Annotated in this window: 49 protein-coding genes, 1 pseudogene and 1 riboswitch (2 of these 51 cut by a window edge); of the genes and pseudogenes, 35 read left to right on the top strand and 15 right to left on the bottom strand. The window is 62.0% G+C overall.

Features of this window, described 5'->3' with window-relative positions; translation table 11 throughout:
• The 4 genes in view from RA21_RS15710 to ubiT are tightly spaced (at most 4 nt apart) and all read right to left on the bottom strand, a layout consistent with a single transcriptional unit that may run on beyond the window.
• Positions 1-63 carry the beginning of an NnrS family protein gene (locus RA21_RS15710; RefSeq protein ID WP_193748079.1) on the bottom strand. 1,173 nt of this gene lie to the left of the window's left edge, so only the first 63 of its 1,236 coding nucleotides appear in the window; it begins with the start codon at positions 61-63; its stop codon lies off the left edge, out of view.
• The gene (gene ubiV / locus RA21_RS15705; RefSeq protein WP_019297894.1) at positions 60-965 is read right to left on the bottom strand and encodes a ubiquinone anaerobic biosynthesis protein UbiV; all 906 of its coding nucleotides are present in this window, start codon (positions 963-965) and stop codon (positions 60-62) included. The genes RA21_RS15710 and ubiV overlap by 4 nt, the downstream gene beginning before the upstream one ends.
• A gap of 4 nt (positions 966-969) precedes the next feature.
• Complete coding sequence (ubiU, locus tag RA21_RS15700) at positions 970-1,947, bottom strand: ubiquinone anaerobic biosynthesis protein UbiU (RefSeq protein ID WP_039150717.1); 978 nt, start codon at positions 1,945-1,947, stop codon at positions 970-972.
• Positions 1,947-2,435, bottom strand: a complete 489-nt coding sequence (ubiT, locus tag RA21_RS15695; RefSeq protein ID WP_443136567.1) for a ubiquinone anaerobic biosynthesis accessory factor UbiT — start codon at positions 2,433-2,435, stop codon at positions 1,947-1,949. Before ubiT ends, ubiU begins: the two co-directional genes overlap by 1 nt.
• A 189-nt stretch (positions 2,436-2,624) precedes the next feature.
• Between ubiT and RA21_RS15690 the strand changes: the two genes are divergently transcribed.
• From RA21_RS15690 to RA21_RS15675, 5 genes are all read left to right on the top strand, one after another.
• The gene (locus RA21_RS15690; RefSeq protein ID WP_039150714.1) at positions 2,625-4,133 is read left to right on the top strand and encodes a UbiD family decarboxylase; all 1,509 of its coding nucleotides are present in this window, start codon (positions 2,625-2,627) and stop codon (positions 4,131-4,133) included.
• Positions 4,130-4,696: a UbiX family flavin prenyltransferase gene (locus tag RA21_RS15685; RefSeq protein ID WP_039150560.1), complete on the top strand. Its 567-nt coding sequence runs from the start codon at positions 4,130-4,132 to the stop codon at positions 4,694-4,696. The genes RA21_RS15690 and RA21_RS15685 overlap by 4 nt, the downstream gene beginning before the upstream one ends.
• Positions 4,697-5,158: 462 nt before the next feature.
• The gene (locus tag RA21_RS15680; protein WP_206540062.1) at positions 5,159-5,752 is read left to right on the top strand and encodes a helix-turn-helix transcriptional regulator; all 594 of its coding nucleotides are present in this window, start codon (positions 5,159-5,161) and stop codon (positions 5,750-5,752) included.
• Positions 5,753-6,039: 287 nt separating this feature from the next.
• Positions 6,040-6,294, top strand: coding sequence for a hypothetical protein (locus RA21_RS22690; RefSeq protein ID WP_152610569.1), 255 nt, complete (start codon positions 6,040-6,042; stop codon positions 6,292-6,294).
• A 70-nt stretch (positions 6,295-6,364) separates the two neighbouring features.
• Positions 6,365-6,616, top strand: a complete 252-nt coding sequence (locus RA21_RS15675) for a hypothetical protein (RefSeq protein ID WP_019297888.1) — start codon at positions 6,365-6,367, stop codon at positions 6,614-6,616.
• Positions 6,617-6,692: 76 nt separating this feature from the next.
• On the opposite strand, the gene RA21_RS15670 is transcribed toward RA21_RS15675, so the two are convergent.
• The 3 genes from RA21_RS15670 to RA21_RS15660 are packed head-to-tail and all read right to left on the bottom strand — an operon-like array spanning position 6,693 to position 10,034.
• Complete coding sequence (locus RA21_RS15670; protein ID WP_039150554.1) at positions 6,693-7,928, bottom strand: ABC transporter permease; 1,236 nt, start codon at positions 7,926-7,928, stop codon at positions 6,693-6,695.
• Positions 7,925-8,698 (bottom strand): ABC transporter ATP-binding protein, encoded by a 774-nt coding sequence (locus RA21_RS15665; protein ID WP_193748078.1) that lies wholly within the window; start codon positions 8,696-8,698, stop codon positions 7,925-7,927. The genes RA21_RS15670 and RA21_RS15665 overlap by 4 nt, the downstream gene beginning before the upstream one ends.
• Before the next feature lie 4 nt (positions 8,699-8,702).
• Positions 8,703-10,034 (bottom strand): HlyD family secretion protein, encoded by a 1,332-nt coding sequence (locus RA21_RS15660; protein WP_052257678.1) that lies wholly within the window; start codon positions 10,032-10,034, stop codon positions 8,703-8,705.
• A 326-nt stretch (positions 10,035-10,360) separates the two neighbouring features.
• On the opposite strand from RA21_RS15660, the gene RA21_RS15655 reads away from it, so the two are divergent.
• From RA21_RS15655 to RA21_RS15605, 11 genes are all read left to right on the top strand, one after another.
• On the top strand, positions 10,361-11,932 hold the full coding sequence (locus RA21_RS15655) for an SGNH/GDSL hydrolase family protein (protein ID WP_039150708.1): 1,572 nt from the start codon (positions 10,361-10,363) through the stop codon (positions 11,930-11,932).
• A 739-nt stretch (positions 11,933-12,671) separates the two neighbouring features.
• Complete coding sequence (locus RA21_RS15650; RefSeq protein ID WP_039150545.1) at positions 12,672-13,691, top strand: putative 2-aminoethylphosphonate ABC transporter substrate-binding protein; 1,020 nt, start codon at positions 12,672-12,674, stop codon at positions 13,689-13,691.
• A gap of 137 nt (positions 13,692-13,828) precedes the next feature.
• Entirely contained in the window at positions 13,829-14,935 is a 1,107-nt protein-coding gene (locus tag RA21_RS15645; RefSeq protein WP_019297882.1) for a putative 2-aminoethylphosphonate ABC transporter ATP-binding protein, read from the top strand.
• 4 nt (positions 14,936-14,939) lie between these two features.
• On the top strand, positions 14,940-16,955 hold the full coding sequence (locus tag RA21_RS15640; protein WP_039150542.1) for a putative 2-aminoethylphosphonate ABC transporter permease subunit: 2,016 nt from the start codon (positions 14,940-14,942) through the stop codon (positions 16,953-16,955).
• Between the two features lie 195 nt (positions 16,956-17,150).
• Positions 17,151-19,049, top strand: a complete 1,899-nt coding sequence (locus tag RA21_RS15635) for a methyl-accepting chemotaxis protein (RefSeq protein WP_039150540.1) — start codon at positions 17,151-17,153, stop codon at positions 19,047-19,049.
• 27 nt (positions 19,050-19,076) lie between these two features.
• On the top strand, positions 19,077-19,931 hold the full coding sequence (locus RA21_RS15630; RefSeq protein WP_052257677.1) for a CheR family methyltransferase: 855 nt from the start codon (positions 19,077-19,079) through the stop codon (positions 19,929-19,931).
• A complete protein-coding gene (locus RA21_RS15625; protein ID WP_039150538.1) occupies positions 19,922-20,413 on the top strand; it encodes a chemotaxis protein CheD in 492 nt (163 codons plus the stop codon). Before RA21_RS15630 ends, RA21_RS15625 begins: the two co-directional genes overlap by 10 nt.
• A complete protein-coding gene (locus RA21_RS15620; protein ID WP_039150535.1) occupies positions 20,410-22,023 on the top strand; it encodes a chemotaxis protein CheW in 1,614 nt (537 codons plus the stop codon). The genes RA21_RS15625 and RA21_RS15620 overlap by 4 nt, the downstream gene beginning before the upstream one ends.
• Before the next feature lie 138 nt (positions 22,024-22,161).
• A riboswitch (cobalamin riboswitch) is annotated at positions 22,162-22,354 on the top strand.
• 139 nt (positions 22,355-22,493) lie between these two features.
• Positions 22,494-23,504 (top strand): ABC transporter substrate-binding protein, encoded by a 1,011-nt coding sequence (locus RA21_RS15615; RefSeq protein ID WP_019297876.1) that lies wholly within the window; start codon positions 22,494-22,496, stop codon positions 23,502-23,504.
• Entirely contained in the window at positions 23,501-24,550 is a 1,050-nt protein-coding gene (locus RA21_RS15610) for a FecCD family ABC transporter permease (protein ID WP_019297875.1), read from the top strand. The genes RA21_RS15615 and RA21_RS15610 overlap by 4 nt, the downstream gene beginning before the upstream one ends.
• Entirely contained in the window at positions 24,547-25,308 is a 762-nt protein-coding gene (locus RA21_RS15605; protein ID WP_039150532.1) for an ABC transporter ATP-binding protein, read from the top strand. Before RA21_RS15610 ends, RA21_RS15605 begins: the two co-directional genes overlap by 4 nt.
• Positions 25,309-25,346: 38 nt before the next feature.
• Here the strand turns inward: RA21_RS15605 and RA21_RS15600 are convergent, their stop codons facing one another.
• Complete coding sequence (locus RA21_RS15600; RefSeq protein ID WP_019297873.1) at positions 25,347-26,231, bottom strand: LysR family transcriptional regulator; 885 nt, start codon at positions 26,229-26,231, stop codon at positions 25,347-25,349.
• Between the two features lie 104 nt (positions 26,232-26,335).
• Here RA21_RS15600 and RA21_RS15595 point away from each other — a divergent pair, with 104 nt between their 5' ends.
• From RA21_RS15595 to RA21_RS15570, 6 genes are all read left to right on the top strand, one after another.
• On the top strand, positions 26,336-27,781 hold the full coding sequence (locus RA21_RS15595; protein WP_029204986.1) for an aldehyde dehydrogenase family protein: 1,446 nt from the start codon (positions 26,336-26,338) through the stop codon (positions 27,779-27,781).
• A 136-nt stretch (positions 27,782-27,917) separates the two neighbouring features.
• Positions 27,918-28,901 carry a membrane dipeptidase gene (locus RA21_RS15590; protein ID WP_019297871.1) on the top strand — a complete coding sequence of 328 codons (984 nt, stop codon included), beginning with the start codon at positions 27,918-27,920 and terminating at the stop codon, positions 28,899-28,901.
• Positions 28,902-28,904: 3 nt separating this feature from the next.
• Complete coding sequence (locus tag RA21_RS15585) at positions 28,905-30,593, top strand: hypothetical protein (RefSeq protein ID WP_039150529.1); 1,689 nt, start codon at positions 28,905-28,907, stop codon at positions 30,591-30,593.
• Positions 30,590-31,219 carry a DUF3726 domain-containing protein gene (locus tag RA21_RS15580; RefSeq protein WP_039150526.1) on the top strand — a complete coding sequence of 210 codons (630 nt, stop codon included), beginning with the start codon at positions 30,590-30,592 and terminating at the stop codon, positions 31,217-31,219. The genes RA21_RS15585 and RA21_RS15580 overlap by 4 nt, the downstream gene beginning before the upstream one ends.
• Positions 31,220-31,231: 12 nt before the next feature.
• The gene (locus RA21_RS15575; RefSeq protein ID WP_039150523.1) at positions 31,232-32,242 is read left to right on the top strand and encodes an Ldh family oxidoreductase; all 1,011 of its coding nucleotides are present in this window, start codon (positions 31,232-31,234) and stop codon (positions 32,240-32,242) included.
• Between the two features lie 77 nt (positions 32,243-32,319).
• Complete coding sequence (locus RA21_RS15570) at positions 32,320-34,143, top strand: BCCT family transporter (RefSeq protein ID WP_039150520.1); 1,824 nt, start codon at positions 32,320-32,322, stop codon at positions 34,141-34,143.
• Positions 34,144-34,328: 185 nt separating this feature from the next.
• Here RA21_RS15570 and katG read toward each other — a convergent pair.
• Positions 34,329-36,531, bottom strand: a pseudogene (gene katG / locus RA21_RS15565) (catalase/peroxidase HPI).
• 208 nt (positions 36,532-36,739) lie between these two features.
• Between katG and RA21_RS15560 the strand changes: the two are divergent.
• From RA21_RS15560 to RA21_RS15545, 4 genes are all read left to right on the top strand, one after another.
• Complete coding sequence (locus tag RA21_RS15560; RefSeq protein ID WP_039150517.1) at positions 36,740-37,657, top strand: LysR substrate-binding domain-containing protein; 918 nt, start codon at positions 36,740-36,742, stop codon at positions 37,655-37,657.
• 201 nt (positions 37,658-37,858) lie between these two features.
• Positions 37,859-38,920, top strand: a complete 1,062-nt coding sequence (locus RA21_RS15555; RefSeq protein WP_039150514.1) for a Hint domain-containing protein — start codon at positions 37,859-37,861, stop codon at positions 38,918-38,920.
• Positions 38,921-39,132: 212 nt separating this feature from the next.
• The gene (rpsD, locus tag RA21_RS15550; protein WP_019297863.1) at positions 39,133-39,753 is read left to right on the top strand and encodes a 30S ribosomal protein S4; all 621 of its coding nucleotides are present in this window, start codon (positions 39,133-39,135) and stop codon (positions 39,751-39,753) included.
• A 164-nt stretch (positions 39,754-39,917) separates the two neighbouring features.
• Positions 39,918-40,490, top strand: a complete 573-nt coding sequence (locus RA21_RS15545; RefSeq protein ID WP_019297862.1) for a PA14 domain-containing protein — start codon at positions 39,918-39,920, stop codon at positions 40,488-40,490.
• 45 nt (positions 40,491-40,535) lie between these two features.
• Here the strand turns inward: RA21_RS15545 and RA21_RS15540 are convergent, their stop codons facing one another.
• Entirely contained in the window at positions 40,536-40,997 is a 462-nt protein-coding gene (locus RA21_RS15540; protein WP_019297861.1) for an Lrp/AsnC family transcriptional regulator, read from the bottom strand.
• 104 nt (positions 40,998-41,101) lie between these two features.
• Between RA21_RS15540 and RA21_RS15535 the strand changes: the two genes are divergently transcribed.
• The 5 genes from RA21_RS15535 to RA21_RS15515 all read left to right on the top strand — a co-directional run bounded on the left by RA21_RS15535 (position 41,102) and on the right by RA21_RS15515 (position 47,296).
• Complete coding sequence (locus tag RA21_RS15535; protein WP_039150511.1) at positions 41,102-42,526, top strand: aminotransferase class V-fold PLP-dependent enzyme; 1,425 nt, start codon at positions 41,102-41,104, stop codon at positions 42,524-42,526.
• Between the two features lie 185 nt (positions 42,527-42,711).
• Positions 42,712-44,358, top strand: a complete 1,647-nt coding sequence (locus tag RA21_RS15530) for a hypothetical protein (RefSeq protein WP_019297859.1) — start codon at positions 42,712-42,714, stop codon at positions 44,356-44,358.
• Positions 44,359-44,478: 120 nt separating this feature from the next.
• A complete protein-coding gene (hisC, locus tag RA21_RS15525) occupies positions 44,479-45,564 on the top strand; it encodes a histidinol-phosphate transaminase (RefSeq protein WP_039150509.1) in 1,086 nt (361 codons plus the stop codon).
• Positions 45,561-46,481 (top strand): prephenate/arogenate dehydrogenase family protein, encoded by a 921-nt coding sequence (locus RA21_RS15520; protein ID WP_039150506.1) that lies wholly within the window; start codon positions 45,561-45,563, stop codon positions 46,479-46,481. Before hisC ends, RA21_RS15520 begins: the two co-directional genes overlap by 4 nt.
• Positions 46,478-47,296, top strand: coding sequence for an extensin-like domain-containing protein (locus tag RA21_RS15515; RefSeq protein WP_039150503.1), 819 nt, complete (start codon positions 46,478-46,480; stop codon positions 47,294-47,296). Before RA21_RS15520 ends, RA21_RS15515 begins: the two co-directional genes overlap by 4 nt.
• 109 nt (positions 47,297-47,405) lie before the next feature.
• Here RA21_RS15515 and RA21_RS15510 read toward each other — a convergent pair whose 3' ends face one another.
• Positions 47,406-48,404, bottom strand: a complete 999-nt coding sequence (locus RA21_RS15510) for a DUF2125 domain-containing protein (protein WP_039150500.1) — start codon at positions 48,402-48,404, stop codon at positions 47,406-47,408.
• A 67-nt stretch (positions 48,405-48,471) separates the two neighbouring features.
• Between RA21_RS15510 and RA21_RS15505 the strand changes: the two genes are divergently transcribed.
• From RA21_RS15505 to RA21_RS15495, 3 genes are all read left to right on the top strand, one after another.
• A complete protein-coding gene (locus RA21_RS15505; protein WP_039150497.1) occupies positions 48,472-49,002 on the top strand; it encodes a gamma-glutamylcyclotransferase in 531 nt (176 codons plus the stop codon).
• A 77-nt stretch (positions 49,003-49,079) separates the two neighbouring features.
• Entirely contained in the window at positions 49,080-50,270 is a 1,191-nt protein-coding gene (locus RA21_RS15500) for a biopolymer transporter ExbB (protein WP_039150494.1), read from the top strand.
• A 3-nt stretch (positions 50,271-50,273) separates the two neighbouring features.
• Positions 50,274-52,115, top strand: coding sequence for a peptidoglycan -binding protein (locus RA21_RS15495; protein ID WP_039150491.1), 1,842 nt, complete (start codon positions 50,274-50,276; stop codon positions 52,113-52,115).
• 318 nt (positions 52,116-52,433) lie between these two features.
• Here RA21_RS15495 and RA21_RS15490 read toward each other — a convergent pair whose 3' ends face one another.
• From RA21_RS15490 to gloB, 3 genes are all read right to left on the bottom strand, one after another.
• Positions 52,434-53,405, bottom strand: a complete 972-nt coding sequence (locus RA21_RS15490; protein ID WP_039150489.1) for a M23 family metallopeptidase — start codon at positions 53,403-53,405, stop codon at positions 52,434-52,436.
• Positions 53,405-55,729: an ATP-dependent Clp protease ATP-binding subunit ClpA gene (gene clpA, locus RA21_RS15485; RefSeq protein ID WP_019298622.1), complete on the bottom strand. Its 2,325-nt coding sequence runs from the start codon at positions 55,727-55,729 to the stop codon at positions 53,405-53,407. The genes RA21_RS15490 and clpA overlap by 1 nt, the downstream gene beginning before the upstream one ends.
• Positions 55,730-55,905: 176 nt before the next feature.
• Complete coding sequence (gene gloB, locus RA21_RS15480; protein WP_039150486.1) at positions 55,906-56,679, bottom strand: hydroxyacylglutathione hydrolase; 774 nt, start codon at positions 56,677-56,679, stop codon at positions 55,906-55,908.
• Between the two features lie 55 nt (positions 56,680-56,734).
• Between gloB and RA21_RS15475 the strand changes: the two genes are divergently transcribed.
• Positions 56,735-57,481: a class I SAM-dependent methyltransferase gene (locus RA21_RS15475; protein ID WP_019298624.1), complete on the top strand. Its 747-nt coding sequence runs from the start codon at positions 56,735-56,737 to the stop codon at positions 57,479-57,481.
• Positions 57,482-57,520: 39 nt separating this feature from the next.
• Here the strand turns inward: RA21_RS15475 and RA21_RS15470 are convergent, their stop codons facing one another.
• Positions 57,521-57,671: the final stretch of a hypothetical protein gene (locus RA21_RS15470; RefSeq protein WP_039150483.1), read on the bottom strand. Its footprint extends 1,655 nt past the window's final position; only the last 151 of its 1,806 coding nucleotides appear in the window; the start codon falls outside the window, past its right edge; it ends in the stop codon at positions 57,521-57,523.

Raw genomic sequence — 57,671 nt, 5'->3', positions numbered from 1 at the left:
TGAAAGGAACAACGGCCGGTACGGGGCATCCCAGAAAGCGTTCAAGGCTTTGCGCTTGATCACGACGGTATTGGACCCGCGGACCAGGCCACACCGCTTGGGCCTGTCAGGAAGCCGTCGCTGAGACGGGTCTGCGGGGAAGCCTTCTGCACATCCGCGGCAATGGCACCTGGCGCTAGAACACCAGTCACACGGCCGCGATAATTCTGACAAATACGGGTAAATCCCTGAGATTGAGGTGACAGGCGCAAGGCGGAAACTCCGGCGTCTGCGAGTGCCTCGATCTGATAGTCGGTGCAGGCGTAACTGTGCGACAAAGTCTGCACTCCATTCATCGCCATAAAGGGCTGACCTTCCAGCGTCTTCACATCCAGCCCGTCCAGGTCATTCTCGCAGGCAAACTGGCAATTGTCCTTGGTCCTCTTGTGCAGCCGCGCGTGGTAGCAGCGCCCTGAAATCGCCAGCGGCAGCCGACCGTGGCCCCAAACTTCAATGGCGATGCCCAGCTCTCTGCCTGCACGAGCAAGCGTTCTAACCGACGACAGCGGCAGCTCTGGCGGAAGGCAGATACGCGTGGCTCCCAGCGAGGCCAGCCAAGCCAATGTGCCCTCGTTGTAGACATTGACCAGCGGGCCGACGTGAAAACCCATTCCCTTGGGCAGGTACGCCAGTGTTGTCAGGTCGTTGACCTCAACCGTTACCCCCATCGCGGCCAGATCCGCAGTATGCTTTCGCTCGCGCTTTAGTGTTACAAGGGACAGGCTTGTCAGTACAGCCTCCTTGCCCGCCTCGGTTAGCAGGGCCAGCGCTTCGGGGATGCGCTCCTGGTAGAAAGGCAGGCGCTTGGAGCAGACCAACTCGCCCATAACAACGCGGTCAACAGGGGCTTCGGCCAAGGAGCCGTAAAACGCGCTCCAGTCTTCGGCCGGCCAGAAGAATTGGTTCGGCCCAACAGTCAGTTCCATGCGGCTATCTCCAGGTTTTCTTGTAGGCGCCGGTGGTCACGGCCTGGCCTTCTGACAGCCGCGCCAGCATGCCCTGCGGCAGCGGCTGGCCAGCCTCCAGCGCGTCAACGGCGGCGCGGAAGTTGCGCACGACCTGCGCCACATAGGATTTCGAGCGCTGACGCCCTTCGATCTTCAGCGCGGTAACCCCAGCTTCTTTCAGCTGCGGGATCAGCTGCTCTGCATTGAGGCTAACCGGGTCTTCGAACAGGTGCCCGGTTTGGCTGCCAGCAGAGAAACAGCCTTTGCATAGGGTCGGGTAGGGCGCGGGTTCGTTCTTGGCTGCGCGGTGGATGGTAAACCCGCCCAGCTTGGCATCCAGCGCACCGTTTTCGTCGCGGTACTCCACATGGCTAGCGGGGGAGCAGACCCCGTTCATATTGGGCGACAGTCCGGTTGCGTAAGAGGAGAGCGAACAGCGTCCCTCGGCCATCACGCACAGCCCGCCAAAAACAAAGACCTCGGTTTCCACTTCCGCTTCTGCGTTGATGGCGGCGATTTCCGGCACCGACAAAACTCGCGGCAGCACCACCCGTTTCACGCCGAAGGTGCAGGCGTAGAAGTTGATGATGTCGGCATTGGCGGCCGCTGCCTGAACAGACAGATGCAGCCGCAGGCCAGGGTGGTTGCGCGCGGCATACTTCAGCAAGCCAGGGTCCGCCAGAATAACCGCATCCGCGCCGGATTGCGCTGCGTCGTCAATGGCGTGGTGCCATAAGGCCTGATCGCCTGCGCGGGGGAATGTGTTGATTGCAACCAGCGCCTTGGAGCCGTGATCGTGGGCAAAACCCACGCCTTCGCGCATTTCTGCACGATCGAAATTGAGGCCAGGGAAGTTACGGGCGTTGGTCTCGTCGTTAAAGCCGCAATAGACTGTATGCGCCCCAGCCTTGACGGCAGCGCGCAGGGCCGCGGGCGTGCCTGCCGGGCAGACGATTTCCATCACCATGCTGCTTCCTCCTCCGGCCGGGCCAGCGAGACACCTGTGCGCCGCTGAGCATAGGCAACGGCCCGCAACAGGAACCGGGAAAATGGCGCGGACATTGCGGCGATCTCCTGCGACAGGTCAAGTTCGGCGTCATCCACTGCGTTGCGCAGCGCCAGTGCCGCCGCAGTGTCGCCTTCAATCACCAGATCCCGCGCAAAGAATAGCGCATCCCCGTCATAGGTCCCGTGCACCAGCCCCAGAAGCGCGGCCAGCGGGCCGGAAATCCGGGCGTCACCTTCACTTCTGCCGCGCAGGGCGCGGACCTTAGGTTGGCCACCATTGGGTTCAAGACAAAGAACAACGGGTAAATCCGCGGGATCCAGGATGAACCGCTTGCGGCTGTGCTCACCCAAGCGGCGGAACAGGCCGGGGTGGCGATTGGCAATACGCCTTGAGCAGGCCGTGAGCGATAGTGATACCGGAACAAGGGGCGTTAGGCGCAGCAGCTTCGCCAGGGCCGCCGGGCAAATTGGGATTTGTGGCTGGGTGTGTGGCAAAAGAAGTCCTTTCCCGCCGGTAGCTTCAATTGCAGCGGGTCTATGGCCTCACGCGCGGCCAGAGTTTGTCGGCGGACAAATTCGCAGCGGGAAACTTTGCTAGGGATCGGCGGAAATCAGAATTGGAGCGGTCACATTCGTACTCATCCGCCATTCCCCAGCCTCCGCCAGTTTTTGAATTGGTGCCTCTCCACAGGGCAGTTTCAGAGGGTGTCCGACCCGGTCTCCGTGCGCCACCAAATGACAGCGGTGCACCGCACGGTGCTGGAGGCCGGTGGTCCGGTGCTTCAATTCGATCACCCGGTGCTGGCGGGCGGCCAGGTTTCGGATATCCCGGTTGTTTTGAACCTTTTCGGGACATCGGAGCGCGTGGCCGCCGGGCTTGGGGTGCCGCAGGACGGATTGGATAATCTGGGAAGCTTTCTGGCGGCTCTCCGGTCGCCGCCGCCGCCGGACGGGCTGCGCGATGCTCTGTCCCGCTGGCCGATGCTCATGGCGGCTCTGGCCACCCGCCCGAAGATGGTGAAAACCGCCCCGGTTCAGGCCATCGCCTGCGAGGGGGCGGATGCAAACCTGGATATCCTTCCAGTACAAACCCACTGGCCTGGGGACGCCGGGCCGCTGATCACCTGGCCTGTTGTGATCACCCGGCCGCACGGCAGCGTCCCTGAAAACATCAACAGCTACAATGCTGGTGTCTATCGGACCCAAGTTCTGGACCGGTCGCGGTTGATCATGCGCTGGCTGCCTCATCGGGGCGGGGCGGCGCACCACCGCGGCTGGGCAGGGCGGGGCGAGCCTATGCCCGCCGCTGTGGTTCTGGGGGCAGACCCTGCCACGCTGCTGTCCGCGGCGTTGCCCTTGCCGGAAACCGTGTCGGAGCTGACTTTTGCTGGCGCGCTCAGCGGAGCCCGTCCTCGCCTGGTGCCTTGCAAGACTATCCCGCTGTTGGTGCCCGCCGATGCTGAGATTGTGCTGGAGGGCTGGGTGTCTGCTTCGGAAACTGCCCCCGAAGGCCCCTTTGGTGACCACACGGGCTATTACAATCCGGCGGAACCTTTTCCCGTCATGCAGGTGAGTGCAGTGACGCATCGCGAAAATCCTCTGTATCTCTCCACCTATACCGGCAGGCCGCCGGATGAGCCTGCGGTCATCGGTGAGGTGTTTAACCGGCTGGCCCTGCCAACGGTTCGGGCGCAGATCCCGGAGATTCGCGATCTTTGGCTGCCGCCGGCTGCTTGTTCTTACAGGATTGCCATTGTCAGCATCGACAAACGCTACCCTGGGCAGGCGCGCCGGGTGATGATGGCGCTGTGGGGGATGCTGCCGCAGTTCAATTACACCAAGATGATGATCGCTGTAGATGCGGAGATCGATCCGAGGAACTGGGATGACATCGCCTGGGTTCTGGCTACCCGAATGGACCCGTCCCGCGATGTCATGGTGCTGGAGAACACACCAATGGACTATCTCGACTTTGCGTCGCCGAAACCTGGATTGGCCGGAAAGATCGGTATTGATGCCACAACGAAGACCGGCAGCGAGACAGTGCGTGAATGGGGCGGGGTCATGCGAGCGGATGCCAAGGATCAGGCTTTTGCCGCGGAACTTGTGTCCCGGCTGATGCCGGAACTGATGTCATGAGTGCGCATAGGGTGGTGCTGGGCGTTTCGGGTGCCTCCGGTGCTGTTCTCAGCCTGGCGGTTGCGCGGCATCTTCTGAATTTGGGAGCGGAAATTGATCTGGTCGCCAGCGCGGCCGCTGAGCGGACCCTGGCTCAGGAATGCGGGGCTGGAGCTTCTGAGGAGTTGAGAGCGATGGCTGCGCGCTGCCACCCCGTGCATGACATCGGTGCTGCAATTGCTTCAGGCTCGGTTCCGGTATCGGGAATGATTGTTGCACCGTGCTCTATGCGCTCACTGGCCGCCATCGCACATGGTTTCGATGACAATCTGCTGACGCGCGCTGCCAGTGTGCAGCTGAAGGAGCGCAGGCGGCTGATCCTTTTGGCGCGTGAAGCGCCGCTGACTTTGGCGCATCTGCGGAACATGTCGGCAGTGACTGAAATGGGTGCTGTCGTGATGCCGCCGGTTCCGGCATTTTACTTGGGGCATGGAACCTTGGAGGAAGCCGCCAGTCAAGTCGCTGCCCGGGCTGTCGACATGATGAATTTATCCGCAGCATGTGCTCAAGCCTGGTCGCCGTAGCAAAAACCACTTAGCACGCTGTTCTTACCATTTGGGCAATCATGCACAGGATAGGCCTATGTTTGCCCCCCTGTCTGGAGGCAGCGTTCAGACGCAGCCGTGCTCTATTATCCTCCTGTGCGGTGGAAGGAGACCTTCCATTCGTCATCAAATAACTGGGGACTGCTTAGGTCCTTGATACCGGCAGAGAGTGAGATGAATTCCGCCGAAAATGCTGCCAGCAGGCAGTACGCCTGATTTACTTTTCGGTGCATTTGAAGTATTGAATGTGTAAGAAGTGCATATGGATTGCAGGACGCTGCTGCCAGCGCGAAAGCCTGCCCGCTGATTGCGCTTAGGGGCAAAGATATCACATCTCATTGCAGAGAGTTTTCAGCCGCAGCGGGACCCTATAGCACTTCACCCACGAGGCCAATTCGGGCCAGTCGCGACGACTGGAAACGTGATGAGGGGTGCAGCACGTTGGCTTCAGTATGGCTGGAACAATGGACCGACCTGCTCGGCGGCAAGTGCCATGGGCTAATGGCCTTGGACAGGACGGGGAACCTGGCTTTTGTCGACCTGGTCCTGAACGGCAGCCCGGCATGCCAGTTGGTTGTACACTGGCAAAGCATCCGGATCAGAGACCCGCTCCAGAATGCAAAATTGTCCCGCCTGATCCGGGCTGGAATGGACTATGATGAAAATTCGGAACAGCCGCTGCCGCCGCCGGTTAAGCTAAAGGTTTCACAGAATAAAACCATATTTATTGATGTCATTCCGCTGCCTGCGGCGTTCCGCGAGAAACTGGACGGAGCCCGGTCGTTGCTGAGTATCCGGCAGGTTGAAGACCAGGCGGACACCAATGCAGACCTGCTGCAGCAGGAATTCCATCTGACACCAGCCGAGGCGGCGGTTGCCCTCCAGCTGTCCAGAGGGCTTAGCCCTAAGCAGGCAGCCAAGGCGCTAGGGGTCTCGATCTGGACCGCCCGCAGCCATTTGCGGTCGATCTTCCAGAAAACCAACACCCACCGGCAAGGGGAGCTGGTATCGCTTCTTGCCCATATTGAGCATTAGGTTCCCCGGATATTGGTCGTCTTTTCTGTTGCAATTGCGGCCACAGCAGAGGCGCCGGAGCGCCCGCCAATTGCAGTGCAGCATCCCCGTCAGATTTGCTGACTGATTCCTGTAATTTGGGGTCCGGCTACGCCGCTCCGGGTGGTGAAACCCCGCCATTCCCGGCTGGCGGGAATTCATCGCTCAAATGAGGGAGGCCGCGCGGAATTTTTGTCCTGCAAGTGAGCGATGCGGCACGGCCGCCATTTTGGTTGAGTGGAAGAGTTCGTTAACTTGTGGAGGCTGTTATGAAGAAACTTCTCATTGCTGCGGCGCTTGTGTTCGGGTTTAGCGCTCCCGCAGCAATTGCCGACAATGGTTTGAAGGTTGGGCAGAATCCATATCTGCTGGCAATTGCAAAATGCACTAACAGCGGTGACGGGAACGGAGCCGAGGCCGTTAGACGGACCCGTGATGGCTTCAGGTGCCTCAAAGGCCCCAATGCTTCTGAAGATCATCCGCGCGATCAGGATCCGGGTAACTCTGGCAACGTGCCGGATTGATGTCTGAAGGCCTGCGCATTCCAATGGAGCGTGAGGCTGCCGAATTTTTAGTTAACTAGTGGAGGCTGTTATGATGAAATTTCTTGTTGTTACCGCGCTTGCAATCAGCTTCAGCGCACCTGCAGTTTTGGCTGGCGGAGGCAAGCCAAGTGATCGTGAACTGGCTGAGCGCCGCTGCGGCAACAATGGCGAAGGCAACGATGCTGAAATCCTGAAATACAGTTACAAAAAGAGAACTTGGGTTTGCATCAAAAATGTGGACATTGCCGGGCCATACTTTGAGCCGGACGAAGATCATCCAAGGGATGTTGATCCCAACTGACTCAACTCCTTCCGGCTAGTGGGCCAGATAGAGTTGCAAAGCGTGGCGCCCCTCCTCGTTGGGGCGCCATTTTTGTTCACTCCATTCGCAAAGCCGTCACCGGATCCAGACGCGAGGCGCGCCGGGCCGGGAAGAAGCCGAAGATGACCCCCACAACAGACGCCAGGCCCACCGCTCCGATCAGCGACAGCGGGCTAAGGTACACTGGCCAGCCGGCAATGCTGCTGGCGGCATAGGCCAGTCCGGCACCGGCTGACAGCCCGATAAGGCCGCCCAGTAAACACAGCAGCACCGCCTCCATCAGGAACTGAAACTGGACGTCCCTGGCGCGGGCGCCGACTGCCACCCGCAGGCCGATCTCGCGAGTGCGCTCGGTCACTGAGACCAGCATGATGTTCATAATGCTGATCCCGCCCACCACCAGCGACACACCTGCGATCCCGGCCAGCAGCCAGCGGATTGTGCGCGAGGCCGCGTGCTGAGCCGCCATCAGCGCAGCCGGATCCACGACCCGGAAGTCATTGTCCCGGCCGTCACGGATCCGGTGCCGCTGCCGCAGCAGCCGGGTGATCTCTTGTTCTGCCCCTGCAACTGCCTGTGTTGACGCAGCCTTGGCCAGAATATAGTCAACCGACCCCCGGTGAACCTGATTGGCGCTTCCAAACAGCCGTTTCTGCGCGGTGGAAATCGGGATGAAGACGATGTCATCCTGCTCGCGTCCGCTGCCGGAGGTGCCCTTTTCCGCAAGGATGCCGATCACCTCGAACGGCACCGACAGGATACGGATGGTCTGCCCGACCGGGTCGCTGTCTCCGAACAGCTTGTCCGCGGTTGCCTGACCGAGCAGGGCAACCTTGCCGCTGTTGAGTTGCTCCTGTCCGGAAAACACTCTTCCCTGGCGTAGCGGCCATTCGCGGATGGTGAAGTAACCTGCGGTGGTGCCGTTGACTGTGACCCAGGTGTTCTTGTCCCTGTTGATCACCTGCAGGTCTGCCCGCACGGAAGGCGCGGCTGCTGCCACTTGGCCGATATGCGTGCCGATGGCAGCGGCATCGGACTCCCGCAGTATTGCCGCCTGGTACAGGTCCGCATTGTCATCGCCGCCGCGGTTTAGTTCCGGAACAATCATTAAGACGTTTGCACCAAGTGTCTTGATCTGGCGGCCGATCTCGCGCTGGGCGCCTTCCGCGAACGCGACCATGGCCACAACTGAAGTAACCCCCACGATGATCCCCAGCATGGTCAGGAAACTGCGCATCAGGTTTGCCCGCAGCGCCCGCAGCGCAATCCGGAGGCTTTCCAGCAGCGTCATTGCGGCCGCCTTGGCGGAAGATCTGCGCTGCCATGCCCGGGATGGCGAACAAAACGGGCCACCTTTTGCGCGTCAGCCCTGGATTGCGGTGAGAGCACCAGCTCGTCCGATTTGATCCGCCCATCCTTCATCCGCAGAATACGGCCTGTGTGGCAGGCGACATCCTCATCATGCGTGATTACTGCAATGGTGCTGCCTGCCTGGTTTAATTCATGAAACAGGCCAAGGATCTGCAAGCCCTTTTCACTGTCCAGCGCCCCGGTCGGTTCATCCGCAAGAATGAGCCGCGGGCTGTTTGCCAATGCCCGGGCAATGGCAATTCTCTGCTGTTCACCGCCTGACAACTGATTGGGAAAATGCGCCCGCCTGTTCTCCAGTCCGACTTTCTGAAGCAAGTCACGCGCCCGCTCCCGGCGTTTGGCCGCCCGTACACCGGCATAGGTCATCGGCAGTTCGACGTTCTCCTGCGCAGTCAGCCGGGGCAAAAGGTTGTAGGACTGGAAGACAAAACCGAAGGTTCGATTCCGGAGCCCGGCCCTGGTATCGGCAGCCATGCCTTCCGTGTTCTGCCCGGACACCCGAAAGGCCCCGCTGGTGGGTCTTTCCAAAAGGCCGAGAATGGACATCAGCGTCGATTTGCCAGAGCCGCTGGGACCGGTTATCGCCAAAAACTCCCCTTCACGGATGGTGAAGGAGCAGTTTTTGACAGCTTCTATCCGGGTGTCTCCGTTCTGGTAGCTTCTGCAGATATTCTCAGCCTCTATCAGCATGGTGTCAGCGCCAGTTACGGAGAAACTGCGCAAACCGGTTTCCGGACGCGGTGCTGATTTCACTGCCAATGACCAGATCCCCTTCATTCAAGTGACTGGAAACCACAGCGGTATGGCTGGCATCCTGATCTCCTGTTCCGGCCTCAACAGCCTCGGGCTCACCGGAAGGGCTCAAGCGCCAAAGAACCTGCTGCCCGGCAGCACTGTCCGCCAACCCCTCTTGCGACGGGTGGTATGACAGGACACTGGTTGGCACCTTCAGCACCGGCGCGGTTTCGCGAATGGCAATGTCGACCAGAGCGGTCATTCCCGGAAACAGCAGTTCGTCTTTGTTTTCGGTGTTCAGCACGACCGTGTAGGTGACGATGTTTTGAAATACTTTTGCTGATTTCCGGATTTCGCTCACGGTTCCCGAAAACCGCTTGGCGGGATAGGCATCAACCGAAAAATCCGCAGATTGGCCGGTGCGGATGCGCCCGATGTCGGTTTCGTCCACACTGACGTGTACCACCATCCGGCTCAGCTCTTCGGCAATCGTGAACAGCTTTGGTGCTTCAAGTGCCGCAGCAACCGTCTGCCCTTCATCAATGCTGCGGTCGATGACCACGCCGTCAATCGGTGACCGGATGGCCGTGCGCTCCAATTCCACAAGTGCCAGCTGCAGGGCAGCCCGGCGCTGCGGCACGTTGGCCCTTGCACCGGCAAGCTCAGCCTTGGCTCTGGCATGTTCTGCCCTGGCGGCCTCCACTCGCTGGCCGCCAGCCGCTAGCTGCGCCTCCGCTTCGCGAAGCAGTGCTTCCGCGCGCAAGACAGCGCCCTGCTCATCCTCTACGTCAGCGGCAGAAACAGTGCCGTTTGCACGCAAGGACTCCTTACGGGTCAGACGAGAGCGCGCAACAGACAGATCGGCAGAAGCCTGGTCGATCCGGGCCCGGAAAACCTCCTGCTCCAGCTTGGCGGCTTCGATTTCCACTGCCGCTCGTTCCGAAGTTGCACGTTGCACATCTACAGCTGCCAGTGCAATTTCAACGGCGGCTCTGGCTTCTTCCACACGCGCCTGAAACCCTTCGCGATCGATAATCGCCAGCGGATCCCCTTTGGCGACACGGCTGTTGAACCCGGCTCTGACTTCGGCAATCCGGCCTGAAACCTGCGAACTGATATCAACCTTAACCAACGCATCCAGCGTTCCGGTCGCTGTCACAATTTCAGTCAGAGGGCCGAATTCCACGGGATGTGTCTGATAGCGGATTTCCGTGCGCGCCTCCGGCTGCAGCGAAAAGAAGGCGGTCACGGCCAGCAAGGCCAAAGTTATTGTGAACAACTTCAGCATCATAGTTAACCATGCCCTGTTGAAGCTGAATTTTCAATGTAATCCTGTTTTGTCCTGAATACCGCTTGTTTAGGGTGCTGACTGAAGGGCCATCCGCCTGCTCGCTGGCGCAAAGTTACCGGCAAACGGTCTTGCAAACCTCTTCTGCTGCTGTGTGATGGGCGGTTGCAGCACGCCGGGAATCCTTGCCATGGCGCCGGGCGGCTCCATATTCAGCAATGGCGCGCACGCTTACATGCTGCAGGGCACTGGGTTGAATGTGCCGCGCCGCGTCTTCTTTCGATCCAGCGGCTCGGGTGCTGCACTGATGGTGCCCGAAGGGGGCAATGATGACACCGTTCTCACGCGTGTATTACTTTGGCGACAGCCTGTCTGACGAAGGCAATGCTGTGGACCTTCTTGCGTCGGTCATAGAACCGTTCATCCTGCTGGACTTGATTGCCAGCTTTGGGGGTTTCCCCTCGTCAAGCGACCTGGAGCGTTTGCGAGCCGAGGCCAAAGCCGCCGCCCGGCAGACCATCATAGACAGTTTTTCCGAAGTTGGCCCTGAGGGAGCCGTCACCAACGCGCTGACCCATGCCAGTTACGCCGCCGCCCTCGGCGGGTTTGAGGTTAGGAACTATGCTGTAGCGACGGCAACCGCACTCGGTGACGGTCTACTCGAAGGCTTGATAGATCTCGATGCCCAAGTCGCAGATTTTACTGAGGACGCCTCAGCAGGTGTTCCGGCGGAGTCGGCAGCTTTCTTTCTGATTGGAGGGAATGACTTCATCGGCCTTCTAGGAACCGTGCGGGAACAGCAGATAGCGACCCAAGCAGACTTCCTTGCTCTCGCAACGCCGGTCATTGAAGGGCTGATTGCGCAGATCGTCTCAGCCGCCCGCACCGCCAGCGGAGCCGGGGTCGGAACGGTGTTTCTCGCCACCCAGCCTGCGGACGGGTTCTATCCGGAGTTCGATACGCTCTCGCCGGTTCATGCAAGTTTCGCTGACCTCCTGATTGATATTTTCAATAGCAGAATTACGGAGAGCATTGCGGGTCTTGGCACCGAAGGAATCGACGCCAGGGCCGTTGACCTGTTTGCGGTTTCAAAGGCAATTGAGGAGGATCCATCCGGGGTTGGCATTCTCGCAGAACGGACCGACTATTTGATCGACGGGAGCACGTTCGGCAGTGACCAAGTGCTTGCGTGGGACTCCATTCACCCGGCAGAGACTTCGCATCAGATCTGGGGCGCCTACGCCGAATTTGTCATGGGGGGCGGCAAGACAACCCTCTTGGATGATGGCAGCACAGTCTTGCGCAAGGGGGGGGCGGCAAACGCCATTTTTGCGCTGGGCGGAGATGACACCATCAATGGCGGCGGCGGCGCCGACGTTGTGATCGGTGGCAGCGGCAATGACAGGATTTATGGCGCAAAGGGCCAGGATATTCTTCTTGGCGGCAGCGGCAACGATACTGTGAATGGTGGCAGCCAGAACGATATCATCAACGGTGGAGACGGCTCGGATGTTCTCCGCGGCGCAGCTGGGCGGGATGTGATTGTAGACGGGCGCGGCAATGACTTGGTATTCGGCGGGTCTGGCGACGACACATTTGTCTTCACAGAAGACGCGCTCATCGGCGGCGGCGGGCCGTCAAGCGACGTCTTCCGGGGCGGGACGGGAACCGACACGTTGTATCTTGTTCTGGATGAAACCAGCTACACCAGCTTTGAAGCTGGCAACGTGGATGATGTGCTGAGCGAACTCGGAGTTGCCGTGTTCGGGGTCGAGTTCATTCACGCCATTGCCGGCCGCGGCAGCATTGCAACGGCATTTGACAGCTTCGACTGGTTCCGTCCGGCCGATTACTGGGGGGCTGTATCCGCACCGTCCGCCGGGGAGGAACTGCTTGTCTGAGTGCGGGGCGGGCTCGGCCCGCCGTGCAAAAAACTGTGACCCAAGATCCAACTCGTATCTTGTGCACGCCAATGCGGGGCAAAAGCTGACCCAGTACCGCTCATCATCTGCACTTCCAAGCCGTTCGTGCTGGCTCGGCCGCCCGTTTTAGATGCCGTTTTCATCCGGGGGCGCATCTCATTGGCAACTGAAGCCAGAAAGTTGCCGCCAGGTATCTTAGAGGGCGGTTAAACATGTTCCCGAACCAACGTGGACTCAGTGTTCGCAATCGAACTGTGAGTCTCTTTGTAGCCTCTGGCAGTTCTGCGCGGGGCTGTTGTTGGACTCTTGGAACTCCCTAGCCAGTCCCGGCGAAAGCGTTGAGCCATTCAGGGTCCTGCAGTGCCGTGTTGGATTCTGTTGACACAATTGAGGTTATGCAACAATTTTCCTCTTGGGGTTGCTGAAACACACAAAACCCCACAAATTGGACTGTTGTGCAATGATTCAGGCTGAAGGTCAAAAGGGCTTGGAAACTGACTGGCGATGATCGGCACCAGTTATGACATCCGGACTCTTGACTGAGCCTGATGAGGTTGGAAGCAACAGTTAGATGTATAGGTTCTGGTTATGATGTGATGGGTATTACCAATTTTTATTGATGGTAAAACCTGTCAAACTGCCAGTCACAGGAAAAGGTAAGACCAACAGCCCCGTTAGAGGGCGATAACGAACAAGAACAAGCCAACAGAGGAAGTCCATGAAACAGAAAGCGTCATTTATTACCGCACTTGCCTTCACCATAGCGGCAGCGAGCGCGTCAATTGCCGAAACGGAGCTGACCGTCTACACCGCAGTCGAGGCTGAAGATCTCGCGCGGTACGCAGAAACCTTCAACCAGAGCCATCCGGACATCAAGATCAACTGGGTGCGGGACTCCACCGGGATCATCACGGCCAAACTGCTGGCCGAGCGCGACAATCCCCAGGCGGATGTGGTCTGGGGGCTGGCCGCAACTTCTCTGCTGCTTCTGAAGTCGGAAGGGATGCTGGAAGCCTATGCGCCTACCGGAGTCGATCAGCTGGATTCGAAGTTCGTTGATGGCGACAACCCGCCCAGTTGGGTCGGCATGGACGCCTGGGTGGCGTCTGTCTGCTACAACACGGTTGAGGCTGAGAAACTTGGCCTGACGCCGCCGTCGTCCTGGAAGGATCTGACCGATCCGCAGTATGCCGGCCATGTTATCATGCCGAACCCCAATTCCTCCGGCACCGGCTTCCTGGATGTGTCCAGCTGGCTGCAGATGTTCGGTGAGGAAGAGGGCTGGAAGTTCATGGATGCGCTGCATGAAAACATTGCGCGCTATACCCATTCCGGTTCCAAACCCTGCAAGCTGGCGGCGGCTGGCGAGATCCCGATCGGCATTTCCTTCGCCTTCCGTGGTGCCAAGTCCAAGGCCGCAGGCGCACCGCTGGAGATCATTGTTCCCTCCGAGGGCGTCGGCTGGGACATGGAGGCAACTGCGATTGTGGCAGGCACCGCAAATCTGGAAGCGGCGCAGACACTGGTCGATTTCACGGTCACCAAGGAAGCCAACGAAATGTACAACACCGGCTATGCGGTTGTCGCTTACCCGGGCGTCGCCAAGCCGGTTGAGCATTTCCCGGAAGGGCTGCTGGACGCGATGATCGACAATGATTTCGAGTTCGCGGCCAACAACCGCGCTGCGATCCTCAAGGAATGGCAGGCCCGCTACGACGGCAAGTCGGAAGCGAAATAAGCCTGCAGGGGCGGAGGGTTGGCCTTCCGCCCCTCTGCCTTCCTGAACTTCACTGCCTCATGCCCTGAGCCATGCCGCCCGGTGACAACAGACAGGGTGCCGCGTTGGCATATGCAAGGACCAACGATGTGCTTCAAATGACCCCGCCAAAAGAAACCTACCTGAGCATCCGCGACCTCTGGAAAGCCTTCGGCAGCTTCATCGCGCTGAAAGACATCTCCCTGGACGTGACGGAGGGTGAATTCATCTGCTTCCTCGGTCCCTCCGGCTGCGGCAAGACCACCCTGCTGCGCGCAATTGCGGGTCTGGATCTGCAATCTAAGGGCACCGTGACCCAGGGCAATCAGGACGTGTCCAACCTGCCGCCGTCTGAGCGGGATTTCGGTATCGTGTTCCAGTCCTATGCGCTGTTTCCGAACCTCACCATTGAGAAGAACATTGCCTTCGGCTTGGAAAACGCAGGCCGCAGCAACCAGGAAGTCAATGCGCGCGTCGCTGAACTGCTGGAACTGGTCGGCCTACCGGACCAGGGCCGCAAGTACCCGGCCCAGCTGTCCGGCGGCCAGCAGCAGAGGATCGCCTTGGCACGCGCCATCGCAACTAATCCAGGCCTGCTGCTGCTGGATGAACCGCTGTCGGCGCTGGATGCCAAAGTGCGCGTCCACCTGCGCCACGAGATCAAGGAACTGCAGCGCAAGCTGGGTGTGACCACCATCATGGTGACCCATGACCAGGAAGAGGCGCTGGCCATGGCCGACCGCATCGTGGTGATGAACCACGGGGTGATCGAGCAGGTCGGCTCTCCCACTGAAATCTACCGGGAACCGGCCAATCTGTTCGTTGCCGACTTTATCGGCGAGATGAACCAGATCAGTTCCTCGGTTGCCAAAGGGGGGCGTCTGGCGGTGGGGGAAAAGACTTTTGCCTGCCTGCCGCATGAATTTGCCGACGGCACCCCGGTCATTGCCGCCATCCGGCCCGAGGATGTTATTCCACATGAGGCCGGGTATCTGGAGAGCAGCGGCAACCGAAACTGTATCGACGTTCAACTGGCGGAAATGGAATTCCTCGGCTCCTTTTGGCGCTGCCGCCTGACCAATGAACGCTTCGGCGGCAAGGAACTGATTGCCGATTTCTCCATCAATGCCGTGCGGCGTCTGGATCTGGAGGCCGGCTGCCAGATGGAAATCGAACTGCCCGACAACCGCCTGATGGCATTTGCGCAAGACGGGCAGGGGGCGTGAGCAGATGACTGATACCACGCAATCCGTCATGCCGGCAGGCCCGGTGATCAAGGGCAAGCTCAGCCGCGACGATATCATCATGCGTGGCAGCATGATCATCATCGCGCTTTACCTTGTCGTGTCGCTGGTCTTCCCGCTTTATGCGATGTTGTCGAAATCTTTCTCCACCTATCGGGTGGAGCTGTCGCAATACGAATTCCAGGTCAGCGATGAGGCGGGCCAGTTCGATGGCAGCGTCCTGACCGGTGCAGACCTGAACGCCCGCACCGCCACCTTTGCCGATGAAGATCTTTCCACGGGCGCCGACGGGCGGCTGCCGGTCACCGGTTTCTTCCCGGACTTCAGCTTCCGCAGCCCGGTGATGTACCAGATCCGCAATACCTCTGATACCGGCCGTTTCCTGATCGGTTCCAACCTGCAAACCGGCACTGAGTGGGTCACGCTCGACTCCAACACCTTCCGCCGGGTGCAGCTGCGGCCGGTGAAGGCACAAGGCATAGACAACTTCGTCTCCTACTTCTCGACGCCTGCGCTGTTCAACTCGATCAAGAATTCTCTGTGGATTGCGGTGCTCAGCACGGTTGTCACCGTTTCGCTTGCCTTCTGGTTCGCCTACGCGCTGAACCGCAGCTGCATGAAGTACAAGGGTTTGTTCCGCCTCATTGCCATGGCGCCGATCCTGGTACCGTCGCTGCTTCCGGGTATCGCGCTGGTCTACCTTTTCGGCAATCAGGGCATGATCAAGGAACTCTTATTCGGCGCCAGTATTTACGGCCCCATAGGCATTGTGATCGGCTCGGTTTTCTTCACCTTCCCGCATGCCTTCATCATCATCTCGACTGCGCTGGCCATTTCGGACGCCCGCCTTTACGAGGCCGCCGCCAGCCTCCGCTCCACCCCTTGGCGCACCTTCTGGACGGTCACTGTGCCCGGCGCGCGCTATGGCCTGATTTCGGCAGCCTTTGTGGTCTTCAATCTGGTGATCACCGACTTTGGCCTGCCCAAGGTGATCGGCGGCCAGTTCAACGTGCTGGCGGTGGACATTTATAAGCAGGTGATCGGCCAGCAGAACTTTGAAATGGGCGCGGTGGTCTCCGTGGTGCTGGTGATCCCGGCAATCCTTGCCTTTGCCATCGACCGCATGGTGCAGTCCAAGCAGGTGGCGCTGCTGTCGGCGCGCTCGGTCCCGTATGAGCCGCAGCCGAACAAGAAGATGGACCGGATCTTCTTTGCCTATTGCTCGCTCATCGGCCTGTTCATCGCCGGCCTGCTGGCGGTCTGCCAGTTTGCCGCGCTGATCAAGTTCTGGCCCTACGATCTCAGCTTCAGCCTGAACAACTACCAGTTCGATAAGATGGACGGCGGCGGCTGGGGCTCTTATGTGAACTCCATCAAGCTGGCGCTGATGACAGCTGTGGCCGGTACCGCGGTGGTGTTCTTTGGTGCCTATTTGGTGGAAAAATCCAAGGGCTTCCGCACCGGGCGCGCCATCTTCCAGATGTTTGCGATGCTGCCGATGGCCATTCCAGGGATGGTTCTGGGGCTGGCCTACATCTTCTTTTTCAACAACCCGTCCAATCCGCTCAATGCGATCTACGGCACTATGGCGATCCTGGTCGTCTGCACCGTCACCCACTTCTATACGGTGTCGCATCTGACGGCGGTTACCGCTCTCAAGCAGATGGACCGGGAGTTTGAATCCGTTGCCGCCTCGCTCAAGCAGCCCACGATGAAGCTGTTTGCCCGCGTCACGGTGCCGGTCTGCCTGCCTGCGGTGCTGGACATCTCGATCTACCTGTTTGTCAACGCGATGACGACGGTGTCGGCGGTGGTGTTTCTCTACTCACCCAAGACCACGCTGGCCTCGATTGCGGTGCTGAACATGGATGACGCAGGCGACATCGCCCCGGCAGCGGCCATGGGGATGATGATCTTCTACACCAACGCGCTGGCGCGGATCATCCACCTGCTGGCATCACGGGGAATCCTGAGAAAGACCCAGGCCTGGCGCAGCCGCTGACCGCTGTTTTCGCCAGGAAGCCCAATGGGGGCCGGTGCAGCCAGAAGGCGCTGCGCCGACCTTCAGTTAATTCCATGAGTTGTATTTTAGAGATAAAGCGGGAGTTAAATGCAGCCCTAAGGTGTATTGGTATCGTGTTGTTAATAGCTGTTCCCCAATTTGGCCTGGAAACGTTTTTATGAGTGAGGCGAAACTATGGGTGCGAACGAAACGGCAGCAGCGCCAGAGGTTGATCAGGCCAGAGAGGACCTTCAGGGCGTCGTGGACGCCATCAACCGTGTCCAGGCCGTTATCGAATTTGAGTTGGATGGCACGATCCTAACGGCGAACGAAAATTTCTTGGCAGCGGTTGGTTACACGCTGGAGGAGATTCAGGGCAAGCACCATCGCATGTTCTGCGACCCCGCCTATGCGGCATCCGATGAATACCGGGATTTCTGGCTGCAGCTTGCGATGGGCGAATTTTCGTCCGGTGAGTACAAGCGCTTTGGCAAGAACGGTGCTGAGGTATGGATCAACGCCTCATACAACCCTGTCTTCGATGCTGACGGAAAGCCTTACAAAGTTGTCAAATTTGCCACCAATGTCACCGACGAGAAGCTTCGCACGGCTGAGCAGGACGGCAAGATCGCTGCCATCAGCCGGGCTCAGGCGGTCATCGAATTCAAGCTGGATGGCACGATCCTGACCGCCAACGAGAATTTCCTGGCTACCGTGGGCTACTCGCTCGATGAAATCCGCGGCCAGCATCACCGGATGTTCTGTGATCCCGCCTACGCCAGTTCGGCAGAGTACCAGACATTCTGGTCAGATCTCGCGTCCGGCGAGTTTTCGGCTGGAGAATACAAGCGCTTTGGCAAAGGCGGCAAAGAAATCTGGATCAATGCTTCCTACAATCCGATCTTCAACGCCGAAGGCAAGCCGGTCAAAGTGGTGAAATTTGCCACCAATGTCACCGAAGAAAAGCTTCGCACCGCAGAGCAGGACGGCAAGATGGATGCCATCAGCCGGGCGCAGGCCATGATCGAGTTTGAACTGGACGGCACGATCCTGACCGCCAACCAGAACTTCCTGGCAACCGTGGGCTATTCGCTCGACGAAATCCGCGGCCAGCACCACCGGATGTTCTGCGATCCGGAGTACACAAGCTCCCCTGAATACCAGAAGTTCTGGGCGGATCTGGCCTCCGGCGAGTTTTCGGCAGGCGAATACAAACGCTTTGGCAAGGGCGGCAAGGAGGTTTGGATCAACGCCTCCTACAACCCGGTGTTCAATGCCGATGGCAAACCTTTCAAGGTGGTGAAATTCGCCACCAACATCACAGCCGAAAAACAGGTCGCGCAGGAGGTGACCCGGATAGCGACCCGGTTTGCCGAACAGTCCAAGGAAATTTCTGATCAGGCCCACACGGTCGCCGGCGGCGCCCAGACACTGGGCTGCACCACAGAGGAAATCAGCGCCTCCGTTGAGGAATTGAGCGCCTCGATCGACTCGATTGCGCAGAACAGCAGTCACTCCGACGAGATCGCCCAGAAAACCAAGGAAGAAGCCGATCTGGGGGCAAAGGCGATTGAACGGTCGATCGAAGCCATGGATCTGATCAACGCGTCCTCCGAGGAAATCAGCGAAATCGTCAAGACGATCAGCGAAATCGCCGGGCAGACTAACCTGCTGGCCTTCAATGCCGCAATCGAGGCCGCGCGGGCGGGCGAACACGGCCTGGGGTTCTCGGTGGTAGCTGACGAGGTGCGCAAGCTGGCAGAGCGGTCGTCGCAATCCGCCAAGGAAATCAGCAAGCTGATCAATGAAACGGTGAAACGGGTGACCCAGGGCAGCGAGGTCTCTCGGGAGGCCGGTGCCGCCTTCACCAAGATCCTGACCGGAATCTCTGACACCACGGATTCCATCGCCCAGATATCCGTGGCCGCCAATGAGCAACAGACTGCAGCGCGGGACGTCTCCGAAGCTATCCAAAGCATTGTGGACGCGTCCGAAGAGGCCGTCATCGCCTCGGATTCCATCGCAGCTGCAACAGAGGAGCTGAACGCCGGAGCACAGGAGCTGAAAACAGAAGTCGGCCGGCTCGGCTGCTGATTGAGTGCACCGGCGAAAGGACAGGGCATGAGAAAACCTGACACCGACATCACCATGAGCGATGGAGACTTTGCAAAACTCCGCACCATCGTTCACAGGAGTACCGGAATAACCATCGGCGAGACCCGCAAGACAATGCTGGTCAGCCGCCTGCGGCGGCGGCTGCGCGAAGTCGAAGAACCGAGCTTCGCATCTTATATCTCCCGGCTCGCCGCCGATCCTGCGGAGATGCAGGAACTGACAAACCGGGTGACCACCAACGAGACTTACTTTTACCGCACGCCGCGGGTCTGGGATTATTTCCAGGACGTCTTCCTGCCGGAGTTTCAGGCACGGGGGGAGAACCTCAGGATGCGGGCCTGGTCGGCTGCGGCATCGACGGGGGAGGAGGCTCATACCATCGGCACAATTCTGGAGCAGCAGCGGCTGCAGAAACCGGGCTTCGACTATTCCGTGCTGGGCACCGATGTGTCCTCCCGGGTCTTGGAAGTGGCGCAAACCGGTGTTTACAATGGCCGCGCGATTGCCCGCTTCCGCCGGGACCAGCCTGCACTGTTTGCCAGCCACATGAAGGGCAGCGATGCAGAAGGCTACAAAGCTGTGCCGCAGATCCGGGCCCGCCTGAAGTTCAAGCTGCATAACCTGCTGGAAAGGCTTGGCGGCACCAGTCCGTTTGACGTGGTGTTCCTGCGCAACGTGCTGATCTATTTCACTGGCGAAGACCAGGAAAAGATCCTTCAGAATGTGCGGGACTTGATCAAGCCGGATGGCGTCCTGTTCATTGGAGAAAGCGAGACGCTGAACAATCTCCGTACCGGCTTTGAACAAGTGGCGCCGATCATCTACCGGCCCTCCGCCAGGGTAGGCAGCCCATGTGCGTAAATGACATCCAGAAAATCCACGTGCAGATCGGCCAGGTGAAAACCGGCCGGGCCGGGCAGTCGCTGAATGCGATCCTCGGCTCCTGCATCGGCCTGGGGCTGCTGTACCCGGCCAAGGGGATTTATGGGCTGGCACATTGCCTGCTTGCCAAGTCCCCGGACAGCTCTGATGCAATATGCGGCAGGCATGTGGACCAGGCTGTTAGATCGCTGCAGTCCCTGATGGAGGTGTCGGGCAAGGAGCTGCGCAAACTCCAGGCGATTGTCGTTGGCGGTGCCAACATGACGATGCCGGAAGATACGGATCCTGCGCGTCTTGTCGGCAGCATCAACGCCCGCTCTGCCTACCGGTCGCTTCGGGACGCCGGCGTCCGCAACATTCACGAGGATGTCGGCGGCATGCAGGGGCGGCAGGTGACCATCGATTGCAGCAGCGGCGAATTCACAGTCAAAGCGATTCCGCGCCTGGGGGGACAATCATGAAACCGGAGACTTCAAACCCGCTGATCCTTGGCGCGCAATCTTCGGCTAGCGATCTGGCAGGCTGCCCAGCGGTTGGAGTTGGGGACAGCAGTGTTCCTCAGAAAGAACCGGCCCAGCCGCACAATGTGCGGGCAAAACGGGGGAAGCCGGACAAATACGGTTCATTCCTGATCGACGACAGCGAGTTTGCAATCTCCGTCTCGGCGCTCCAGGAGATCGTGAATGAACCGGATGAGATTTCACCTGTGCCGCTTGCGCCGTCCTACATGCTGGGGCTTTTCAACCTCAGGGGCATGATTGTTCCGGTGATTGATTTGCGCAGCCTGCTTGAGTTTCCGGCTATTGAGCGCGCGCTATCGCGCAAGGTTGCAATTGTCGAACATGGCGAACACTGCATTGGCCTTCTTTTCGACAGAACGGGTGAAGTCCTGAACGGAAAAGGCGTGGCGCGGGTCGATTTTCGCCCCAATGGCGACGGCATCAAGGATGTTGTTATCGACGGGGTTTTGAAATTCAATGACGGCGAAAGGCTGGTTCAGGTCCTAGACCCGCACGAACTGCTGAACCTGGAAAAACTGCCGCGGGCTGACAACGGCCCCGGACAGGAAACGGTCAAACTCAGCAGAGGCAAAAAGCTCGCCTGCGTTTCATTTCAAACCGGCCACACGACCTGCGCCATCGACCTGCGGTTTGTAAAGGAGGTCAGATCCGTTCCCAAGCTGGAACAGTCGCTGCTGGTGGGCGGCAATGTGATCGGCACTGCAAATCTGCGCGGCGTTATCCTGCCCGTCATAGATTTCCGCGGATTCATGGGAGATAGTGCAAAATTTGTGCTTGGGGCCACGATCCCCAAGGAGCGCAGAATGCTGATCATCGACACCGCAGAAGGGCCGGTCGGGCTCATGGTCTTTTCCATCGACAGCATCCTGCCCTATTTCGAGGATGAAGTTTTGCCCTTTGCCAAGCTGGCCCTGCCGCGCGGTGATCTTGTGAACGGGTGTCTGCTGGATAAGAACAACCAGATTGTCATGATGCTTGATCCGGCAAAGCTATTGCAGGAGCCAAGTTTTGTGGCTGCGGCCAAAGCCTGCCAGGAGATTTTTCCACCCGAGAAAACGGAAGAAGAGGCCGCTGAACTGGAGGCCCGCGCGGCAAGGCGCACATTTATCAAGTTCACTTTCGAAAAACGGTTCGCGCTCGACACCTCCGAAGTCAGCGAGGTGATCAACCGCCCAATTGACCTGCTCGAACCGCCGTTTTCACTGAGCTTCGTCGAAGGCATCCTGAATTTGCGGGGAGAGCTTATCACCCTGTTCAATCCACGGGTGCTGTATGGGCTGCCGCCCGGGTCCGGCCGCGATCAGAAAGTGCTGATTTTCAAGCATGACGCGCAGAAGTTTGGAATCCTCGTGGACACCGTCGATGAAATAATCATCACGACGGAGAACCGCGTGGCTGAACTGAAGCCCTTGGACCAGCAGAATACCTCCAAGAGCATTGCTGAGGATGTATCCGGGTGCCTGCAGCACAAAACGCCAGACGGCAGGTTCGAGTCGATTTTGATCCTGGATACGAACGCATTGGTGGACCGTTGCTTCAAGGCGGCCTAGAGCGCTCTGCGCCTTCGGATTCTGCAATTAACTGCCGCGGGTCCTGGGTCGATGCCTGCACGGTGCGTGGAGTTGCATGACTAGACCCGAAGAATTCTGCTGACCGACGAAGTTTTTCTTGCCGCAAGAGAAGTGATGCGCTACCCGCGCTTTACCGGTCCCGTAAGGGCTAAGAGGGAATCCGCGGTGCCGCCTGGCGCCAAACGGAACTGCCCCCGCAACTGTAGGCGGCGAGTGCTGTCCCATCGTGTCACTGGGCCTGAAGGGTCCGGGAAGACGGGACAGACAGTGACCCGCCAGTCAGGAGACCTGCCGGTGAAAACCGAAACACACCGGACGGGGTTGTCCGGGGAGGTTGCCGGCTAGATGCGTCGCCCGTTCCTGGCGCCGCAAGAAGGGGAAACCCTCCGCCTTGCTGGTCAATGCCCTTCACCCGTTCTCCGGTCATTGACACATGGAGATCGAAGATCATGTTTCTGCGTTCCGGCCTCATGGGCCTTTCCTTCGTTGCGGCAGCTCAGGCCGCAGCAGCCAGCGAAAACTTTCCGCTGACTATTCAAAACTGCGGTGAAACCGTCACTTTCGAGGCACCGGTTGCGTCCTCCGTGACCGTTGGCCAAGCCGCAACAGAGGTACTTTATGCGCTGGGTCTGGGTGGCAAGGTGCTGGGCACCTCGGTCTGGTTCAACGATGTTCTGCCCGAGTACGCCGCACTGAACGACAAGGTTGAGCGCCTGGCCGACAATGACCCAAGCTTTGAAAGCGTTGTGGCCAAGCGCCCGGGCCTGGTGGCTGCCCAGTATGAGTGGCATATCGGCCCCGAAGGCATCGTCGCCAAGCGCGAGCAGTTTCATGATCTTGGTATCCCGACCTATGTGATGCCCGCGGACTGCGTCGGCAAGGACAACACCACCGGCGGCGACGGCACCCGGACCGAGATGTTCACCACCGACAGCCTCTATCAGGGCATTGAGGAATTGGCGGCGATCTTCGGCGAGGCAGAAAAAGGCGCTGAGCTGGTCGCCGACTACAAGGCTCGTGAGGCCGCGGCTGTGGCCAAGGCGCAAGAGGTTGCGCTGGACGACGCCTCCGCTGTGTTCTGGTTCTCCTCGCCCGAGATGGAAAGCGACCCGTTCGTGGCCGGCCAGAAGGGCGCACCGGGCTACATGATGCAGCAGCTGGGCCTGAAAAACGTCATTGAGACCGACGAGGAATGGCCGACCGTCGGCTGGGAGACCATCGCGAAAGCCAACCCGACGGTGATCGTGATTGCCCGTATGGACCGCCGCCGCTTTGCCGCTGATGACTACGAGAAGAAGCTGGAGTTCCTGCGCAATGACCCGGTCGCCAGCCAGATGGATGCGGTTAAAAACAACCGCATCGTGGTGATGGACGCCCAGGCGATGGATGCCACTATCCGTGCCATCCCGGCGCTGGAAGACCTGGCGGAAGAACTCAGCGCGATCGGCAACGGCGCATGAGTGCAGCCGCCGTACTGGCCTGGCAGGGCATCCGGGGCGCTTGCCTTGCCCTGCCGGTGCTGGCCGCGGCGGTTCTGGCAGGCGCAATGATCGGGGAAACCTCGCTTGCGCCTGACCTTGTCTTGTCCGTTTTGGCCAACAAGCTGGCCGGGGCGGGCCTGCCGGTGGACCCGGTGGATCAGGGCATCATCTGGAGCTACCGGCTGCCGCGGGCGCTGGTGGCTGCAGCCTGCGGGGCGGCGCTGGCGGTTGCGGGTGTAGTGCTGCAGGCCTTGCTGCGCAACGCGCTGGCGGACCCTTACATTCTGGGCATATCGGCCGGTGCCTCGACCGGGGCGGTGGCGGTCACCATTGCAGGTCTTGGCGGCGGCGCCCTGTCACTGTCCTTTGGTGCCTTTAACGGCGCACTGCTGGCGTTTGGCTTTGTCGCCATTCTGGCGCGGGCCGCCGGGGCAGGGGGCAACCGCGCCGCAGCTGCGCAGATCGTGCTGGCGGGCATTGCCGGCTCGCAGCTATTCAATGCGCTGACCGCTTTCATTATCGCCAAGTCCGCCAATGCGGATCAGGCCCGCGGCATCATGTTCTGGCTGATGGGCAACCTCAGCGGCGTGCGCTGGCCGGATGTGTGGCTGGCGGTGCCGCTGGCGCTGGCGGGCTGGATGATCTGCCGCTTTCATGCCCGTGCTCTGGACGCCTTCACCTTTGGCAGCGATTCCGCCGCTTCGCTTGGCATCCCGGTCCGGCGGGTGCAGGTGGTTCTGATCTTCGCCACCGCGCTGATGACCGCGGTGATGGTGTCGATCGTCGGCTCCATCGGCTTTGTCGGCCTGGTGATCCCGCATGCGGCACGGTTCCTGGTAGGCCCCGGCCACCGCAGGCTGATGCCAGCAGCGGCGCTGACTGGCGCCGTGTTCCTGATCGCCGCCGATATCGTCTCCCGCATCATCATCCCCGGCCAGGTGCTTCCCATCGGGGTGGTCACCGCCCTGATCGGGGCGCCGTCCTTTGCGGTGATTCTGGTGCGCGGGCAAAGGACTGCGAGATGAGGATCGAAGCCCGCAACCTGTCTTTCTCAGTGCGCGGCAAAACTCTGCTGCAGGACGTCTCGCTGGCGGTGCAGCCGGGTGAGACGCTGGCGCTGGTGGGCCCGAACGGCTCCGGCAAATCAACCCTGATGCGGCTGCTGTCGGGCCTGGCCAAACCCTCGCATGGCGAAGTGCTGCTGGAGGACCAACCGCTGGCCCGGCTGACCCGCCGGGAGATCGCCCAGCGGATCGCCATTGTCGAACAGCAGGCCGACACGGCTGAGCGCATCACCGCACAGTCCGTCGTCGAGCTGGGCCGCACCCCCTGGCTGTCGGCGCTGAAACCCTGGAGCAGCGACGACACCCAGCTGGTGGACAAGGCGCTGCATACGGTGGAAATGGAGGGCTTCGCGCGCCGCGAATGGGCCACTTTGTCCGGCGGCGAACGGCAACGGCTGCACATTGCCCGCGCCCTTGCGCAACGGCCGGGGCTTCTGCTGCTGGATGAGCCGACAAACCATCTGGACATCCACCACCAGCTGTCCATCCTGAACTGCATCCGGAACCTGCAGGTGACAACCGTGGTGGCCCTGCATGACCTGAACCAGGCCCTGACTTGCGACCGTGTGGCGGTGCTGTCACACGGGCGCCTGGTGGCCTGCGGCGCACCCAGCCAGGCATTGGCTCCGGAAACCGTATCTGAGATTTTCGGCATCCAAGCACGCTGGGTCCAGGATGCCGAAGGCGCGGGTCCCTTTCTGTCCTTCCAATTGACCTGAGACATCAGGGGGACTGGCGCCCAGCCATGCCGGATGTTTCAGCTTAGCTCGCCGGAAAGGTCGCAGGACTGAATGAAGGCGCAGCACTCCTCTGTCAGTGCGGAAAAGCGGGACCGTTCGCGCTGGTACAGGTAAACCTCCCGCTTGTCGGGAAGGTCGGCAATCGGGCGGAAGGCAGTGGCCTCCGGCATGAACCGGGCAACTGTCTGTGGCAGAACCGTGACCCATTTTCCGGTCCGGACCATGGTGATCAGCGAATGGGTGTTGTGGATCGTCACGTCGGCATTACTGCTGGCCTCAACGAAGCGCTCGTTACGGATCAGGCTGCATAGGGCGTTGCGGACAAAGGATGCACCGATCACATCAGCAATGGTAGGGGCAGCCTCCTGCTGGTACAGCGGATGATCGGTGGAACAGACCAAGCCAAAGCGGTCCTCGAACAGAGGCACGGCCCTGACGCCATTCAGCGGATGATAGCCGGAGGCGATGCCGATATCGGCCTTTCCCTCCGCCAGTGCATCCAGCACCTCCTGGGTGTCGGTGTCGCGCAGTTCCACCTTGAGGCCCGGATGCCGTGCCGTCATGTGCTCCAGCACTGCCGGGAAAACCAGTGCCGCAACCGATGGAACCGACACGATCTGCAACAGGCCGTGGGCTGCTTCTGCCGCCAATTCGATGCTTTGCACGGTTTGGTCGAAACGCCGGACCTGCTGCTGGGCCAGTTCAAAAACCTGCGCGCCCAAAGGCGATAGCTGGTTTTTGCGCTCGCCCTCGAACAGCCGTTTGCCCAGATGCTCCTCCATCTGCTTCAGCGTCATTGAAACGGCGGATTGGGTCCGGCCCAGCCGGTTGGCGGCCTCGGACAAGTTGCCGGTCTGGGCCACAGTGCAGAAGGCGCGCAGCATTTCGATTTTCAATGCCATGCTTCAAAAATCCTGAAGTTCTTTACAGTTTATTGAGTTTGACTGATGCTGTTGGTGGAGTCCATCCTGCTGCAAACCTGAAATTCAGCATCTGGGGCTTCTCCGTGACCAAACTGAACCTGATTGCCGGCGAATGGCTGGCGGGCGAAAGCGAAATCGAAAACCGCAACCCTTCGGATCTGAGCGATCTGGTCGGCATGTTTGCCCAGGCCAGCTCCGATCAGCTGGAAGCGACCCTGGATCAGGCGCAGATCGCCCAAGCCGAATGGGCCGCTTACGGCCTGGAGCGCAAGCAGGCGGTACTGATGAACATCGGCAATGAGCTGATGGCCCGCGCCGAGGAACTGGGCACGCTGCTGAGCCGCGAAGAAGGCAAGCCGCTGGCCGAGGGCAAGGGCGAGGTTTACCGCGCCGGCCAGTTCTTCACCTATTACGCCGCCGAATGCCTGCGCCAGATCGGTGAAAACGCCGACTCAGTTCGCCCCGACATCGAAGTGGACGTGCGCCGCGAGGCCGTGGGCGTGGTGGCAATCATCTCCCCCTGGAACTTCCCGACCGCAACCGCGTCTTGGAAAATCGCGCCGGCGCTCTGCTACGGCAACGCAGTGGTGTGGAAACCCGCGAACATCACCCCGGCGTCCGCCGTGGCCCTGACCGAGATCATCGAGCGTCAGGACATCCCCAAGGGCCTGTTCTCGCTGGTGATGGGCTCCGGCCGTTCGATCGGCCAGCGTCTGGTCGAAAGCCCCAAGGTGAACGCCATTTCCTTCACCGGCTCGGTGCCGGTGGGCAAGGGCATCGCTGCTGCCGCGATCCAGAACCTGACCAAGGTGCAGATGGAGATGGGCTCCAAAAACGCGCTGGCCGTGATGGACGACGCCGACCTGGACCTAGCCGTCACCCTGGCGCTGGGCGGCGCCTTTGGTGGCACCGGCCAGAAATGCACCGCTTCCTCCCGGCTCGTGGTCCACGCAGCCGTGCACGACGCCTTTGTTGAAAAACTGGTGGCGGGTGCGCAGGCGATGAAAGTGGGCCACGCGCTGGAAGCGGGCGTGCAGATGGGCCCGGTGGTCAGCGAGCAGCAGCTGAACGAGAACCTGGCCTATGCCGACCTTGGCAAATCCGAAGGTGCGGAGCTGGCATGCGGCGGCCAGCGCCTGGAGATGCCGCACGAGGGTTTCTACATGTCGCCGGGCGTGTTCCTGAACACCACCAACGACATGCGCATCAACCGCGAGGAAATGTTCGCGCCGCTGACCAGCGTTATCAAGGTCGGCAGCTATGACGAGGCGCTGTCGGTGGTGAACGATACCAATTTCGGCCTGACCTCCGGCATCGTCACCCAGTCGCTGGCCCGCGCCACCCATTTCCGCCGCAACGCGCGCACCGGTGTGGTGACCGTCAACCTGCCGACCGCAGGCACCGACTATCACGTGCCCTTCGGCGGCCGTGGCGACAGCTCTTATGGCCCGCGCGAGCAGGGCAAGGCGGCGGCGGAATTCTACACCACCGTTAAGACCGCCTACATCAGCGCCGGCAAGCCGGTCTGAGACTGAAATCCTGGCCGCGCCGAAGACCGGCCTGCCAGTTTGCGGAAGCGCCCGCCCTCCTTGTTTCCCCTGTGGCGGGCGCATCCTGCCCGCCGCCTAGGGCCGGGTGCGCGACTTTGATAACCGAGGTGCTTGAATGACCGGATACCGTATCGACTGCCTGCAATATGCCAACTGGTCCGGGAAAATCTTCCGCCAGCTGCGCGAGGGCGGCGTGGACGCGATCCATGTCACCATTGCCTATCACGAGACCTTCCGCGAGACGGTCCTGAACTTCGAGAAATGGAACCGTTGGTTCGAGCAGTACCCGGATCTGATCATGAAGGGGCAGTGGGCCTCTGACATTGACAAGGCCCGCGAAACCGGCCGCACCGCGGTGTTCTTCGGCTTCCAGAACCCCTCGCCGATGGAGGATGACATCGGCTTGGTCGAGATCCTGCACACGCTCGGAGCCCGCTTCATGCAGCTCACCTACAATAACCAGTCGCTGCTGGCGACCGGCTGTTACGAGGCTGAGGACATGGGGATCACCCGCATGGGCAAGCAGGTGATCAAGGAGATGAACCGGGTCGGCCTGGTCGTGGACATGAGCCACTCCGCCGACCGCTCCACCATCGAAGCGGCGGAGATTTCTACCCGCCCCATCGCCATAACTCATGCCAACCCGCACGAGTGGTCGCCCGCGCTGCGCAACAAGAAGGACGACGTGATCCGCGCGGTGACCGGCCACGGCGGCATGCTGGGCTTCTCGGTCTATCCGCACCATCTGAAAGATAAATCTAACTGCACCTTGCAAAGCTTCTGCGAGATGATCGCACGCACCGCCGAGAAATATGGGGTGGAGCATCTCGGGATCGGCACCGATCTTTGCCAGGACCAGCCCGACAGCATCGTTGAATGGATGCGGGTCGGCCGCTGGACGAAAGAGATCGACTACGGCGAAGGATCAGCCGCCGCGCCGGGCTTCCCGGAAATGCCAAGCTGGTTCAAGGACAACCGCGACTTTGGAAACATCGAAGAAGGCCTTCGCGCGACGGGCATGAACGATGACGAGGTCAGCGGCATCATGGGCGGGAACTGGTACCGGTTCTTTGCCGAAAACTTTGGCCCAAAGGGATAGGTCATGGAAACAACCGCGCAGACAACGATATCACGACGGGACCCGGCGCAGGTCATGCGCCTCAGCCGGCTTGGCTCATTGCACCAGTGCCGCCTCAGCTTCATGCGGGTGCTGACACGCCGCATGGCCCGGGAAAACTGGAGCTTTGCGCGCCCCAAGTTCGATATCGATGCCAAGGGGGTCGGCGTGGCGGTTTATACCGCTACCGGCCCTGCGCGGACCTATTCCCTGATTGCCTTTGCCCATGACTTGCCGCCGGAGATGCGCTCGGACCGGGTGATCGCCACCGCATGGGATGCAACCTTCACCCTGTTCGATGGGGTGCCCACGGAAGCGGATATTGAACGCCTGTCCAAAAACGTCCCGTATCAGGAGGCCGGCCGGGTTAACGAGAAGTCCCTGTCGGTCTCCCGCGCGAACCGCTCGGTGCGCCTCTGGGCGCATTTCGTTGATGCGCTGTCGCAGGGCCGCCAGCCGGACCCCGCGCAGGTGGACGCGGTCGGCTACCTGATGCGCACCACCGCCGTCTACGGCTCCGGTAAGCTGGGCGCCGCCGACCGCGAGGCCATCGCGGATCGCTCTGAGCTTAACGCGCCGTTCCAGGCGGAGATGCTGTCGGTCTATCTGACCCGCGTCTTTGTGCGCGATTTGGTGGAGCATATGGCGCGAGCCAAGGGTGGCGAAAACGCGGTACGGCTGGCACCCGAAACCGCGCGACGGCTGGGTATCGGCAATTCCACCGGCCTGGGCATGGCGCCTTACATCGTCAACCACCCGGTGCTGTTCAACAATTGGATCATGGCACGGGAAGAGGCGATTGCCCGCGTGCGCTCGGTCGAGACCGCCACCGCTGAGGAAGCCGCCTGCTTCCGTCGCATGCTGCGGCGGAGTGAGCTGTCGGCAGCGCGCTGGCGCTCCGAACACCCGGTGCAGATCGAAAAGCTTGCCAGCCTGCACAAGGACCTTGAGGCGCTGGCCGCATGGGCCGCCGCAGATGATCTGCTCAACGACCACCCCTGGGACCGGCTGATCCGCTGGAGCGAAACCGCGTTAGGCCTGGAAGGGCAGGAACTGGCGGCTTCGCTGATCCTGGAACCCTATGCCGAGCTGGTGGACGGGCTGTCCGACTGCATGGCCGACGCCAACAAGGATGCTTTCATCATCGATGGCGCCATGCCGGTTGCGCAGGTGCGGGAGCTGCTGAAGGACAGCTTTGGCTGGGCGCTGAATCTGGATTGGTCTGCGCGCGAAAACTGCGCCCGCGCCTGGTATGTCTCGGAGGAGAAGCTGGAGCCGCGCATGGGCGAACGCTTTGACGAGCCGATTGCCGAGTACGAGCAGCCGCTGGCCCCGGCCCGCGACGCCGCTGCGGCCCATGCGGTGCTGGCAGATTGGGACGCGAGTGAACCTGTTGCAGCCTTCCTGCTGCGCCACCCGGAACACCGCCACACGGTGCGCCGGGCGCAGATGAGCCAAGTGGCGCCTTATGGCGAGATCCGCAGCAACACCATCAGCGACCGGGTGCTGCCGATCGACATGCTGCGGGCGAAACTTTCATTTTTTGGCGCCACCCATTTTGACCCGCGCTCCGACCGCTGGGTGAGGATCTGCATGTATTCAGGCGCGCCTTACCCGGAGGACCTGACCACCGCCAACGCCGACCTGTGGGTTTATCCGGAGGCAAACCAATGAGCTATGCGCTGAACGAAGTCGAAGCCACCGCCAAACGCGCCACCCGCGGCGCAGGCTACGACTGGGGGCTGGCCGAGGAAGCAGCCAAAGCTACCCGCTGGCTCTGCGCGCAAGGTTTGGATGGTGCCGCTGTGCTGGCTAGTCTGCTGGAGGCAGGATACGCCGCGGATCTGTCCGCCCATGTGCCGCAAGACCTGCAAGCGGAGTGGAAGGCGGCAGTGCCGCTCTGCCCGCTGGGCACCGGTGCGACGCTCTCGGATTGTGCCGCACAGCTGAAATCTGCACCGCTCGCCATCGGGCTGCTCTCCCAGCCCGCAATGATCCTGCCCTTTGCCGCTTTGACTGCACGCCAGCTTGGCACCTGTGTCACGATCGTAAGCGATGGCTTTCAGGCCGTCACTGATGGCGCCGCGCTGCAATGCGAAGGTGTCCTGCCGGAAACGGCAGCCCGGCTGACCATCCGAGCGGCCGGCAGCCTGTCAAACCCATATCCGACCCGAACCCGGGCCGAACCGGAGGAGGCGGCCTGGGCCGTCCTGAACCGCTATGCCCATAAAACCTACGCTCCGGCCACCGAGGAGTCGCGCCGTCTTGGCGCCGGCGCCGGGCTGTCGGACAACGACTGAAGAGGCACCGATATGACCGAAACCAAAACCCTGACCCTTGCCGAGATCGAGGATATCGCTTTCCGTGCCCTGGTGGCCGCAGGCACCTCCGAGGCCAACGCCCGCCCGCTGGCCGTTGCCACCGCAGCGACCGAGGCGGACGGCGTGGCCAGCCATGGCCTCGCCTATATCCCGATCTATGCCGAGCACGTGCAATGCGGCAAGGTGGACGGGCAGGCGGCACCGGTTCTGAACCGCCCGCGCCCCGGCGTCGTGGCGGTGGATGCCGCCACAGGCTTTGCCCATTCCGCGATTGATATGGGCTTTGAGGCCCTGATCCCGGCAGCACGGGAGCAGGGCATCGCGGTCCTTGCCATCCGCAACAGCTACAACTGCGGTGTTCTTGGCTACCACACCGCCCGCCTGGCCCGGGCCGGGCTGGTGGGGCTGGGCTTTACCAACGCGCCGGCGTCGATTGCACCCTCGGGCGGCAAGAAACCGGTAGTTGGCACCAACCCGTTCTCTGTTGCTGTTCCGGGCGTGGACGGTGAGCCGGAGTTGCTGATTGACCAGAGCGCCAGCACCATCGCCAAGAGCGAAGTGATGAAGCACGCCCGCGAGGGCAGGGAGATTCCGCTGGGCTGGGCGCTGGACGCTGACGGCAATCCGACCACCGACCCGGATGCGGGCCTCAAGGGCTCGATGGCGCCTTCGGGCGGCTACAAGGGCGTGGGCGTGGCACTGCTCACCGAAATCATGGCCGCCGCGCTGACCGGTGCCACCCTCGGCATCAACGCATCGCCGTTTTCCGGCACCGCAGGCGGGCCGCCGAAAACCGGCCAGATGTTCATCGCAATCGACCCGGGTGCGACAGCAAATGACGCTTTTGGTGCTGGAATGGCCGGGATCGTGGAAGCGGTGCGCAGCCAAGACGGCGCACATCTGCCCGGAGACGGGCGGCGGGCAAAACGCTTGCAAGCCCGTCAGGACGGCGTCGCTGTCAGCGTTGCAACGCTGGCAAGGATCGAAGCCCTTCTGGGCTGACGCCAGATACCGGCGGTTGCGCGAACCGCCGGACAATCCGCACCCCGGTGCGGCACGTGCGAAACGGGAGGAAACGCATGTCAATAAAGCAACCTTTTACGGATCTGGAGATCAAGACCTCCGACGATGGCTTCTATAAGGGGCACAGCGTCGAGATCGCCTTGCTCAGCAAGGGGATCATGGTCGCCCTGGTTCTCTGGGCACTGGTCTGGCCGGCAAACGCCACGGGCGTTCTGGGCAGCCTCAACTGGCGGATCCTTGAGGATTTCAACGCCTTCTACATCATCATCGTCGGTTTCTTCGCCTTTTTCCTGTTTGTGGTCGCCGCATTGCCGCAAACCGGTAAGCGGATCATGGGGGGACCGGGCCAAGGCAAGGAGTTCTCGGATTTCTCCTGGTTCTCGATGATGTTCGGCGCCGGTCTGGGCGTTGGCCTGATGGTCTTTGCGACCGCCGAACCGCTGGGACTCTGGGGTTCCAACCCGGTGGTCCTTGCTCAGGAAGTGACCGGCAACACCGAAGAGGCCATCCAGTCCGGCTTCCGCTACACGTTCCTGCACTACGGCTTCCACGCTTGGGCGATCTATGTGGTGACCGGTCTGTCGCTGGCCTACTACGCCTATACACGCGACATGCCGCTGACCATCCGCACCGCGCTGACGCCGCTGTTCGGTCGGCTGATGAATGGCTTCCTGGGCCACGTCGTTGACGTGCTGGGTGTTGTTGCCACCATCCTGGGTGTGTCCGTGACCATCGGTTTCGGCGTCTCTCAATTCGTGGACGGCGTGTATGCTATCACCGGCATGGAATGGATGATGGACATGAGCGGCGACGCGCCTGCTCCGGGCACCGTTGGCCTGCTGGCGGGTCTGTTCGCAATCATGGGCCTGTCGATCATCTCGGCTGTCTCCGGCGTGGGCCGCGGCGTGAAGTATCTGTCGAACCTGAACCTGGTTCTGTCGATCATCCTGCTGCTGACCTTCGTGGTCTTCGGCTCCTTCATGTTCGCCATGACCACCTATGCGTCGGCCTTCGTGGACTACATCCTGCACTTCACCTCGCTGAGCTTCGGCGCCTACGGCCCGCAGTCGCCGGCTGACTTCGCAGCAGCCCTGCCGGCAGAGGCTGCACCTTACGCCGACGCGCTGCGCGGCGGTGCAACCAATGCCTGGGGCTCCTTCGATGGCTTCAAATCCGGTCTGGAAGGTGAAGCGGCAGCTCTGTCCGACGACGTTCTGGCCGCAACCTATGCAGCCGGTGAAGCACAGCGCCAGTTTGGCTGGCAGGCTGGCTGGACCACCTTCTACTGGGCCTGGTGGATCGCGTTCTCGCCTTTCGTGGGCCTGTTCCTGGCACGGATTTCCCGCGGCCGTTCGGTGCGTGAGTTCATCCTCGGCTGTGTGATCGCACCGGCACTGGTCTGCTTTGCCTGGATGACCATCCTGGGCGGCACCGCCATTGACCTGGAATTGAACGGCGCGGCCGATGGCGCCATCATCGGTGCCTCCAATACTGCCAAGCTGTTCGTGACCCTGCAAAGCATGATCGACGGCGGCCTGCTGTCCGGCATCACCATCATGTGCGTAGTGCTGATCATGACCTTCCTGGTCACCTCGGCAGACTCCGGCATCCTGGTGATGAACACCATCATGTCCGGCGGCGACCAGAACATCGGCAACAAGCACAAGATCGTTTGGGGCCTGATCCTGACCGCAGTGATTGGCACCCTGCTGTTCGCAGGAAAGCAGAACGGCGGCGCAGATCCGATGGAGGCGCTGAAAAGCGCGATGATCATCGGCGCGTTGCCCTTCACCATGGTAATGGGCCTGATGTGCATTTCTCTGGCCAAGGCGCTGTTCCGCGACGGCCAGCGTGAAAAAGCTGCGGCTCCGGCCGAGTAAGAAACAGACACCGGGCAGCGCTGCCGCGTTTGCCCGGCCGTCACCGAAAAGCTCCGGATGGGGCAGGGAAGCCGGGGGAGCAATCCTCCGGCTTTTTTCTGCCCGTGCAGCAGCGGGCGGGAAAAACCGTGCACAAAAAACGCCCCGGAAATCCGGGGCGTCTCTGTCTCTTGCCGAGGGGACGCTTAGGCCGCCAGGTCGAACCGGTCGGCGTTCATCACCTTGACCCAGGCCGCAACAAAGTCGCGGACAAAGGCCGCGGCGCCGTCATCCTGAGCATAGACCTCTGCCAGTGCCCGCAGCTGCGAGTTGGAGCCGAACACCAGGTCCGCACGGGTGCCGGTCCATTTGATCGCACCGCTGGCCCGGTCGCGGCCCTCATAGGTGCCGTCGCCAGCCGGTTTCCATTCCACCCCCATATCGGTGACGCCGGTGAAAAAATCGGTGCTCAGCACGCCGGCACGGTCGGTGAAAACGCCATGCTTGGAACCGCCGTGATTGGCGCCCAGCACCCGCAGCCCGCCAACCAGCGCGGTCATTTCCGGCGCACCCAGGGTCAAGAGCTGCGCCCGGTCCACCAGCATCTTCTCGGCCGGGACGCTGTACTCCGCCTTCTGGTAGTTGCGGAAGCCATCGGCCTCCGGCTCCAGCACCGCGAAACCCTCGACGTCGGTCTGCTCCTGGGTGGCATCGGTGCGGCCCGGTGTGAAGGGTACATCGACAGGGTGGCCTGCCGCCTTGGCGGCTTCCTCGACACCGGCGCAGCCCGCCAGCACGATCAGATCGGCCATGGACACCTTCTTGCCGCCCGAAGCGCTGGCGTTGAACTCGCTCTGCACTTGCCCCAGCGCCTTCAGCACCTTTGCCAGCTTGGCAGGCTCGTTGACCTCCCAGTCCTTCTGCGGAGCCAGCCGGATGCGGCCGCCATTGGCCCCGCCGCGCATGTCGGAGCCGCGGAAGGTCGAGGCCGAGGCCCAAGCAGCAGAAACCAGTTCAGGAACCGAAAGCCCGGTATCAAGAACTGCTTTCTTCAGCTGTGAGACGTCCTGTTCGTCCACCAAGGCGTGATCAACCGCTGGCACCGGATCCTGCCAGATCAGGTCTTCTGCAGGCACATCCGCCCCCAGATAGCGCGACTTCGGCCCCATGTCGCGGTGGCACAGCTTGAACCAGGCGCGGGCAAAAGCATCGGCGAATTTCTCCGGGTTGGCGTGGAAATCGCGCGAGATCTTCTCGTATTCCGGGTCCATCCGCAGCGACATGTCGGCGGTGGTCATCATCGGCGCATGTCTCTTGCTCGGGTCATGGGCGTCCACAACCATATGCTCCGGCTTCACGTCCTGCGCCTGCCACTGCTGGGCGCCTGCCGGGCTTTTGACCAGCTTCCACTCATAGCCGAACAGCACGTCGAAATAACCCATGTCCCAGGTGGTCGGGTTCGGCTTCCAGGCCCCTTCGATGCCCGAGGTGGTCGCGTCGCCGCCCTTGCCGGTGCCATGCGTATTGGCCCAGCCAAAGCCCATTTGCTCCATTGCGCCGGCCTCCGGCTCGGCACCCACCAGATCCGGGTCGCCCGCGCCATGCGCCTTGCCGAAGGTGTGGCCGCCCGCCACCAGCGCCACGGTTTCCTCGTCGTTCATGCCCATCCGCGCAAAGGTGTCGCGGACGTCAAAGCCGGAGGCCACCGGGTCCGGGTTGCCGTTCGGCCCTTCCGGGTTCACATAGATCAGGCCCATCTGCACCGCGGCCAGCGGGTTCTCCAGATCACGGTCGCCAGAGTAGCGCTGGTCGCCCAGCCAATCAGTTTCGGTGCCCCAGTAGATATCTTCCTCCGGCGCCCAGATATCCTCGCGGCCGCCGCCAAAGCCGAACACCGGCCCGCCCATCGATTCAATGGCGCAGTTGCCTGCCAGGATCATCAAATCCGCCCAGGAGATCTCGTATGCCGTACTTCTGCTTGATAGGCCACAGCAGGCGGCGCGCCTTGTCCAGGTTGCCGTTGTCCGGCCAGGAGTTCACAGGCGCAAACCGCTGGTTGCCAGTGCCACCGCCGCCGCGCCCGTCGGCGGTGCGGTAGGTGCCGGCACTATGCCAGGCCATACGGATGAACAGGCCGCCGTAATGGCCATAGTCGGCCGGCCACCATTCCTGGCTGTCGGTCATCAGCGCAAACAGGTCTTTCTTCACCGCCTCTAGGTCAAGCGTCTTGAACTCTTCGGCATAGTTGAAATCCGCTCCCATCGGGTTCGACTTGGGGGAATGCTGGTGAAGGATCTTCAGGTTCAGCTGGTTCGGCCACCAATCCTGGTTCGAGGTGCCGCCGGCGTCGGTATTCAGCGCTGCGCCGTGCATCACCGGGCATTTTCCTGCGGGGGTATTTCCGTCCATTTCCATCTCCGATCGTGGCTTCAAATAGGTCAACTGCGATGAGGCGGAAGCGTTCCGTAACCAAACTGCCAGCATGTGCGCCGCCTGGAAATGCAGGCGGGGTGCGGGCAGCCATTGCCGGGTCTCCCTGTCTTTCTGAAGATGAGGCTAGCAGGGAAATATCATTGGGATAAGTTGCATTTATTCATCGCTCTGATAATAAATTCCTATGATAAACGTAACCCTCCGCCAGATGCGCTATTTCGAGGCGCTGGCCCAGCACCGCCATTTCGGTCGCGCAGCAGACGCATGCGCCGTGTCGCAGCCGGCTTTGTCTGTTCAGATCAAGGAGTTGGAGGAGGCGCTGGGGGTGCAGTTAGTGGAGCGCGGTGCACGGCAGGTGCGTCTAACCAGCCTGGGCGAGGACCTGGCCCAGCGGGTGCGCGGCATCCTGCGTTCGGTAGATGAACTGGGCGAGCTGGCACGGGCCTCGCGCGACGGGCTGGCAGGGCGGCTGCGCATCGGGGTGATTCCCACCATCGCGCCCTATCTGCTGCCCTCCATCGTGGGCACGCTCACCCGCCAATACCCCGAGGCCGATATCCGTGTTCGTGAAACTGTGACGCCCAAGTTGCTGGAGGAACTGGGGGAGGGGCGCTTGGACACCGCTATCGTGGCGCTGCCGGTGTCCGAGCCCTCCTATGAGGAAGTGCCGCTGTTTTCGGAGGACTTTGTCCTGGTGCGTCCCGGCGAAGATGCCGGCACCCCGGTTCCTGGCCCGGACGGCCTGCGTGAGATGCGCCTTCTGCTGCTGGAGGAGGGGCATTGCTTCCGCGACCAGGCGCTGTCTTTCTGCAACATGCAATCCGCTGCCCCGCGGGAACTGCTGGATGGCAGCTCCCTGTCGACGCTGGTGCAGATGGTCAGCGCTGGGATCGGAGTAACGCTTATCCCCGAGATGGCAGTGCCGGTGGAAACCCGGTCTGCAGTGGTGTCGGTTTCCCGTTTCCGCGACCCGCAGCCCTCGCGCACCATCGGCATGATCTGGCGGCGCAGCAATCCGCTGGCGCGGCAGCTGATGCAGGTGGCCGAGGTGGTCCGGCAGGCGGCGGAATCCTTGCGCACCAGCTTTGGCTCGGCGTGCTGAAGCGCCTGTTTCTGGTGCCGGGGCGCCTGGCATCGCCTTGTTCCCTAAAAATTGTATGCCCTAAGGGCAACTGCAACCGGATGAAGAATGGTGCGTAAAGGGCACGCTCACAAGCATTTTACACGCTTCACTGTTTCCGGAGACAAACGTCTTTGTTAACGTTTCGTTAATAATAAAGAATTGAAGCAGGCATACAGGCAGATGAAAACGGGCTTTCGTGGCACGTTTGTTGTTTCCTGGTCGCAAACAGAAATCGACGGCCTTCCGGCCGCTCCGGTGGACGCTCTGGATGTGGGGGCGGCCTGGTCCTGGCACGGCGATGCTGTGCGGGTGGACGGCCCGGTGGATGTGTTGCGGCTGGAAATGGCAAACGGCGAGGCAGAATTGCGCCGCCGGGCAGCCCGGTCGGTGCGCCGGCTGGTGGGGGCCGCAGTGCAGAACCGCACCGATGTGGACGCCATTGAGGTCGACGAGCCGCTGATGGACAGCAGCTTTGTCGTGACCAACGGCGTGCAAAGCTACACCGTCACCCTTATCGAGGTCGGTCCGGGCCAGCGCCCGCTGCTGATGTTCGTGGATGAATTGCCGCCGCGCGGCACTGACCTGTGGGTGGTGCATCATTCGCTGGGCACTATTTGCACAGACCGGCCTCAGGGCGAAAGCGGCGTGATCTGCTTTACACCGGGAACCTTGATCGCAACCCCAGGCGGCCCGAAACGGGTGGAGCAGCTGCGCGAAGGTGAAAAGGTCCAGACCCGCGACAACGGCGCTCAGGAAATCCTCTGGATCGGTTCGCGCCGGATCAGCGGTGCTCGGCTGTTCGTGATGCCGCGGCTGCGTCCGGTCCGCCTCCATGCCGGTGCCTTGGGCATCGACCGGCCAGAGGAGGAATTGCTGGTCTCCCCCGATCACCGGATGCTGCTGCGCGGGGCCCGTGTGCAGGCCCTGTTCAACACTCCTGAGGTACTGGTTGCGGCCAGCGATCTGGTCAACGGCACCACCATCCAGCCAGATACATCTGTGCGCGAAATCACCTATATCCACCTGATGCTGGCTGATCACCAGGTTCTCTGGGCCAATGGCGTCGAGACCGAGAGTTTCCACCCTTCCAATGCATCGCTGACTGCTCTCAGCGAAACCGACCGGGCGCGCCTGTTCCGCCTGCAGCCCGGGCTGGAGCGCAATCCGCTGTCATACGGCGCCCACGCCCGCCGCAATCTAAGCGCGTCCGAGGCCGCGATTCTGGGCCACGAAGCTGCCTGAGTCCCTTATCTGGCAAGGTCCGGATGTTATTTTCGGCCAAGGCCGGGGTTCGATGCAGATTTCCTGCAGAACGCGCTTTCACCGTGTTGACTCTGCCCCATCCCCCTATATAAGCGCGGCTTCATTGGTGTTGGTGGCCCCCGCAAGGGGATCCCTGTCATGCCGTTAGGCAAGAGGACAACGCCCTTCGAAACACAAGAAGGAGATCAGCCGTGACCAAACGCACGTCTGCCAAGTACAAAATCGACCGCCGCATGGGCGAAAACATCTGGGGCCGTCCGAAGTCCCCGGTCAACCGCCGCGACTACGGCCCGGGCCAGCATGGCCAGCGCCGCAAGGGCAAGCTGTCCGACTTCGGCATCCAGCTGCGCGCCAAGCAGAAGCTCAAGGGCTACTACGGCGACCTGACCGAAAAGCAGTTCCGCCGCATCTATGGCGAAGCCGTGCGTGTGACCGGCGACACCGGTGAAAACCTGATCGGCCTGCTCGAGCGCCGCCTGGACGCCGTCGTCTACCGCGCCAAGTTCGTGGCAACCGTCTTTGCTGCCCGCCAGTTTGTGAACCACGGCCACGTGACCGTGAACGGCAAGCGCGTGAACATCCCCTCCTACCGTGTGAAAGAGGGCGACGTGATCGAGGTCCGCGACAAGTCCAAGCAGATGGTTGCGCTTCTGGAAGCCACCCAGCTGGCTGAGCGCGACGTGCCGGATTACATCGAAGCCGACCACTCCAAGATGACCGCAACATTCGTGCGCACCCCCGGCCTGGGCGACGTGCCGTACCCGGTTGTGATGGAACCGAACCTGGTCGTCGAATTCTACGCCAAGAACTAAGCCCGCTGCCCACTAGGGCATCTGGCGGAAGGGCTGTCCTCTTGGGCAGCCCTTTTTCATTCGAACTCCCTCGGAGCCGGATTTCGCGGGCGGTGGCATCCAAAAGCTGTGGCTCGGTAAGGCCATTGGGTCTATCCTGTTCCAAAAACAACAGGGAGTGACCAATGAAGATCTTGATGAAAGCAGCTGCCATTGCAGCGCTTACCATGGCGGCAGCGGCAGTTGGCGCCGCACCTCTGAAACTCACACCTGCAAACCCGCAGCCTTCCGGCGTTAAGCCAGGTCTTGCGGTGGTCTATGCCTACCCGCAAGACGTAAAATCCCTGGCCGAAGCCTCATCTGCCTTGAAAATCAGCAGCGAACCGGGCCGCCCGATTGCCGGGCTGGACAACCGCGATACCGAAGAAGGGCAGAACACGCTGACAGCCAAGCGGCCGATGCATGTGGCGGCGCGGATCACCGGCTACGTGAAACTGGACACGCCGGGCGTGCACAACATCGACTTCCTGACCAACGATGGCATTCTGGCGAAAATCGGCGGCCAGGTGGTGGGCGAGTTTGACGGCCGCCAGTCCTGCGACAGCACAATCGTGACCCAGGTCGAGGTGCCCTCGGCCGGCTGGTACCCGGTTGACATCCTCTATTTCCAGCGTTTGGGCACCGCCTGCCTGCACATGCGGATGGGCCCCGACGGCAAGCGGCCGAAATGGATGAAAGACAGCGCCTTCGGGCACTGACAGTCAAGACTGCGGGGCAGGCGCGCGCATCCCCTGCCAGCATCCTCACAAGGGCAGCGGGCGCCCCTCAGCGATAGCTTCCATCGCAAAGTAGGATGTAACGCTGTCCAGCTCCACGCCTGCGATCAGCCGCTGGTAGACCTTGTCATAGCTGGCCATGTCCTCGGTCACCACTTTCAGCTGGTAGTCGTAGTCGCCGCCGATGCGGTGGAAATCCACCACTTCCGGGATGGTCAGCACGTGGCGGCGGAATTTCTGCAGCCAGTCCGCTGAATGATGCCGGGTGCGCAAGAGCACAAACACCACCAGATCCAGCCCCAGCTGCTTGCGGTCCAGCCGCGCGGTGGAGCCCTTCAACAGCCCGCTTTCGTTCAGCGCCTTCAGCCGCCGCCAGCAGGCATTTTGCGACAGCCCCACCTGATCGGCCAGCTCCCGCTGGGACAGGCTGGCATCCTGTTGCAGGGCACGCAAAATGGCGCGGTCAATCTTATCTGCATTTTTGCTCATAGTGCGATCATATGACACAAAAGTTGCGCTATCCACTCAGTAATTGATAAAGTTTACGCGCCAGTTTCCGTTCATGATGCCTCAACAGAATTCGGAGGCGCGACATGACCCTGGCAGCATTCAAACAGACAATCCAGCAAGCCGCACAGGACGGCACCCTTGGCCGCAGTGTGATTGGCGACGGGGTGATGATCCCTGGCCTCGATGGCGAGGTGCCGCTGGTCTATGCTGACTATGTCGCCTCTGGCCGCGCCCTGCGCCAGGTGGAGGATTTCGTGGCCGGACAGGTGCTGCCCTTCTACGCCAACTCCCATACCGAAGCCTCTTACTGCGGCACCCAGATGACCCGCCTGCGCCGTGAGGCGCGCGCTGAGATTGCCCGCATCACAGGCGCCACCGCAGAGGATGCAGTGATCTTTACCGGCTCCGGCGCCACTGCGGGCCTCAACCGCCTGGTCAGCCTGTTCGGTGTGAACGAGGCCGCCCGCCCGGTTGTCTTCATCGGCCCGTATGAGCACCACTCGAACATCCTGCCCTGGCGCGAAAGCAAGGCCGAGGTGGTGGAAATCCCGGAGGCTGCAGAAGGCGGCCCGGATCTGGCGGTGCTGGAATTGGCGCTGAAACAGCACGCGGACAGCGATCTGAAAATCGGCAGCTTCTCTGCCGCTTCCAACGTCACAGGCATTGTGACTAACCCCGATCCCATCAGCCGCCTGCTGCGCGAACACGGCGCGCTGTCGGTCTGGGATTACGCCGGCGGCGGTCCCTACCTGCCGGTCGACATGGGCGGCAACGGGGCAGCCCGCAAAGATGCCGTCGTTGTCTCGCCGCATAAATTTCCGGGCGGCCCCGGCGCCTCTGGCGTGCTGGTCGTCAACCAGTCCGTGGTGCGCCGCCGTTGCCCGTCCTGGCCCGGTGGCGGCACCGTCAGCTTTGTTTCTCCCTGGCGGCATGAATACAGCCAGGATCTGGCCGCCCGAGAGGAGGCCGGCACCCCCAACGTGATCGGCGACATCCGCGCAGCCCTGGCGTTCCTGGTCAAGGAAGCCGTGGGTCAAGAGCAGATTGAAGCCCGCGAAGCCAGGTTCGCGCAGATGGCCTGGGACGGCTGGTCCGCCAATCCGCGTTTGCGCATCCTCGGCCACCGCAACGCGCACCGGCTGCCGATCTTTTCCTTCCTGGTCAGGGATGCGGCCGGCAACCCGGTGCATCAGCAGTTGTTCACCCGTATGCTCAGCGATGTCTATGGCATCCAGGCCCGCGGCGGCTGTGCCTGTGCGGGTCCTTACGCGCACCGCCTGCTGGGCATCAGCCAGCCGGAATCGGAAACCCTCTTTGCCGACCTGCAGGCAGGCGAAGAGATGAAGAAACCCGGCTGGGTGCGGCTCAACTTCTCCTACCTGATGGAGGAGGAGAAGGCGCAGTACATCATCGATTGCGTCAATGACCTGACAATGAAGGCGGGGGAGATTGCGGCCCGGTATAATGCCGACCCGGCAACCGCACGGTTCAAGTCTCAGGCAGCCTGATACCAATCGCCCTGAACCAATCGAAACGGGTGCTTTCCTGCGTCAGGGAAGCACCTCACATACATGTGATATGTGGGTACCGGCGTCCCCGATTTAAAGGGGGAATGTCTATTCCAAATCCCCCGCGACTGCGCAGCGGAGCCATGGCAGGCTTGAACCAGTAGTTAATTGGTTGGAGCAAACTCATGGCTCTCAAGCTTTCCGCCCCTGTTGGCGACAAAAAACGGATTACCAAGCCGGACCCGAAAACCGGCGAAAGCAAATTCAAACCAGTCAAGAATGCCCCGGCAGATGTCGAACTTGTGCGCCTGATGCTCAAGGCAAACGGCTACCCCGTCGACATCAGCACCAAATGCGATGCCGGGCTGATCAGCACCATCCGCGATTTCCAGAAAAAGAAGCTGGGGTTCAGGAAGCCCGACGGCATTGTCGATCCCGGCATGCGGACCTGGAACGCAGGCCTGCCCAAACTGGCCGCCCAGGTGTCCGCTGATGCCAAGATTGAACGGGTTGAGGTTGTCGAGAACGGCAAGACCAAGCTGATTACCGTGGCTGAGTTCGAGGCCGGGCAGGAGAAATTGCGCCGCCAGCTGCTGGCCAAAGCCGAAATGATGTACGGCCAGGCCGAATCCTGGGTCGATTTCTGCAATGACGTGGAAAAGACCCGCCAGGGCAACGAGACCTTCCTGAACGCGCTGACCGAGTTTGCCGTCAGCATGGTCAACGACAAGACCGATCCACCTTGGACCGCGATCCTGAACGCGCGCTCCGAAGCGAGCTTGATGAAGACCCTGACCAGCAAGAAGAAACCGGACTGGAAAAAGGTCTACAAACAGGACGTCAAGGCGACCAAGGCTTACAACAAGGGCGGCAAGGCCTTCAAAAAGTTCATCGACGAACGCATCAGCACCGCCGGAGCGATCATCTGGAAGCTGGAGGTGGTGCGCGAGGTCTCCTTTGCCGTGGTCGAAACCTACATGACCGCACGGCTGGTGGCGACCAAGGGCATGTCGCCCGCCAAGGCCCATGCCATTGCCGCCGCCAGCACCGAGGCGCTGAAATCCAGCGCGGGCCAGCTGGGCGAGCATCTGGCGGGCAACAACGTGACCTGGGACGGTGCCGCCAAGAAAGTCTTTATCGACAGTTTCATCGCGGGGCTGGCAGGTGCCGCCGGCGGCAAGCTGACATCGAAACTTTCGGCAGGTCTTGCCGATGATCTGGCCAAGGCCGCGGCCTCCAGACTGTCGCGCGAGATGCCCAAGAAGGCAGTCAAAGTCTTCTTCGAGAAGTTCCTGAAATCCAAGGCCGGCGAGGCCATGGTGACAGAGGCTCTGAAGGAAACCATCGGCCTTGCCAAACCTTTGATCGAAAAGGGCCGCCCGCCCAACACCAAGGAGATCAAGGAAAGCATCGCCAAGATCCTGACCGCAGGCATCATGTCCGCAGGCGCGGGCAAGGCGCTGGAGAAATTCTCCTCCGGCTTCACCGGGGCGGCCGAGAAGTTCCTCAAGACCAAGCTGGCGCCCGCCGCCATGGAGGGCGCAGTCAAGAAAGACCTCATCGCCAAATACGGCACCAAAGCGACCGAAGATTTCATCAAGCTGCACGGTGATGCGATCTATGGCGAGATAGCCAAACAGATCTCCGGCAAGTCGCTCAGCAAATACGCGGGTGAGGCGTTGAACGGCGCCGACGGCTCGCAATCGGCCTCTACCATGCAGAAACAGGCTAATGAGGCGATGCGCAAGGACATGGAGCTGCGCAAGAAGATCCAGAAGATCATCATGGCAGAGGCCAAACGGAAAATGCCCAAGTCCGCAACTGCGCATTAACGCAGGCGCACGGCCGGGGCAGGCTGCCGGAGGGGGCGGCAGCATGGGGGAGCGTCATCTTGGTGCTTCCCCGCCAGCGTTTGGGCCGTTATGACGGGTTGGAATTAAGGAGCCCGTATTATGACCCAACTCACACCGCAGCCCGGTATCATGGACATCGCTCTGTACCAGGGCGGGGCTGCCCATGTGAAAGGGGTGAGCAATGTTGTGAAGCTCTCCTCGAACGAGAACCCCCTTGGCCCCAGCCCGCGCGCCGTACAGGCAATGCAGGATGCGGCGGCCAATATGCACCGCTATCCCAGCTCGGACCACGCGGCGCTGCGGCAGGCGATCGGCGGGGTGCACGGGCTGGAGCCGGAGCAGATCATCTGCGGCGCCGGCAGCGACGAGATCATTGCCTTCCTGTGCCAGGCTTATGCCGGTCCGGGGGACGAGGTGCTCTATACCGAACACGGCTTTGCCATGTACCGCATCAGCGCTTTGGCCGCCGGGGCTACTCCGGTGGAGGTGAAGGAGCGCGAGCGCGTCACAGACGTGGATGCGCTGCTGGCGGGTTGCACCGCTAGGACCAAGCTGGTGTTCATCGCCAACCCCAACAACCCCACCGGCACCATGATCAGCGAGGCTGAGGTTGCCCGGCTGGCCGATGGCATTCCCGCGGGCGCGCTCCTGGTGCTCGATGGCGCCTATGCGGAATATGTCGAGGGCTTTGACGCCGGCGCGGCCGTGATTGCCTCCCGCAGCAACGTCTTCATGACCCGCACCTTCTCCAAGATCTACGGCCTGGGCGGCGCCCGGATCGGCTGGGGTTACGGCCCCAAGGAGATCATCAATGTCCTGAACCGCGTGCGCGGCCCCTTCAACGCCTCCAGCACTGCACTCGCAGGCGCCGAGGCTTCGGTGCGGGATACGGATTACGTGGATCATTGCCGGGCCGAGAACGCCAAGTGGCGCAGCTGGCTTGCAAATGCGCTGGCTGAACTCGGCGTGCCCTCGGACGTCTCCAGCACCAATTTCATCTTGGCCCGTTTCTCCAGCCAGGCTGAAGCAGAAGCCTGCGACCTGTATCTGCAGGCCCAGGGGCTAATCGTGCGCCGGGTGGCGGGGTACAACCTGCCCACCGCGCTGCGCATCACTATCGGCGACGAGGATTCTTGCCGCCGCATCGCGCAGTGCGTCAAGGCGTTCAAAGAGGGGCAGGCATGAGCGAGCAAGTTTACGGCCGCGTCGCGCTGATCGGCCTGGGCCTGATTGCATCCTCAATGTTCTGGGCAATGAAACGCGCAGGGCTGGCGGGTGAAGTGACCGGCTATGCCCGGAGCGAAGAAACGCGTGCAACTGCTCGCAAGATCGGCCTCTGCGACCGCGTCTGCGACAGCGCGCGCGAAGCGGTGAAAGACGCTGATCTGGTGGTGCTCTGCGTGCCGGTCGGTGCCATGGGGCCGGTGATGGAAGATATCGCGCCGGTGCTGAAACCCGGTGCGACCGTGTCTGACGTCGGTTCGGTCAAACGCCATGTGATCGAGGCGGTGCAGCCGCATATTCCAGAGGGTGTTCATTTCGTTCCTGCGCACCCGCTGGCAGGGACGGAGCATTCCGGCCCCGAATCCGGTTTTGCCGAATTGTTCGACAACCGCTGGTCGCTGCTGGTCCCGGTCGAGGGCACTGATCCGGAGGCCACCGCCCGCCTGCGCGCGCTGTGGGAAGGGATGGGCGCCAATGTCGATGAAATGGATGCTGACCACCACGATCTGGTGCTGGCCGTCACCTCGCACACACCGCACCTGATCGCCTATACCATGGTGGGTGTAGCGGACGACCTGCGCCGGGTAACCGACAGCGAGGTGATCAAGTATTCCGCCGCCGGTTTCCGCGACTTCACCCGCATCGCGGCCTCCGATCCGACTATGTGGCGCGACGTGTTCCTGACCAACAAGGACGCCACGCTGGAAATTCTTGGCCGTTTCACCGAAGAACTGTTTGCCCTGCAGCGCGCCATCCGCACCGGCGATGGGGAGCACCTGCACGACTATTTCACACGCACCCGCGCCATCCGCCGCGGCATCATCCAGGCCGGCCAGGACACTGACGCGCCGGACTTCGGGCGGGGGCAAAAGAAGTGATCCGCGCAGGCGTGCTGATCCTGGCAGCCGTGTTCGGCGGGGCGGCGCTGGCCGCAACGCCGGATGCCTCACTGGAGCCGCCCGCTCGCCTTGCGGGGGACGCGAGCCTTGAAGCCATCGTAGCGCCGCTGCCCGGCATCCGCCCGGTCTCACGCCCGAAATCGGAACAGCGCCTGGCGGCAGCCTCCCGGCCTGCAAATCTGCCGATGCTGGCGCCCGGCGCATCCTTGCTGCCCTTCGCGCGCCCGGACAGCCTGTCAGAGCAGGTTCTGTTCAAACGCCGCCAGCGCCGCAAGGGCTCGGTTTGCGGTGATATCGACATTCAGGGTGACGACGTCGGCCACGTCTCCGGCACGCTGCCCGGCTGCGGCGCCAAGGACGCGGTGAGGGTGCGCGAGATTGCCGGGGTGCGCCTCAGCCAGGCCTCGCTGATGACCTGCAACACCGCCCGCGCGCTGAAGACCTGGATCAACCGAGAGGTCGAAACCGCTTTTGGCCGCCGCAACAAGGTTGTCGGCTTGCGCGTCGCCGCCCATTACGCCTGCCGCACCCGCAACAACCGCCCTGGCGCCAAGATCTCCGAACACGGCAAGGCGCGGGCGATCGACATTTCCGGCTTTACCCTCGCCAGCGGAGAGACCGTTTCGGTGCTGCACGGCTGGCAGAACCGCAAGACCCGCAAGAAGCTGAAAAAGATCTGGCGCGCCGCTTGCGGCCCCTTCGGCACCGTGCTGGGGCCGGAAGCAGATCGCTATCACAAGGACCACTTCCACCTCGACGTGGCCCGCCACCGAGGGGGCACCTATTGCCGCTGAGACCCCGGGCAGCAATTCAGAATCCACTGTTCATCTGGCCCCAAATACCCTGGAGCGCGAGGCAGAGCCTCGCAAGAAATCTCTAGATGGATACAAGCCAGCGTTTGGCCTAGCGGATGATCAGCCGCGGCGCATGGCCCATGGGCAGCGGTCCAAAGGTGACATATCCGTCTGCTAACCCCAGCGTGATATCCAGGTTCTGCGGGTTGCCGCTGGCGCCGGCCAACAGGCCCAGCACCCGCTCCACCGAGTTGCGCAAGGAAGGGGGCAATGCACCGCTGCGTTCGGCCATCAGCACAAGCCCGCGCCAGTTTTCCGCCTGCAGGGCAATCTCTCCCTCCGGCAGACCCTGTTCATCCACCGTCAGTGCGCCAGTGGCCTTGAGCCGCAGATCGCCCCAGCGGGCATCGGCCAGTTTCAGATCAATCCGGCGCGGCTGCGGCCGCCGCTGCTCCAGTGCGGAGCGGTCCCAGGGCGCGTCAAAGGCAACTGCCATCTCCAGCGCCAGCGTGTCGAACCGCTCCGGCAGCGGCGCGCTGGCCGCCAAGAGCCGCCGCCAGGCGGCGCGCGGGGCGAACTCCCTTGCGTCTGCGGTGATCCGGTAGGTTTCTGGCCTTTCGGTTTGCACCATGCGCAGGTCCAGCGCCGCGCCGCTCAGCACGGTTTCGCCGCTGCGGGTAATCTGCCAGCTGTCCGCCACAGCGGCCATCTGTTCCAGCTCCAGCGCCGCGCCAGGCTTCAGGTGCAGGCTGGCCTGCAGCCCGTCAGCAGCAATCACCGCAGTCCGGTCGAAATAGGACAACCGTTGCGCCGTCGCCGGGAAATGCAGTTCCAGCTGCCCGGGCCATGCGGCGGGGCTCGACAGCTCCAGCCAGTCCGCCCGCCAGGCCGTGCCGCTGCGCGGATCCGCCAGCGTTGGGCGGCTGATCCGGGTCTGGTGCCGGAACGGATAACCCTGCGTCTCCAGCCCTGCATACTCCGCCTGCCAGCCGCGGTTTTCCTGCACTTCGAACCAGGCGGAAATGCCGCGCTTCAGCCCCCAGGCCGCCGCCGCCCAATAGAGGCTCCACACCAGAAGGGCCGCAATCAGCAGTTTTGCCAGGCGCATCGGATAGCCTCTTTTGTCCGGACCAGGATTGCTGTTTATAGGGAGGGCACGGAAAGGGCCAGACGACATGACAATGTGGGTATTCGGATACGGATCACTTCTTTGGAACCCGGGTTTTCCTGTGGCGCGGCGTGAGATCGCGGTGCTGCACGGCTACGCGCGCTCCTTCTGCATGTCCTCGATCCACCACCGCGGAAGCGAAGAAAAACCCGGCCTGGTGCTGGCGCTGGACGCGGTCGAAGACGCCCATTGCAAGGGCATCGCCCTGGCGGTTGAGGCGGGCCACGAGGAGCAGACCCTGGCAGAGCTGCGCGAGCGCGAGCTGATCTCCTCGGCCTATCTGGAGCGTGACCTTGCGGTCGAGCTGGCGGATGGCTCCATGGTTACCGCGGTTACCTACGTGATCGACCCGCATCATGTCCAGTACTGCGGCGGCCTCAGCCTCGAGGAACAGGCCCAGATCATCGCCCATGCGGTGGGCGGGCGCGGCCCCAACACCGAATACCTCTACAACACCGCCGAACATCTGGCCGAGATCGGCCTGCACGACAGCGATCTCGACTGGCTGGCGGGCCGGGTGCGGGAAATCACCGCATAAAGCCTTGGCGCTTCTGACACTTTGCTTATAGGCTGCGGGGCAACACGAGCAGACAAAAGTGTCAGGAGCCAGGCAATATGGCGCAGCCAGACCGCAAGACCCGGCCACAGTTCTCCCAGCCGGTGCGGCAGATCATCATGATGCTGATCGCGCTGGGGCTTTCGGGGTTCGGCGCCTTTGTGGCACTGCCGCGGGTGCTGCCGGTGTTCCAGGCCAATCCGTGGCTCAACGGCTTTATCGTCCTGGTCTTCGTGATCGGCGTGCTGGCCTGTTTCTGGCAGGTGGTGCAGCTGATTGGCTCGGTGCGCTGGATCGAACGCTTTGCCGCGGGCGACACTCAGGATCACCGCCGCCCGCCTTCGATACTGGCCCCCTTGGCCTCGCTGCTGGGTTCGCGTTCTGCCCGGATGCAGCTGGGATCCTCCTCCACACGATCCATTCTCGACTCCGTCGCCAGCCGCATCGACGAAGACCGCGAGATCACCCGCTACATCGTCAACCTGCTGATCTTTCTTGGCCTTCTCGGCACTTTCTACGGCTTGGCCACCACCGTTCCCGCCGTCGTCGACACCATACGCAGCCTAGCGCCGCAGGAAGGTGAGGAGGGCCTCTCGGTGTTCAACCGCCTGATGACGGGGCTGGAGGCACAGCTGGGCGGCATGGGCGTTGCCTTCGCCTCCTCGCTCTTGGGCCTTGCCGGGTCACTGATCGTGGGCCTGCTCGAACTCTTTGCAGGCCACGGCCAGAACCGCTTTTACCGCGAGCTGGAGGAATGGCTCTCCTCCATCACCCGCGTCAGCTTCTCCTCGGGCGAGGAGGGCGCCGGGGACAGCGGCGTGGTCTCCCAGGTGCTCGACACCATGGCAGAGCAGATGGAGGCGCTGCAGGTCATGTTCGTTGAAACCGCCGAAGGCCGCGCCGCGGTGGATCAGCGCCTGACGGATCTGGTCGAAACCATCCAGGACATGAACCGCCGACAGGATCAGACCGGCACCATCACCGCGGCGCTGGACCGGGTTGCCGTGGGGCAGGAGGCGCTGACCGAGATCCTGCGCGCCCAAAGCGAACACGGCGGCATCGACGCCGAAAGCCGGATGCGGCTGCGCTCGATTGATGTGCAGATGCTGCGCATCCTTGAGGAAATCTCGGCCGGCCGCCAGGAAAGCCTGACCGAGCTGCGCAAGGACATCGACCTGATGATCAAGGCCTTTGCCCGCCCGCGCGGCCTGGCCCGCGGCGGCACATCAGACCGGGGCGCGGGGGAGTAAGCTATGGCCCTTTCCCGGCGCACAGGACAGCGGTTCCAGGCCTCGATCTGGCCTGGCTTCGTCGACGCGATGACCGGGCTTCTGCTGGTGTTGATGTTTGTGCTGACCATCTTCATGGTGGTGCAGTTCGTGCTGCGCGAAACCATCACCGGTCAGGAAAGCCAGCTGGACGAACTCTCCGCCGAGGTCAGCGCGCTGGCCTCGGCACTGGGGCTGGAAGAACGCGAAAACCGGCGCCTGAACGCCCGGTTGGGGGCGCTGACCTCGACCCTCAACACGGCGGAACAGGATCTGGCGCAGGCCCGCAGCCTGATCTCCTCGCTGACGGCTGAACGCGACCGCCAGGCCGGCGATCTGGCCGAGGCCGCCAGCCGGATCACCAGTTTCGAGGCGCAGGTGGCCTCCCTGACTGCCAGCCGCGACGCCGCCCAGGCGCGGGTTGCGGACCTCAGCGCCGAACGTGAAACCCTCGAAGCCGCCCGCGCAGCACTCCTCAGTGAGCAGGAGGCGCTGAATCTGGCGCTGGCCCAAGCCCGCGGCGAAATCGACGCCCAGACAGAGGCTGCCCGGCTGGCAGCAGCCGAGCGTGAGGCGATGGAGGCTTTGATCGCCAGCCTTGAAGCGGAGGAGGCAGCCAAGTCAGAAGAAATCGCCGGCCTGCAGGAACAGCTGAGCGCGGAGGAGGCCGCCCGGCTGGTTGAGGCCGCCGCCGCTGAGGCCCTGCGCGAGAAATTGCAGTCGGCAGATGCGGAACTGACCGCCATGACCCTGGCGCTGGAGGCGCAGCGGCAACAGGCTGAGGACACTCTGACCCTGCTGGCGGCGGCAGAGGCCGCAAAGAAACAGCTGGACGCGCAGCTCTTGGAACTGGAAGCCGCCCGTGCAGGCTCCGACGCCGAGGCCGGACGGCTGGCGGCGGAGCTTGCCGAAGCCAAAGCCGCCCTCGCAGCCGCGGAAACCCAGGCAGAGGATCTGGACGTGCTGCGCCAGCGCCTGCTGGCGGCAGTGACTGCGCAGGAGGCGGCAGAAGCCTCCGCAACCGAACGGCTGACCCAGGCCGAAGAACGCGCCGCCTTGCTGGCCCAGGCGCGGGCCGCCCTCTCGCAGGAACAGGCGGTATCGGAAGAAGCCCGCCGCGAAACCGCGCTGCTCAATCAGCAGGTCGCAGCCCTGCGCGAGCAGCTGGGCGGACTGCAGACCATCCTGGACGACTACCAGGCCCGCGACGCGGCTCAGCAGGTGCAATTGCAGAACCTCGGCCAGGACCTGAACGCGGCCCTGGCCCGCGCGGCATCCGAGGAACGCAAGCGGCGGCTGCTGGAAGAGCAGGAGCGCAAGCGGCTTGAGGAGGAAGCAGAGGCGCTCGCCACAAGGGCCCAGGACCTGGAGCGCTACCGCTCGGAATTCTTTGGCCGCCTGCGCGATTTGCTGGGCACGCAGGAGGGCGTCCGCATCCAGGGCGACCGTTTTGTCTTTGCCTCCGAGGTTCTGTTTCAGCCCGGCAGCGCCACCCTGTCGCCTGAAGGGCGGGTGGAGATCGCCAAGGTGGTGTCGATCCTGCAAAGCGTGGTGGCGGCCATCCCGCCGGAGATCAACTGGATCATCCGGGTCGACGGGCACACCGACAACACGCCGTTGGGCGCACACCCCAAGTTTGCCGACAACTGGGAGCTCAGCCAGGGCCGGGCGCTGTCGGTGGTGCGCTACATGGTTGAGGCGCTGGGTGTGCCGCCGTCGCGGCTGGCCGCCAACGGGTTCGGGGAATACCAGCCGGTCAACCCGGCAGACACGCCTGAGGCGCGCGCCCAGAACCGCCGGATCGAGCTGAAGTTTACCGAGAAGTGAGCCGTCCGGGCACCCGCCAGCAGCGGACCAGTTGAGCAGCAGAACCCCGCCACGGCCCGCGGGGTGCAACCCGCTTCACTAAAGGAGACAAGCTACTAGTTACACACGGGTTGCTGCCCCACCGGGCAGTAGGGCTGTCCTATAAACTATTGCGGTTTCCGGATTTATCAAATTAGAAGCGGCTTCCGGCCGCACGGCAGCCCGCAGGCAGAGGCCTCCCGCCCGGCGCCAGCCGGCCCTGCCGGGCCGCCGCGCCGGGCCGCTGCCGCGGCTGACGCCCCGGCAGCGGCGGTTGCAATACCGTTGAGAGACTGCGCCTCAGGCGGGCGGGATCACCATGGTACGGGAAAACCTGTCCACTTCGGTGCCGTCCCGCATCAGCCGGGCGGTTCCGGTATAGGTGCCTGCAGGCCATTGCCCGCCGCGCAGGCGGCGCCCGGCCGCGCGGAACAGTTGCGCCTGTGTGCGCTCCAGCGCTTCGCTGTGCGAGACCAGCTCACCGCCTGGACCGGTCACGCTCAACTCCAGCTGGTCGCCGGCCAGGCTGCCATAGGCATAGGCCCAGAACACCAGCGCAGGCGCATCCGCAGCCAGTGGTGCTTGATCAGCGGTGCCGGCCTGAATTGCGTCAAATCCCGGAATGGCCGTAGAAAATCCGGCTCCGATCAGCCCGCCCGGCTGGTAGGGCAGGGGATCGGCCCACAGGGTATGCGAGGCGGGTCCGCCGCAGCTGTCCAGGCTGTCCGGCGCAAATGGGTCCACCACCGCGCCGTCCTTGCGCACCGACAGGTGCAGATGCGGGAACTGGGTCTGGCCGGACAGGCCAACCTCGCCCAGCACATCACCGGCCCGGACCTTCTGGCCGCTTTCAACCCGGACCGAGCCGCGCTTCATGTGGCAGTACTGGGTCTCCCAGCCGCTGCCGTGGCTTAGCACCACGCCGTTGCCGCATTCCTTGCCGTCTATGGCGGCTTCGTTCTGGCCATTGGCATACTGATCCGGCATCGAATTCCGGGTGCCGCGGACGACACCATCCGCCGCCGCGCGCACGGCAACACCTGCGTGCATGTCCGACAAGTAGGGCAAGGCAAAGTCGGTGCCCTTGTGGCCGTCATAGCTGAGCGTGCCGCAGGTGAAATCGGTTGCCTCTTTACCGGGATCGCGGTCCACGAACTGCTGGATGCGGCAGTCCTCACCCAGGGTGCAGTCCAGCGGGAACTGCAAAACAAAATCGCCCGCCGCGGCGGGCGCGGCGAGCGATAGTAATGTCAGCAGGGATGCGAGGCGCATCAGTCCGCGGTCAGCAGCGGCGGCTTGTCACCGGAGATCCGCGGCTTGCCCGGGCCTTCCAGGCGCAGATCCAGCTTGCCGTCCTTGATGCCGACCTGGACCACGCCGCCCTTGGTGAGCTTGCCGAACAACAGCTCCTCGGCCAGCGGCTTCTTGATGTGCTCCTGAATGACACGGCCCAGCGGGCGCGCGCCCATGCGGTCGTCATAGCCCTTCTCAGCCAGCCATTCGGCTGCCTTGCGGGTCAGCTCGATCGACACATTCCGGTCCATCAGCTGCGCTTCCAGCTGCAGCACGAACTTCTCGACCACCTGCAGGATCACCTCTTTGCCCAGCGGCGCGAAGGAGATCACCGCATCCAGGCGGTTGCGGAACTCCGGCGTGAAGGTGCGCTCGATGGCGGCGGTGTCCTCGCCCTCGCGGCGGTCGCGGCCAAAGCCGATGGCGGCCTTTGCCTGTTCCGATGCACCCGCGTTGGAGGTCATGATCAGGATCACGTTGCGGAAGTTCACGGTGCGGCCGTTGTGGTCGGTCAGTTGGCCGTTGTCCATCACCTGCAGCAGGATGTTGTAGACATCCGGATGCGCCTTCTCGATCTCATCGAGCAGCAGAACGCAGTGCGGGTGCTGGTCGACACCATCGGTCAGCAGGCCGCCCTGGTCGAACCCGACATAGCCCGGCGGTGCGCCGATCAGGCGGGAAACAGCGTGTTTCTCCATGTATTCCGACATGTCGAAACGCAGCAGTTCCACCCCCAGCTGATCAGCCAGCTGCTTGGCCACCTCGGTCTTGCCGACGCCGGTGGGGCCTGCAAACAGGTAGTTGCCGATCGGCTTCTCCGGCTCGCGCAGTCCGGCACGGGCCAGCTTGATGGCGCTCGACAACGCGGTGATGGCGTCGTCCTGGCCGAACACCACGCGCTTCAGCGACTTCTCCAGATCCTTCAGCACCTCGGCATCGTCCTTGGAGACGTTCTTGGGCGGGATGCGGGCGATCTTGGCCACAACAGCCTCGATTTCCTTGACGCCGATGGTCTTGCGGCGCTTGCTCTCGATGATCAGATGCTGCGCGGCGCCGGCCTCGTCGATGACGTCGATCGCCTTGTCCGGCAGCTTGCGGTCGTTGATGTAGCGCGCCGACAGTTCCACCGCGGTCTTGATCGCATCGCCAGTGAACTTGATGCCGTGGTGCTCCTCGAAATAGGGCTTCAGGCCCTTCAGGATCTCGATGGAATCCTCCACCGTCGGCTCGTTCACGTCGATCTTCTGGAACCGGCGGGACAGCGCGCGGTCCTTCTCGAAGTGCTGGCGGAACTCCTTGTAGGTGGTGGAGCCCATGGTGCGCAGCTTGCCGCCCTGCAGCGCAGGCTTCAGCAGGTTGGAGGCGTCCATGGCACCGCCGGAAGTTGCACCGGCACCAATCACGGTGTGGATCTCGTCGATGAACAGCACCGCGTCCGGATGCTCCTCCAGCTCGGAGACGACAGCCTTCAGCCGTTCCTCGAAATCGCCGCGGTAGCGGGTGCCCGCCAGCAATGCGCCCATGTCGAGCGAGTAGATGGTGGTTTCCGACAGGATTTCCGGGGTTTCGCCGGACACGATGCGGCGCGCGAGGCCCTCGGCGATGGCGGTCTTGCCGACACCGGGATCGCCCACCAGCAGCGGGTTGTTCTTGCGGCGGCGGCACAGCACCTGGATGCAGCGCTCCACCTCATGGTCGCGGCCGATCAGCGGGTCGATGTCGCCGTCGCGGGATTTTGCGTTCAGGTCAACGCAGTATTTCGCCAGCGCCGACTCCTTCTTCTCGCCCTCAGGCGCAGCGGTCAGATTGTCCTCTTCCTGTTCCGTCGCGCCGGAGACCGGGCGGGATTCCCCGTAGGCCGGGTCCTTGGCAACGCCATGGGCGATGAAGTTCACCGCGTCATAACGGGTCATCTCCTGATCCTGCAGGAAATAGGCGGCGTCGCTCTCGCGCTCGGCAAAGATGGCGACCAGCACATTCGCCCCCGTTACCTCAGTCCGTCCCGAACTCTGGACGTGGATCGCGGCGCGCTGGATGACGCGCTGGAAGGCCGCGGTCGGCACCGCCTCCGATCCGTCGATGTCGGTCACAAGGTTGGCAAGATCCTCATCCACGAATTCCACAAGTGAGGATCGCAATTCCGAAAGGTCGACGCTGCAGGCGCGCATCACGCGGGCCGCGTCGGGCTCGTCGATCAGGGCCAGAAGCAGATGTTCCAGGGTTGCGAATTCATGACGGCGTTCATTCGCCAGCGCCAGCGCTGCGTGAATGGCCTGTTCCAGGGTGCTCGAGAATGAAGGCACGGTCGTGCTCCTCTGATCTTGGGTTGGCCGGTGGGGCGGTATTAACCAACCCCTCAGTTCAACCATGTGCTTATAAGGTTAGAGTTTGGTTGATAGAGCGCCGGCTTCAAGGTCTTTTCTTCATTTTGGGGTCACAATTATTTTCTCCCTGTTGCGCCCCGATACCCTTGATTTGCTCAAAAATTGTCTTTGCGCTTGCGGATTTCGGCAAAAACCTCTGCGTCTTCAGAGTCTTGCATGCCCAGATGTGCTCTCACGGCGCTGTCACCGGCACGCAGGAACGGATTGGTGTCAAGTTCCAATTGCAGGGAGGACGGCACCGTGGGGGTGCCGCTTTCGCGGGCCTCTGCGATATCACTTACCCGCGCCTGCAACGCCGGGTTGCCGGGGTCCACGGTGACCGCAAAAGCACCGTTAGCCTGGGTGTATTCATGTCCTGAATAAACCATAGTTTGCGGTGGCAACGCGGCAAGTTTCGACAGGCTGGCCCACATCCGCTGGGGTGTGCCCTCAAACAGCCGTCCGCATCCCAGCGCCATCAGGCTGTCGGCGGTGAAAACCGCCGCCGCGCCGGGCATGTAAAAGGCGATATGACCCACTGTATGGCCGGACACATCCATCACCTGCACGTCTTCCCCCAGCAGCGTGAAACTGCCGCCGTCTTCCACTGCAAGGTCCAGCTCAGGTAGGCGGTGGGCATCGGTTGCAGCCCCAATGATCTTGGCACCGAACTCCATCTGAAGTTTGGCTGCACCATCGACATGGTCCCAGTGATGATGGGTCAGCAGAATCCAGTCCAGCCCCCAGCCGCGCTCAGACAGGGCGGCCTTGACGGCGCCTGCCTCGGGCGCATCCACCAGCGCGGTCTCACCCGAGGCCGGATTATGGATCAAAAAGGCATAGTTATCCGACAGGCAGGGCAGGGTGATGATCTCAAGAGGCATGGTCATTCGCCTTTACATTGCTAAACTGCGCCCAGATTGGCCGAAGCAGCAGGCGCCCGCAATGCATCTTGATGTCCAGGATCTCAGGAACTTCTACTACCGCAGCACCCTGGGGCGCGCGGCGCAGGCCTCGATCCGCGGCCGTCTGCTGGAGCTGTGGCCGGAGGCCGCCGGCCTGACAGTGGCAGGCTTCGGCTTTGCCGCACCGCTGTTACGCCCCTACCTGCCGGAGGCGCGCCGGGTGATGGCGCTTATGCCGGGGCCGCAGGGGGTGATGCAATGGCCTGCAGGCATGCCGAACGTTTCGGTCCTGTGCGAGGAGACCAGCTGGCCCATCGACACCGGCCGAGCTGACCGGCTGGTGGTGATGCACGGGCTGGAGACCTCGGAACGGCCCAGCAAGCTCCTGGAGGAATGCTGGCGGGCGCTGGGGCCGGGCGGACGGGCGATTTTCATTGTCCCGAACCGGGCGGGCCTCTGGGCGCGCTCCGATTTGACGCCCTTCGGCTTTGGCCGGCCCTACACATTGCGCCAGCTGGAGGGGCAGCTGCGCGAACATCAGTTCGCCATTGAGCAGCACACCGCCGCGCTCTACCGGCTGCCCAGCCACAAGCGGTTCTGGCTGAAATCCGGCGCTATGCTGGAAAAGATGGGCCGCAAGCTGCCCGCAATGCTGGCCGGCGGGGTGTTCATGGTCGAAGTCAGCAAGCAGACCTACCCGCAAAAAGGCCACATGACCCGCACCAAGTCGCCCAGCCGCATCCGGGTGCTGGAGGGGCTGTCAAACCCGATGCCGGAACCGGCCTGAAGCGGCACCGGGGCAATCAGAACCGCCCGGCTCTGGCAATCAGGTAAACACCACGTCTCTGTTCACGATGACATCATCCGCGGAGAATGCGTTGCCCTCCGGAATGTCCATCACCAGCAGCTCAGTCCCATCCTCAGCCGCGAACGTGTAGCGGTAGACTTCCTGCTGCTCATACCGCCCGTCGAATTCG

It is taken from the genome of Leisingera sp. ANG-DT (genome assembly GCF_000813785.1).
GTDB lineage: Bacteria > Pseudomonadota > Alphaproteobacteria > Rhodobacterales > Rhodobacteraceae > Leisingera.
The sequence above is the reverse complement of the archived record's forward strand: the minus strand, read 5'-3'. Positions and strand labels throughout refer to the sequence as shown.

What these genes read in the sequence shown, in the direction of transcription:
- RA21_RS15605 (WP_039150532.1), top strand. Translation starts at nt 24,547, where the DNA reads ATGAGGATCGAAGCCCGCAACCTGTCTTTCTCAGTGCGCGGCAAAACT.
- RA21_RS15620 (WP_039150535.1), top strand. Translation starts at nt 20,410, where the DNA reads ATGAAACCGGAGACTTCAAACCCGCTGATCCTTGGCGCGCAATCTTCG.
- RA21_RS15520 (WP_039150506.1), top strand. Translation starts at nt 45,561, where the DNA reads ATGAGCGAGCAAGTTTACGGCCGCGTCGCGCTGATCGGCCTGGGCCTG.
- RA21_RS15610 (WP_019297875.1), top strand. Translation starts at nt 23,501, where the DNA reads ATGAGTGCAGCCGCCGTACTGGCCTGGCAGGGCATCCGGGGCGCTTGC.
- RA21_RS15665 (WP_193748078.1), bottom strand. Translation starts at nt 8,698, where the DNA reads ATGCTGATAGAGGCTGAGAATATCTGCAGAAGCTACCAGAACGGAGAC.
- gloB (WP_039150486.1), bottom strand. Translation starts at nt 56,679, where the DNA reads ATGACCATGCCTCTTGAGATCATCACCCTGCCCTGCCTGTCGGATAAC.
- RA21_RS22690 (WP_152610569.1), top strand. Translation starts at nt 6,040, where the DNA reads ATGAAGAAACTTCTCATTGCTGCGGCGCTTGTGTTCGGGTTTAGCGCT.
- RA21_RS15505 (WP_039150497.1), top strand. Translation starts at nt 48,472, where the DNA reads ATGACAATGTGGGTATTCGGATACGGATCACTTCTTTGGAACCCGGGT.
- RA21_RS15540 (WP_019297861.1), bottom strand. Translation starts at nt 40,997, where the DNA reads ATGAGCAAAAATGCAGATAAGATTGACCGCGCCATTTTGCGTGCCCTG.
- RA21_RS15600 (WP_019297873.1), bottom strand. Translation starts at nt 26,231, where the DNA reads ATGGCATTGAAAATCGAAATGCTGCGCGCCTTCTGCACTGTGGCCCAG.
- RA21_RS15570 (WP_039150520.1), top strand. Translation starts at nt 32,320, where the DNA reads ATGTCAATAAAGCAACCTTTTACGGATCTGGAGATCAAGACCTCCGAC.
- RA21_RS15635 (WP_039150540.1), top strand. Translation starts at nt 17,151, where the DNA reads ATGGGTGCGAACGAAACGGCAGCAGCGCCAGAGGTTGATCAGGCCAGA.
- RA21_RS15685 (WP_039150560.1), top strand. Translation starts at nt 4,130, where the DNA reads ATGAGTGCGCATAGGGTGGTGCTGGGCGTTTCGGGTGCCTCCGGTGCT.
- RA21_RS15655 (WP_039150708.1), top strand. Translation starts at nt 10,361, where the DNA reads ATGACACCGTTCTCACGCGTGTATTACTTTGGCGACAGCCTGTCTGAC.
- RA21_RS15490 (WP_039150489.1), bottom strand. Translation starts at nt 53,405, where the DNA reads ATGCGCCTCGCATCCCTGCTGACATTACTATCGCTCGCCGCGCCCGCC.
- RA21_RS15660 (WP_052257678.1), bottom strand. Translation starts at nt 10,034, where the DNA reads ATGATGCTGAAGTTGTTCACAATAACTTTGGCCTTGCTGGCCGTGACC.
- RA21_RS15500 (WP_039150494.1), top strand. Translation starts at nt 49,080, where the DNA reads ATGGCGCAGCCAGACCGCAAGACCCGGCCACAGTTCTCCCAGCCGGTG.
- RA21_RS15670 (WP_039150554.1), bottom strand. Translation starts at nt 7,928, where the DNA reads ATGACGCTGCTGGAAAGCCTCCGGATTGCGCTGCGGGCGCTGCGGGCA.
- RA21_RS15590 (WP_019297871.1), top strand. Translation starts at nt 27,918, where the DNA reads ATGACCGGATACCGTATCGACTGCCTGCAATATGCCAACTGGTCCGGG.
- RA21_RS15535 (WP_039150511.1), top strand. Translation starts at nt 41,102, where the DNA reads ATGACCCTGGCAGCATTCAAACAGACAATCCAGCAAGCCGCACAGGAC.
- RA21_RS15630 (WP_052257677.1), top strand. Translation starts at nt 19,077, where the DNA reads ATGAGAAAACCTGACACCGACATCACCATGAGCGATGGAGACTTTGCA.
- RA21_RS15585 (WP_039150529.1), top strand. Translation starts at nt 28,905, where the DNA reads ATGGAAACAACCGCGCAGACAACGATATCACGACGGGACCCGGCGCAG.
- RA21_RS15645 (WP_019297882.1), top strand. Translation starts at nt 13,829, where the DNA reads ATGACCCCGCCAAAAGAAACCTACCTGAGCATCCGCGACCTCTGGAAA.
- RA21_RS15580 (WP_039150526.1), top strand. Translation starts at nt 30,590, where the DNA reads ATGAGCTATGCGCTGAACGAAGTCGAAGCCACCGCCAAACGCGCCACC.
- RA21_RS15475 (WP_019298624.1), top strand. Translation starts at nt 56,735, where the DNA reads ATGCATCTTGATGTCCAGGATCTCAGGAACTTCTACTACCGCAGCACC.
- RA21_RS15575 (WP_039150523.1), top strand. Translation starts at nt 31,232, where the DNA reads ATGACCGAAACCAAAACCCTGACCCTTGCCGAGATCGAGGATATCGCT.
- hisC (WP_039150509.1), top strand. Translation starts at nt 44,479, where the DNA reads ATGACCCAACTCACACCGCAGCCCGGTATCATGGACATCGCTCTGTAC.
- RA21_RS15510 (WP_039150500.1), bottom strand. Translation starts at nt 48,404, where the DNA reads ATGCGCCTGGCAAAACTGCTGATTGCGGCCCTTCTGGTGTGGAGCCTC.
- RA21_RS15495 (WP_039150491.1), top strand. Translation starts at nt 50,274, where the DNA reads ATGGCCCTTTCCCGGCGCACAGGACAGCGGTTCCAGGCCTCGATCTGG.
- RA21_RS15650 (WP_039150545.1), top strand. Translation starts at nt 12,672, where the DNA reads ATGAAACAGAAAGCGTCATTTATTACCGCACTTGCCTTCACCATAGCG.
- RA21_RS15625 (WP_039150538.1), top strand. Translation starts at nt 19,922, where the DNA reads ATGTGCGTAAATGACATCCAGAAAATCCACGTGCAGATCGGCCAGGTG.
- RA21_RS15615 (WP_019297876.1), top strand. Translation starts at nt 22,494, where the DNA reads ATGTTTCTGCGTTCCGGCCTCATGGGCCTTTCCTTCGTTGCGGCAGCT.
- RA21_RS15640 (WP_039150542.1), top strand. Translation starts at nt 14,940, where the DNA reads ATGACTGATACCACGCAATCCGTCATGCCGGCAGGCCCGGTGATCAAG.
- RA21_RS15545 (WP_019297862.1), top strand. Translation starts at nt 39,918, where the DNA reads ATGAAGATCTTGATGAAAGCAGCTGCCATTGCAGCGCTTACCATGGCG.
- RA21_RS15555 (WP_039150514.1), top strand. Translation starts at nt 37,859, where the DNA reads ATGAAAACGGGCTTTCGTGGCACGTTTGTTGTTTCCTGGTCGCAAACA.
- ubiU (WP_039150717.1), bottom strand. Translation starts at nt 1,947, where the DNA reads ATGGAAATCGTCTGCCCGGCAGGCACGCCCGCGGCCCTGCGCGCTGCC.
- ubiV (WP_019297894.1), bottom strand. Translation starts at nt 965, where the DNA reads ATGGAACTGACTGTTGGGCCGAACCAATTCTTCTGGCCGGCCGAAGAC.
- RA21_RS15675 (WP_019297888.1), top strand. Translation starts at nt 6,365, where the DNA reads ATGATGAAATTTCTTGTTGTTACCGCGCTTGCAATCAGCTTCAGCGCA.
- RA21_RS15530 (WP_019297859.1), top strand. Translation starts at nt 42,712, where the DNA reads ATGGCTCTCAAGCTTTCCGCCCCTGTTGGCGACAAAAAACGGATTACC.
- RA21_RS15560 (WP_039150517.1), top strand. Translation starts at nt 36,740, where the DNA reads ATGATAAACGTAACCCTCCGCCAGATGCGCTATTTCGAGGCGCTGGCC.